This is a genomic window from Camelimonas lactis, assembly GCF_004342915.1.
GTDB lineage: Bacteria > Pseudomonadota > Alphaproteobacteria > Rhizobiales > Beijerinckiaceae > Camelimonas > Camelimonas lactis.
In genome coordinates this window covers 57,324-114,994 of sequence record NZ_SLWL01000005.1, presented here as the reverse complement: position 1 = coordinate 114,994, position 57,671 = coordinate 57,324, and the positions used below count along the sequence as shown (strand labels likewise).

The following is a 57,671-nucleotide window of genomic DNA, read 5'->3' as shown; positions in this document are numbered from 1 at the left end:
GCCATCTCTGTTATGAATGGCCCCCCAGTATTGTATTTAATAATTATCCAATTCCGGATGTTTATTTTATCTTTCCGGTATTGGCAAGAGCGTCCGATGATTTCCAGGTGAAATCCGCCGCGCCGCTGGCGCCGTCCGTGAGATGAGGCGGCGGCGTGCGGCGTCATCGCCTGTCCCGGCCATCAGGAGAGACTGGACACCGCGTCTGGCTGGGCTCATATTCCGCGCGTTTTCTGTCGCCGGGAGTTTCGCCTTGAAGAGATTGCTTCAGCTTGTTTTTACCTGGTGGAACGGCGCCACTGCGGGCACGTTGCTGACCACCTCGCGCTCGGGGCAATTCGTCGGCGAGGATGAGTTCGGCAACCGTTACTACCGGAAACCGGGCAAGGACCCCACCATTGGCGTGGAGCGCCGCTGGGTGATCTACAAGGGGGAAGCGGATGGCTCCGCCGTGCCGGCTGGCTGGAAGGGCTGGCTGAACCAAACCGTCCATGTCGCCCCTTCCGAGGAGACGTACCAGCCGCGTGAGTGGCAAAAGCGCCACCTGCCGAATCCGACCGGCACGCCCGGGGCGTACCGGCCACAGGGTTCAATCCTGCGCGCAGGCGAGCGACCCGCCGCGACCGGCGACTACCAGGCATGGACCCCCTGAGGATTGCGACGGTTTACGAAGCGGCGACTGCGCGGTTGCGCCCACAAACCCTCCCGTCTTCAATCGAACCTGTGACAGCCGCCGATCTTCTGATCGGCGGCTTTTCTTCTGGGGCGCGCCCTGGATACGTCAGTTCCGATCGTGGATGCAGGCGAGCGGGTTGCCGATGAACGTCGGCTCATGCATCAGCAGGCCCGGCCGGTGAGGCCCGGACCTGCTGGCGAAAACGCCGGGCATCCGCGCCCTGCGCGCGGGCGGCATCCGGGCGACGCGCAACGCCGCCTGTCCCGTTCGCGCACCGGTATTAAAGCACCATCTGCGTTTGCGTGACGACGGCGACCAGCTTGCCTGCACCGTTGGTAATCCGCGTCTGCCAGACCTGCGTGCGCCGGCCACGGTGGATCGGCGTGGTTTCGCCCCGGACCGTGTCGCCGGCGGGGGCGGGGGAAACAAAATTGGTTTTGCTTTCCAGGGTTGTGGTGCCTTGCCCCTCCCGGAGGTTGACGATGGTGGCGACCGCGCCCAGCGTGTCGGCGAACGCCATGACCGCGCCGCCGTGAATGGTCGGCGGCGTCGTGCAGTACTCCGGCTTCACCTCCATTTCCGCGACCACGCGCTCCGGCGTCGCCGACAGCACCCGGACGCCAAGATGTTTGCTGAATGGCGGCAGCCGTTCGTTGATCATGGCGGAAACATCGTTCGGTTCAGCGGTCATAAGCGCCTCCCTGTCGCGCTGGGTTGTTGTTCCCGGGGGCTTTGGCCAGACGATGCGCCTGATCCCGATTGCCCGGGCATCAACAATGACGCTGCGCACGGTCTGGCGCCATGACCCGGGAGGTAATAATTTCTCAAACAGAGAGATTGTGGTGGCGGCGGGCTGCGACGAAGGCGACGTTCGCCGGCGGGCGGGTCAACGCAGGTTTGCGCGCCAAAATCGTTCAGGACATTGTGCCCGCCGTTTCGCGATGGCCCAATGCATGATAACCCCCAGATGGGGCGCGACAGGATTGCGCCGCAGGTCAGATGAAAGAGACATGCCGCAACAGCTGATCCGCCGCCCATTCAAACCAGGGTCGCGCGCCCCGGTCCGGACGATGTCCGCCCGGCTGGCCGCTCTTGTCCTGTTTGGCGCATCCGCCTTCGGGACCGGGGCGCAGGCTGAACCGATTCACAATCCACTGGCGGTGTTTTCGGGCCTCGACAAGATCACCGGGCGAATCATCTCGTTCGAGGTGGCGATCAACGAAACCGTACAGTTTGGCGCATTGCAGCTGACGCCGCGCGTTTGCAATACGCGCCCGGCGACGGAAGCGCCAAACACGACGGCATTCGTCGAAGTTTATGAGATCAACTTCCAGGGCGAACGCAAGCGTCTGTTCGAAGGCTGGATGTTCGCCGCCAGTCCGGGGCTCCATGGCGTGGAGCACCCCGTCTATGACGTGTGGCTGACGAACTGCAAGGGCGGCGCCGAACCGCGCCCGCCCGTCAATATCGGTGAGCAGCCCCCCCAAAAGCCACCGCCGCGCCGCAACGCCCGTTAATAAGGGCCCGGCTGCGTCAAAGTCGGCGCGTGCAGCGCCGCAATGGTATTTGCCAGGCCGCGCACAGAAGCCGCGACATCTGGGGGAAGCTGACCCTGCGCTTCGGACCGACGATGCGGCATGGGAGCGGCAGGGCTTCGCCGTAGTCTGGTCTGACTGAAAGTCCCTATGCGGGCCCGAGTTGCTTGGCGTCGCGCCAATACCCTTCCATCTCGTCAAGGGACGCTTCGTTCAGGTTCTTGCCTGATTTATGAACAGATGCCTCGACGTGACTGAATCTGCGGTAAAATTTCTGGTTTGTTCCCGCGAGCGCCTGCTCAGGATCAATATCCATGTGACGGGCCAGGTTCACAAGGGCGAACAGGGCGTCGCCGATCTCGGACGCCAGGTCCGCGCTCCCCTGTCGCGTCAGTCCCGGTTGCTCGCCATCTGAAGATATTTTGGCAAGCTCCTGTTTTATTTCGGTGATCTCCTCATCCACCTTGTCGATCACCTGTCGCGCGTCAGGCCAGTCGAAGCCGACGGTCGCGGCGCGCTGCTGAAGCTTGAGGGCGCGGCTGAGAGGCGACGCGCCGGCAGGGATATCGGACAGGAGGCCAGTTTCAGAGGGTAGCCCGGCAGCCGCGCGCCGGGCGCGGCGCGCGGCTTTTTCCTCGGCCTTGATCCGGCGCCAGGCCTCGCCAATGGCTTCCGGCGAGCGGTCGGGCGAATCGCCAAACACGTGCGGATGCCGGCGGACCATTTTTGTTGTGATGGCCTCCACCACGTCGGCAAAAGCAAAGGCGCCAGCTTCCTCGGCCATGCGGGCATGAAAAACCACCTGCAACAGAAGGTCGCCCAACTCGTCGCACAGATCATCAAGGTCGCCGCGCTGGATGGCGTCCGCCACCTCATAGGCCTCCTCGATTGTGTAGGGGGCAATCGTCGCGAAGGTCTGGGCCACATCCCACGCGCAACCGGTCTGCGGATCGCGCAGCCGCGCCATGATCGCCAGCAGATCGGCGATGTCGCGCCCGGTTGTGGCGCAATTCCCGGCCGGGTGACCGGAACTGTCGTCAGAATTCACAGATCGTCTCCGTTTCCCGGATCGCAGGCCGCGACCCGGCTTCGGGCGTGGCGCGGGGACATATGCACGCCGGGCAGGCGCCAGCCAATCCGGCCTCCGGTTCCGCTGGCGCTATAAGTCCTGTCGCCAGGCGTCACCCGGCGGCCTTCCTGGCCTGGCGACGAATGGGACGGCGGGCCAGCACCTCCGCAAGAAAACGGCCCGTGTGGCTCACGGGACTGGCGGCGATATCCTCCGGCGTGCCTTCGGCGACAATCTGCCCGCCGCCGTCGCCGCCTTCCGGCCCAAGATCCAGCACCCAGTCCGCCGTCTTGATGACCTCAAGATTATGCTCGATGACAATCACCGTGTTGCCCTGTTCGACGAGCTCATGCAGCACGTCAAGCAGCTTGGCCACGTCGTGGAAGTGCAGGCCGGTGGTTGGTTCGTCCAGAATATACAGGGTGCGGCCGGTCGCCCGGCGCGACAGCTCCTTCGACAGCTTGACACGTTGCGCCTCGCCGCCCGACAGGGTGGTGGCCTGCTGGCCAACCTTCACATAGCCGAGGCCAACCCGTGACAGGGTCTCCATGCGATCACGGATCGTCGGCACGGCCTGGAACAGCTCGGCCGCTTCGTCGACGGTCATGTCGAGCACGTCGGCGATGGATTTCTCCCGGTAGCGCACCTCCAGCGTCTCGCGGTCGTAGCGCTTGCCCTTGCAGACGTCGCAGGTGACGTAAACGTCTGGCAGGAAGTGCATCTCGATCTTGATGACGCCGTCGCCCTGGCAGGCCTCGCAGCGGCCGCCCTTGACGTTGAAGGAGAAGCGCCCCGGCTGGTAGCCGCGCGCCTTCGCCTCCGGCAGGCCGGCGAACCAGTCGCGAATCGGGGTAAAGGCCCCGGTATAGGTGGCGGGGTTGGAGCGGGGCGTGCGGCCGATCGGCGACTGGTCAATGTCGATGACCTTGTCGAGATGCTCCAGCCCTTCGATTTTTTCGAAAGGCGCTGGATGTTCCAGCGCGCCGTTCAGCCGTCGCGCCACGGCCCGGTAAAGGGTGTCGATGATCAGGGTGGATTTGCCGCCGCCGGAGACGCCGGTGATGGCGGTGAATGTGCCCAACGGAATGTCGGCGGTGACATGCTTCAGATTGTTGCCGCTGGCGCCTGTTAGCCGCAAATGCCGGCCCTTGCTGGCCTTGCGGCGTTTCGCTGGCGTCGCCACCGACAGCTTGCCGGAGAGATACTGACCGGTGAGCGAATTGGGGTCTTGCAGGATATGCTCCGGCGAGCCGTGGGAAACGATCTCTCCGCCATGCACGCCGGCGCCCGGGCCGACGTCGACGACATAGTCGGCCTGGAGGATGGCGTCCTCGTCGTGCTCGACGACGATCACCGAATTGCCGAGGTCGCGCAGCCGCTTCAGGGTTTGCAGCAGGCGCTCGTTGTCACGCTGGTGCAGCCCGATCGACGGCTCGTCCAGCACATACAACACGCCGGTCAACCCGGAGCCGATCTGCGAGGCAAGGCGGATGCGCTGGCTTTCGCCGCCCGAGAGGGTGCCGGAGGCGCGCGCCAGGGTCAGATAGTCCAGTCCCACGTCGAGCAGGAAGGTCAGGCGGTCGACGATTTCCTTGAGGACGCGCCGGGCGATCTCATTTTGCTTGTCGTTCAGCGCCGCCGGCAGCGCCTCGAACCAGCTCCGGGCCGCGCCGACGGACAGGGCGGTGACCTCGCCGATATGCCGGCCGTCAATCCTGACCGCGAGCGCTTCCGGTTTGAGACGGAAGCCCTGGCAGGCCGGGCAGGGCGTTTCGGCCATGAAACGCGAAATTTCCTCCCGCACCCAGTCGCTGTCGGTTTCGCGGAAGCGCCGCTCCAGATTGGTGATGACGCCTTCAAATGGCTTCTGCACCTCATAAGCGCGCACGCCGTCCTTGTAGGCGATCCGCACTTTCGTGGAGCCGGTTCCGAACAGGACGACCGCCTGGATATGGGCGGGCAGTTTCTCCCACGGCGTCTTCAGATCGAAGCCGAAATGGGCGGCGAGCGCTTCGAGGGTCTGGCCGTAATAGGGCGAGGTGGATTTCGCCCAGGGCGCGATGGCCCCGCGCGCCAGCGTCAGGCTGGCGTCGGGGACGACAAGATCGGCGGAAACCTGCTTCTGCGATCCCAACCCGTCGCAGGTCGGGCAAGCGCCGTATGGGTTGTTGAAGGAGAACAGGCGGGGCTCAATTTCCGGAATCGTGAAGCCGGACACCGGGCAGGCGAACTTTTGCGAGAAAACGATGCGGCGCGGGCCGTCCTTGCTGTCCCCGTCCGTATCGGCGAACTCGATCACCGCAATGCCGTCGGTCAGTTCAAGCGCCGTTTCGAAACTGTCCGCCAGGCGGGCGGCCATGTCGGGGCGCACGACGATGCGGTCAATCACCACGTCGATATCGTGCTTCAGTTTCTTGTCGAGGGCGGGCGCGTCGTCAATTTCGTAGTAAGCGCCATCGATCTTCACCCGCTGGAAACCGCGACGCTGGAAATCGGCCAGCTCCTTGCGATACTCGCCCTTGCGGCCCCGCACCACGGGGGCGAGCAGGAAGAGCCGGCTGCGCTCCGGCAGGGCAAGAACCCGGTCGACCATCTGGCTGACCGTCTGGCTCTCAATCGGCAGGCCGGTCGCCGGCGAATAGGGCACGCCCACCCGCGCCCACAGCAGGCGCATATAATCATAAATTTCCGTGACCGTGCCGACCGTCGAGCGCGGGTTTTTCGAGGTGGTCTTCTGCTCGATGGAAATCGCCGGCGACAGACCCTCAATCTGGTCCACGTCCGGCTTTTGCATCATCTCCAGGAACTGCCGGGCGTAGGCGGACAGCGATTCGACATACCGACGCTGGCCCTCGGCGTAAATCGTATCGAAGGCGAGCGAGGATTTGCCCGAGCCCGAGAGTCCCGTGAACACCACCAGCTCATCGCGGGGAATGACCAGGTCGACGTTCTTGAGGTTATGCTCGCGGGCGCCGCGAATGGAAATCACGCGCTTGCCCGGAAAGCCCGTCGCCGCTGCGGGCGCGCCCCGCTCCGGCGAATCCTCTCCCTGGCCGCGCGCGGCGTCTCCGTTCCCGTCGCCGTTCTTGCCGCCGCCACTCCTGCGCCCGCGGTTCTTCCTGGCCCTGTCTCCGGCGCCGTCGAAAAGTTCATCAAGAGAAGCCATGATCGCTCGCAGTTAGCATCGGGCCCGTGAAGAGTCCGTAGAACGTCGTCGTTATCATTCGGGGCAAACGGCAGACGCGGCGCGCGCCGGTACATCCCACGCTATATGTGGCGCTCCGACAGGTCCGGAAAGGGCCGGAACTGGCGCAGGCCTCCAGTTCGCCCGGCGCCGCCAGCCGGGAGCATGACCTTTCCTCACGGGCGCTGGCCGGGAGGTCAGGAGGCTTGACTTGCCTGAAGCTTGGAACAAAAATAGAACAACCTGATGGCGGCGGCAAGCGGTCAGTCCGGCGAACCGGCAAAGTTTATCAGCGCATGGTTCGCGGGAATATGGCGGTGGGAGCCAGGCTGCGCCGGCGGTCCATCTGCTGCCTGGTTGGGGCCGGACGCGCGCGTTTCCAGACACATGGGGTCGCAGGCGCGGATTTTCCTGGTGAGGGCCGTCGCGGCTGGGCCACGTGGGGTTGCGACCCGTCGTGGCAGGAGCCACTGGTGGGCGACCCCGGCGGCAGGTGCGTTTTCCTTGCGGAGCGTCGCTCTTTTCGCGGGAAGATGCTTTAAGGAATTTCGGACGGCGGTCGCTGGCCATGGCGGAGCGACCGCGCCATCAATTGAGGAGGGCCGCATGGCCGGTAGCGTCAACAAGGTGATACTCGTCGGCAATCTCGGCCGTGATCCGGAGACGCGGCGGATGCCTTCTGGCGAGCCCGTCGTGAACCTGCGGGTGGCGACGTCGGAAACATGGCGCGACAAGAACAGCGGTGAGCGGCGGGAACGCACCGAGTGGCACGCCGTGGTGATCTTTAACGAGAACCTCGCCAAGGTCGCTGAACAGTACCTGCGCAAGGGTTCGAAGGTTTACCTGGAAGGTCAGCTGCAGACCCGTAAATGGACAGACCAGAATGGCCAGGAGCGTTACACCACTGAGGTTGTGCTGCAACGCTTCCGCGGGGAGCTGACCATTCTCGACAGCCGCGGCGCTGGCGGCGGCGAATATGGGGACGAGGGCGGCGGCCGCAGCGTTGGCGGCGGCGGTGGCCGTGGCGGCGATTTCGGGCGGTCATCTCCGATGGAGCGCCAGACGGAGCGTTCGGGCGGCGGTTTCGGCGGCGGTTCTGGCCTCGACGACGACATTCCGTTCTGATCCGGTCCGGCGTGCGCCGCTGGCGCACGCCGTTCCACCGTCATGACGTCATGTCTTCTGGTTTTACGACTCTGCTGGTTTTACGACCTCGCGCGCTGGCGGCGTCGGGATGCGCTGGAACAGGGCGTATTGCAGGCTTCGGGCGATCAATTCCGCCTTGTCGACAAACAGCTGGGCGTCTTCCGGCGCGAACATTTCCCGCGCCGTCTGGCGCCACAGGGCAAGCCAGCGCAGGAACAGTTCAGGCGTGATCCGTTCGCGATGCCGGAAATGCGCCGGAACAGGCCGGCCCTGATAGCGCCGCGCGCCCAGCATCACCGAGCTCCAGAAATCGGTCAGGGTTTGCAGGTGCTCTGGCCAGTCGTGCACCGCATCGTTGAAGACGGGCCCGAGATCGGGATCCAGCCGCACCCGGGCATAGAAAGCTTCGACCAGCTGGCCGATGCTCACGTCATTGACAGTAGTGGCGGGCGACCAGCCCTGGGTGACGTTGTCCATGATGCAATCCGTTCTCGCCAGGGCCGCGCGTTCCTGACAGGGCGCGCCCTGTCCCCGCCTGGCCGCTCCGCCCCACGGGCGCGTGGCCTTTCGCCACTACGCAGCAGCTTTGTTCCCATGCGCCGGACCCGGTCACAGCGCCTGCCTGCATACCTTCCGGCAATAGATATGGACAGGGTCGCCTTAAGAACAGGGCTGGCCATGCGGCTGTGACGGCATGTCCCTGGCGCCGGCCGCTGTCCGGCGAGGCGCAAGGCGTCGCTTCCGGGCAGGAAGCGCCACCGGTTCATGGGGCGAAACGACGCCAGGTTCACGCTGGGTCGCGCCGTCATGTGGCGCCGCAGCAGTTCGCTGAATGAGGAAGGGCGGGGAACGAACGCATCCGCAATCGCCGCCGGAATGCAGTCGCACAGGCGTGCGCGGACATGCAGCATGCGTCGCCGCGCCGGTGCGACAGGGGGCGTCAGCTTGCGCTGTGACGCAACGGAAGGCGTTCGCAGGCGCGGCCGGCATTTGGCCGCTCCTGGCGCGGCGGCGTCACATGAATGATTTTTAAGGTGTTTTCTGCTTTTTCCCAACATGCTTCAGGGTTGGCTATTGCGCCCTGAATCGGTTAAAGCGAAGGCTTGTGGATCAGGATCGGCAGGATCGGAAAGTACCTTGGCGGAAGACGACCAGCAGGGGCCCGGCGCTCCCGACGAGCTCCCCGGAAGTGACATCAAGGCGGTTTCGCTGACCGACGAGATGCGCCGCTCATATCTCGACTACGCCATGAGCGTGATCGTGAGTCGCGCGCTTCCCGACGTTCGCGACGGCCTCAAGCCTGTGCACCGGCGCATCCTGTTCTCGATGCACGAGAGCAATTACACGCCGGATCGGCCGTACAACAAGTCGGCCCGCGTCACCGGCGACACCATGGGCAAGTACCACCCGCACAGCGGCCCGGCGATTTATGACGCCCTCGTGCGGCTGGCCCAGGATTTTTCGCTGCGCCTGCCGCTGGTCGACGGCCAGGGCAATTTCGGCTCCATCGACGGTGATCCGGCGGCGGCCGAGCGTTACACCGAGGTGCGTCTGGCGCGCCCGGCGGTGCTGCTGCTCGACGATCTCGACAAGAACACCATCGACTTCCAGCCGAACTACGACGGGCGCGAGAAGGAGCCGGTGGTTCTGCCGGCCAAGTTCCCGAACCTGCTGGTCAACGGAGCCGGCGGCATCGCCGTGGGCATGGCCACCAATATCCCGCCGCACAATCTGGGCGAGGTGATCGACGGCTGTCTGGCCTATATCAACGACCCGGCGATCAGCATCGATGACCTGATCGAGATCATCCCGGGGCCGGATTTCCCCACCGGCGCGGCCATTCTTGGCCGGGCGGGCATTCGCGCCGCCTATCACACCGGGCGTGGCTCCATCGTCATGCGCGGCGTCTGCACGGTCGAGGAAATCCGCAAGGACCGTGAAGCAATCATCTTCACGGAGATTCCCTACCAGCTCAACAAGGCGACTCTTATCGAGAAGATCGCCGAACTGGTGCGCGACAAGAAGATCGAGGGCATCTCCGACCTGCGCGACGAGTCCGATCGCGACGGCATGCGCATTGTCATCGAGCTGAAGCGCGACGCCGTGGCGGACGTGGTGAAGAACCAGCTGTTCCGGTTCACGCCGCTGCAGTCCACCTTCGGCGCCAATATGGTGGCGCTGAACGGCGGGCGACCGGAAACCATGAACCTCAAGGACATGATCGGCGCCTTCGTCGATTTCCGTGAGGATGTGGTGTCGCGGCGCACCAAGTTCCTGCTGAACAAGGCGCGTGACCGGGCGCATGTGCTGGTCGGTCTTGGCATCGCCGTCGCCAATATCGATGAGGTGATCAACCTCATCCGCACGGCGCCGGATCCGAACGCCGCCCGCGAAGCGCTGATGACCCGCCGCTGGCCGGCCATGGACATGGCGCCGCTGATCGCGCTGATCGACGATCCGCGTCATCGCCTGGAGGACGACAACACCTACCGGCTGTCGGAAGCGCAGGCCCGCGCCATTCTGGAGCTACGCCTGCAGCGCCTCACGGCGCTTGGCCGTGACGAAATCGGCGACGAGCTGAAGACGATATCGACGGAAATCGCCGAATACCTCGCCATCCTGTCGTCGCGCGAGCGTATCATGGGCATCGTCGCCAATGAGCTGATCGAGGCAAGGGCGTCCTTCGCCACGCCGCGCCGCACGCGCATCGACGACTGGGCCTCCGACGTGGACGACGAGGACCTGATCCAGCGCGAGGACATGGTGGTGACCGTGTCGCACGCCGGCTACATCAAGCGCGTGCCGCTCTCGACCTACCGGGCGCAGCGCCGTGGCGGCAAGGGCCGCTCCGGCATGAACACACGGGATGAGGATTTCGTCACGCGGCTGTTCGTCGCCTCCACCCACACGCCGATCCTGTTCTTCTCCTCGCGCGGCCAGGTCTACCGGGAGAAGGTGTGGCGGCTGCCGCTGGCGCCGCCACAGGGACGGGGCAAGGCGCTCATCAACATGTTGCCGCTCCAGGAGGGCGAGCGCATCACCACCATCATGCCGCTGCCCGAGGACGAAGCCAGCTGGGCCAACCTCGACGTGATGTTCGGCACGGTGAGCGGCGGCGTGCGCCGCAACAAGCTGTCCGATTTCACCAACGTCAATCGCGCCGGCAAGATCGCCATGAAGCTCGACGAAGGCGACGCCATTGTCGGGGTGCAGACCTGCACCGAGCATGACGACGTGCTGCTGACCACGGCGGAAGGGCAGTGCATCCGCTTCCCAGTGACTGACGTGCGCGTGTTCAAGGGACGTGATTCCACTGGCGTGCGCGGCGTCAGTCTGGCCGATGGCGATCGCGTCATCTCGATGGCGGTGCTGCGCCATGTGGAGGCCTCAGCCGAGGAGCGCAGCCTGTACCTCAAGCAGGCCGCCGCCGCGCGCCGCGCCGCCATGGGCGAGCACGACGATGTGGCGGAGGTGGAGCTGGAGGAGGGCGTCAGCGGCGACGCCGGGCTGGATCCGGAGCGCTATGCGGAGCTTGGCGCCAGGGAGCAGTTCTTGCTGACGCTGTCGGAAAACGGCTACGGCAAGCGCTCGTCCGCCTACGAGTACCGGGTCACCGGACGCGGCGGCAAGGGCATCGCCGCCATGGCGGTCAACGGGCGCAATGGCCCTCTGGTGGATTCGTTCCCGGTGGATGAAACCGACCAGATCATGCTGGTCACCGACGGCGGCCAGCTGATCCGCGTGCCGGTCGACGGCATCCGCATCATTGGCCGCAGCAGCCAGGGCGTGATTGTGTTCAATACGGCGGACGGCGAACGCGTTGTCTCCGTGGAACGGATCACCGATGACGGCGAGGAGGCCGAAGTCGTCGCGGGGGGCCGTGAAAACGGCCAGGGCGACGATGGCGACGAAGCTGGAGACGCCGGGGAAGCATAACGCGTGTCGGGCGGAGCGGCTGGCGCCTCTCCGTTCCGTTGCATCACGCCGGACATGGCGCTTGCGGCCGTTTGATTGGCCGGCGCGCCTTTGTTGGCGCGAGTGGCCCGTGAAAACGCGGGCGCCCGCCCGCCGGCAGGCGGCGCGCGCGTTGCCTTCCGGGTTTGCATCGCTATATACCGCCAGACAGAAGATCGGAGACGGTGGGGAAATCGACTGGCGCCGCGCCTTGCGGTCAGGCATTTCGCCCCCTCAATTTGGAGCGCCACTTACGTGATTACGCCCGCATTCGCCCAGTCCGGCGCCGCCGCCTCCGGCGGCAGCGACATGTTGCTGCAATTCCTGCCGTTTATCCTGATCTTCGTGATCATGTACTTCCTGATCCTGCGGCCACAGCAGCGCCGGGCCAAGGCCCATCAGGAGCTGGTGAAGAACCTGCGGCGCGGCGATACGGTCATCACCTCCGGCGGCCTGATCGGCCGGGTCACCAAGGTGGTCGACGATTCGCCGGAAGTAGAGGTCGAGATCGCCGACAACGTGCGCGTGCGCATCGTGCGCAGCATGGTGACCGAGGTGCGCAGCAAGGCCGAGCCGGTCAAGGCCTGACCTGGTCTGCTGAAAAGAACCTTCCGGCGCCCGCCGGAGGGTTTGTTTTGCGGAAGGCGCCCGGGCGCCGCCGTCCAGGCCCGCGGCCTGATCGCATGTGCTCCAACGCGGGCGCTTTCTCCCATGGGCCAGCTCCCCTGGGGCTTCCCGCCCAGACCCTGGAAAGCTTCTGATCGATGCTTCGCTACTCGACCGGCAAGATCGTCTCCATCCTCCTGCTGACCGTGCTCGGCTTCCTGTACGCCGCGCCGAACCTGATGACGCCGGAGACCCGCAAGGCGATCGAGGCGAGCGCGCCGTCATGGTTCCCGGGCTGGCTGTTTCCGCACAAGGCCATTGTGCTTGGCCTTGATCTTCAGGGCGGCTCGCATGTGCTGCTCGAAGTCGATTCCAACGATCTGGTGCGGACACAGGTCGCGACCCTGCGCGACGACGTGCGCCGGGTGCTGCGCGAGAGCAGGGTGACGCCGCAGGGCGGCATCACCGTGTTGCCGCGCGGCGTTCAGATCCGCTTCGCTGACGCCGCCGACAGGGACAAGGTGCTGCCGCGCCTGCGCGAGCTGTCCCAGCCCATCGGCAATGCCCTGCTGGGAACTGGCGGCGCGCACACTTTGGACATCGTGACGACGCCCGAAGGCGCGGTGCAGATGACGCTTTCCGAGGCGGGCGTGCGTGATCGCATTGGCCGCGCCATCAATCAGGCCATCGAGGTGCTGCGCCGGCGCGTCGACGCGCTGGGCACCACCGAGCCGAATATCCAGCGCCAGGGCGCCGACCGCATCCTGGTTCAGGTGCCGGGTTTGCAGGACCCGCAGCGCCTGAAGGATCTGCTCGGCAAGACCGCCAAACTGCAGTTCCGCTTCGTGGCGGAAGGCGGGGGCAATCGCGGCGAGGTCGACATGCTGCCGTCGAAGGACGCCGGCGGCGCCCTGACGCCTGTTGAGAAGCGGGTCATCGTCGAGGGCGAGGACCTGGTTGACGCCCAGCCGTCGTTCGACCAGCGCACCTCGGAGCCGATCGTCAATTTCCGTTTCAACATGAAGGGCGCCCAGCGCTTCGGCCAGGCGACGACGGAGAACGTCGGCCGGCCGCTCGCCATCGTGCTCGACAACGAAATCGTCTCGGCCCCGCGCATCATCAATCCGATCACTGGCGGCTCCGGCCAGATTTCCGGCCGCTTCACCGTGCAGCAGGCGAACGACCTGGCGCTGCTGCTGCGCGCCGGCGCGCTGCCCGCCAAGCTCACCGTGGTGGAAGAGCGCACGGTGGGTCCGGGCCTCGGCAAGGATTCGATCAACGCCGGCCTCAAGGCCACCTATGTGGCGGCGATCTTTGTCGTGCTGTTCATGTTCGTGACCTACGGCCTGTTCGGCCTGTTCGCCAATATCGCCCTCATCGTCCACGTGGTGTTCATTCTGGCGCTGATGTCGCTGCTCGGCGCCACCATGACCTTGCCTGGCATCGCCGGCATCGTGCTGACCATCGGCACTGCCGTCGACTCCAACGTGCTGATCTATGAACGCATACGGGAGGAGGCGAAGGCGGGGAGATCGATCATATCGGCGATTGACGCCGGCTTTACCCGGGCGTTCGCGACAATCTTTGACTCGAACAGCACCATGGCCATCGCCGCCGTCATCCTGTTCCTGCTTGGCACCGGTCCGGTGCGCGGCTTCGCCGTGGTGTTCATTCTCGGCATCCTGACCACGGTGATCACCGCCGTCACCATGACGCGGATGATGATCGCGCTGTGGTACCGGATCGCCCGGCCCAAGGCGTTGCCGTTCTGAGACTTGCAGGGGCTTCGCGCCCCGGGCCGTGCGCGGGTGAGCTTTCAGGGCCAGCCGCGCAAGGTCATAAAATTCATGATGTTGCAGCGGATTTCTGCCCTCATGGGTGAAATCCGGTATGTTCCCCGGGCCGCAGCCAGCTCCGCCGGAACGCCGTGAAAGGGTTACCGATCGTGCGTTTGCTCCGTATCGTTCCTGACAACACCCGGATCAAGTTCGTCCGGCGTCGTGTGTTCAGCTTCCCGTTCTCGGCGCTGGTTTCGGTGGCGACGGCCGTGTTGCTGCTGGTGTGGGGCCTGCACTTCGGCATCGACTTCACGGGCGGCACGCTGATCGAAATGCAGGCCCGCAACGGCCAGGCCAATGTGTCGGTGGTGCGCCAGGCCGCCAACGCCATCAGCGTCGGCGAGGTTGAGGTGCAGGAGTTTGGCGCCGGCGGCGTGTCGATCCGCGTGCCGGTGCAGCCTGGCGGCGAGAGCGCCCAGGGCGAAGTGGTGACAAAGGCGCGCGCCGCTTTCGAGAAGGACTACGAGTTCCGCCGCGTCGAGACGGTGGGGCCGCGCGTTTCGGGCGAGCTGGTGCAGTCCGGCACGCTGGGCGTGGTCCTGGCGATCCTGGCGGTGATGGTTTACCTGTGGTTCCGCTTCGAGTTGCAATTCGCCATCGGCGCCATCATCGGCACCATGCATGACATCGTGCTGACGGTCGGTTTCTTCGTCATCACCCAGATCGAGTTCAACATGACCTCGATCGCCGCCATTTTGACCATCGTGGGCTATTCGCTCAACGAAACCGTGGTGGTGTTCGACCGCACCCGCGAACTGATGCGCCGCTACAAGACAATGCCGCTGGACGAGTTGCTGGATCTCTCCGTCAACACCACCCTGTCGCGCACGGCGATGACGGCGACCACCACGGCGCTGTCGCTGCTGGCGCTGGTGCTGTTTGGCGGCGAGGCCATTCGCGGCTTCGCCGTGGTGATGCTGTTTGGCGTGGTGATCTGCACCTATTCGGCCATGTTCGTCTCGACGCCGGCGCTGCTCTATCTGGGCGTGCGCAGCGGTCGGATGGCCGATGAGCCGGCCGACACGTCTGTTCCCGTGTCGGTTCAGGGAACGGGCAAGGCGTGAACCAGGGCGACGTGACCGCGGCCATGGGACAATGACCATGAACGGCGAAGACAGGTTTTTGCCGGGGCATCATGAGCTGGACGCCTACGGCAACCATGGGTTCCGTTTCGGCGGCATGTCGCACCGGGGCTCAATCCTGACGACGCCTTCGGGCGTCCGCGCCTGGCCGGTTGAGGCGACGGCCGGGATCAGCGTGGCGTCTCTCGCGCCAGCCATCGCCGAAGCGGCCAGCATCGACCTGCTGCTGATTGGCACGGGCGAGACGCTGACGCCCTTGGCGCCGGAACTGTTGGCGACGTTGCGGGAAGCGGGGCTGCGCGTCGACGTGATGAGCACGGCGACAGCGGCGCGCACCTATAATTTTCTGGTTTCCGAAGGTCGCCAGGCGGCCGCGGCCCTGATCGCGGTGCCCTAACCGGCAGCCGGAGGCGGCATGGACGATCTGGTCCGTTGGAGCCGTCTGGACGCAGGACAATGACAGCGATGGCTGACGACAGCCCCGACATGCGTCTTGCCGACGCCTACCAGCATTGCCAGCAAGTGACCCGGTCTGGTGAAAGTGACCGCTATCTGGCGACGCTGCTGGCGCCGCCGGCGGCGCAGCCGGCGTTGTTCGCGCTTTACGCCTTCGCCCATGAGGTTGGCCGGATTCGCGACGTGGTGAAGCAGCCGCTCGCCGGCGAAATCCGGCTGCAATGGTGGCGCGACGTGGTGATGGGCGAGGGGCGCGGCGACGTGTCGGGCAATCCGGTGGCGGCGGCGCTGCTCGACGTGATCGCCCGTTACCGCCTGCCGCAGAAGGTGTTCCTCGATCTGCTCGACGCCCGCACCTTCGATCTCTACGACGATCCCATGCCGTCCGTCGCCAGCCTCGAAGGCTATTGCGGTGAGACGTCGTCGGTCCTGCTGCGGCTCGCCAGCCTGATCATCGCCGATGGTGGCGACAGCGGTGGCGGCGATGCGCCGGGTCACGGCGGCGTCGCCTTTGGCGTCGCGGGCCTGCTGCGGTCGCTGCCGTGGAGCGCCCGGCTTGGCCAGGTTTTCGTCCCCGCCGACCTGCTGGCGCGGCATGGCGCCGGGCGTGAGGATATTGTCCAGGGGCGTGACACGCCGGCGGTGCGCGCCGCGCTGGCCGACATGCGGGCGCTGGCGCAGAGTCACTATGGCGCCTTCCGCAAGACCCTTGCCGCCAGCCCCAGGGCGGTGCGCGCGGCGTTTCTGCCGGTGGCGGTGACGCCGCTGTATCTGCATCGCATGGACCGGCCTGACTGGCGCCCGTTCACCGAGGTGGTGGAGCCGCCGCAGTGGCGGCGGCAATGGCGCATCTGGCGCGCGTCGCGCGGCGCCTGGGGGCGGTAGCCCCGGCGCCGTCGTCGCCGGCGACAACGGCGTTGTCCGTCAGGCGAACCCGCGTTCCATCCAGGCGGCGAGATCGGCTCTGGCCCGATCGGTTAGCGCCTGCTTTTTGGCGACCGCCTTCTCCTTGCCGCGCATGCGCTTGCCGGTTGTATTGCGCAGCGGTTCGGTCAGGGGCGGGAACAGTCCGAAATTGACGTTCATCGGCTGGAAGGAGCGCGGGGCGCCTTCCTCATCGGCGGCGATGTGCCCGCCGGTAATGTGGCCAACCAGCGCCCCCAGGGCCGTGGTTGGCGGCGGCGGCGCGAAATCCTTGCCGAGCCGTGCGGCGGCGGCGGCCATGCCGGTGAAAATGCCGATGGCGGCGCTCTCCACATAGCCCTCGCAGCCGGTGATCTGCCCGGCGAAGCGCAGGCGTGGCTGGGCTTTGAGGCGCAACTGGCCGTCGAGCAGGCGCGGTGAATTGAGATAGGTATTGCGGTGCAGGCCACCGAGACGGGCGAATTCCGCGTTCTCCAGTCCCGGAATGGTGCGGAACAGCGCTGTCTGGGCGCCATGCTTCAGCTTGGTCTGGAAGCCGACGAGATTGTATAGCGTGCCGAGGGCGTTGTCCTGGCGGAGCTGGACAATGGCGTAGGGCTTGACTGTGGGATTGTGGGCGTTGGTCAGGCCAACCGGCTTCATCGGTCCGTGACGCAGGGTTTCGCGGCCGCGCTCGGCCATGACCTCGATCGGCAGGCAGCCGTCGAAATAGGGCGTATTGGCTTCCCATTCCTTGAACGAGGTTTTCTCACCGTCGATCAGTCCGTCGATGAAGGCGTTGTACTGGTCCTGATCCATCGGGCAGTTGATGTAATCGGCGCCGCTGCCGCCAGGGCCGGCCTTGTCATAGCGCGACTGGAACCAGGCCTTGCTCATGTCGATGCTGTCGCGGTGGACGATGGGGGCGATGGCGTCGAAGAAGGCGAGGGATTCGGCGCCGGACAGTTCACGAATAGCGTCGGCCAGCGCGGGGGAGGTCAGCGGTCCCGTGGCGACAATCACCTCGTCCCACGCCGCCGGCGGCAGTCCGGCGATCTCGCCGCGCTCCACGGTGATCAGCGGATGGGCCGTGATCCGCGCGGTGACCTCGGCGGCGAAGCCGTCGCGGTCCACCGCCAGCGCGCCGCCAGCCGGCACCATGTGAGCGTCGGCGGCTGCCATCACCAGCGAGCCGAGGGCGCGCATTTCCTGGTGCAGCAGGCCGACAGCGTTGGCGTTGGCGTCGTCGGAGCGGAACGAATTCGAGCACACCAGTTCGGCGAGCTGGTCGGTGTGATGGGCGTCGGTGCCGCGTTCCGGGCGCATTTCGTGCAGCACCACCGGCACGCCGGCGTTGGCCAGCCGCCAGGCGGCTTCGCTGCCGGCAAGGCCGCCGCCAATAACATGAACGGGACGGAGCGCCGTTGGCGCGGGCGAAACGGAAACGGTCATTCGGTTGGTGCGCCTGATCTGGGAAACTCTGAAACGGTGAGGGCGGAACGGCTCGCGGTTCCCCGCCCATCGGGACGCCATAGCACATCTGGCGGCTTTCGCCGCCTCCGGCGTGGCTGGCCCTTCATCTTCCATGCCCCCCTGGACGAACCGCGCCGGGTTTCCTATCTTGGGAGGGTGCGCTGGCGTTCGCGCTTCCTGCCGGAAGCGCCCCCCGGCGCAAGCAAAGGTTCAGGAAATATGGCCAGTTCAGCTTCGCCCATGCAGATCATGAAGATTTCCGACGCCGCCGCGGCGCGCGTGCGCGAGATCATGGCCAACTCGTCCGATCCCATCGCCGGGGTGCGCGTCGGCGTGCGCAAGGGCGGCTGCGCCGGCATGGAATACACCATGGATTACGCCCGCGACATCAACCCGAAAGACGAAGTGGTGGAGGACAAGGGCGTCCGCATCTTTGTGGATCCGGGCGCGGTGATGTTCCTGCTCGGCACGGAGATGGATTTTAAAACCGACCGGTTGTCGTCGCAGTTCGTTTTTAACAATCCGAACCAGATTTCCGCCTGCGGTTGCGGCGAGTCGGTTTCCATCGTTCCGGCGGGCGCGACGGCCCAGGCGGCCGCCTCCCGTTAGGGGCGGGCCAGCGGCGTGCTCCAGCCATGCGGGGAAAGCGCGGGCTGACCGACTTTCATGCCGGCCGTACCGTTGCGTACTGGCGCAAAACCGGCAATCCTCGCGCCATGACGACATCAACCTCACCCAACACATCTCATGACGCGGCGCTGCTGAAGACGCTGGAAGGCGGCGGTCCCTCGCGGTTTCGCAAGGCCGCGACCGTGGTGCTGCTGCGCGATCGAACCGATGGCGTTGAAGCCTTCATGGTCGTGCGCCATCACCAGATCGATTTTGCCTCTGGCGCCCTGGTTTTCCCGGGCGGCAGTCTGGACAAGGCCGACGAGGCTATCGCCGCCAACGCGGATTTGTGCGCGCCCTGCGGCGTCAGCGACGTGGAGCTGCTGGCCTTCCGCATCGCCGCGATCCGCGAGGCGTTTGAGGAGTGCGGCGTGCTGCTGGCGCGCCGCCCTGGCGCGGCCAACCTGCTGCCGGCGGCTGAACTGGCGCCGATCGAGCAAAAATGGCGCGCCGGCCTCAACGACGGCTCGCTCTCCTTCCTCGACCTGCTGACGCAGGAAGGGCTGGTGTTGGCCACCGACGCCATGATCCCCTATGCGCACTGGATCACGCCGGAAGGCATGCCCAAGCGTTTTGACACCTGGTTCTTCCTGGCCGTGGCGCCCGATGACCAGCTTGCCCTGCACGATGGGCACGAGGCCGTGGACTCGGTGTGGCTCACCGCCCAGGAGGCGCTGGATGGCGCGGCCTCGGGCAAGTACACGGTGATCTTCCCGACCGAGCGCAACCTGTTCAAGATGGCGCAGTTCCGCAGCGCTGACGAGGCCTTCGCCGCAACCCGCGCCGACAATATCGTGACAGTGCTGCCGGTGCTGAAGAAATCCGACGAAGGCGTGCACCTGCACATACCGGAAGAGGCCGGATATGGCGGCTCCCGGTTCAAGGTGAAGGCCTGAGCGGGCTATATGTAAACTGACGCCTGAGTGTGGCGCCCGCAGATACTGCGGGCGTTGCCATTTGGACGGGGCGTGGACGTCAGGACGTCACGGACTTTGTCCATCAGCAACCCGGATCTGGCCGCCGTGGCCCTGATCCGGGATGGCCCCGCCAGCGCGCCGACAGGGCCGGGGCGTTTTCGGCGAGAACCACTTCCCGAAAAATGCGCCCTCACTTCAATCCAGCTGATTGTCTTCCCGAAACGCGGGCCGCTTTTCCCGACGACGCCCAGGGCCTCCGCGGCGTGTTCTTTTGAGCCAGCCCATCTCGCCACAAAAAAACCGCCCGGCGGCGTCGCGGGCGGTTTTCTTTTTTTCTGAGGCGATCTGGCCGGCCGACGCCTGTCAGACATCGGCCTCCTCGCCCGCCGGATTCTCGGCGCTGCGCGTGGACCGGGCGCTGCGCCGGGTGCGGGTGCGGGCGGGGCGGGTTGCCCTGGCGGGCTCCGCATCGGCCGGAGGCTCTGGCGCAGCGGCGACAGGCGTCTCAACCGGAGTGGCTTCGCCGGTCGCCTTCTTGCGCGTACCTGCCTTCTTCGGGGCCGTGGGCTTTGCCACGGCGGCTTTGGCTGCCGGCGATTTGCCGGCGGCGTCCTTGTCAGTCGCAGGCTTTTCAGCAGCAGCCTTCCGGGGCGCACGCTTCCTTGCCGCTGGCTTGCTCTCTTCCGCAGCCGGCGCAGGCTCATCTGCTGCGACGATGGCCGGCGTGGCCTCAGAGCTGACAGCGGCATCCGGCGCCACGGCAGCGGCCGCCTTCCGGCTGCGCGAACGCGCGGGTTTGGCGGGAGCAGCTCTGGTTTCCGCCGCCGTAGCCGGAGGCTCATCAGCGGTTTTGCGCGCCGCGCGCTTGCGTTTGGGCTTTTCAGCGGCGGCTTCAGTTGCCCCGGCATTGTCCGGCGCCGCCCCTGTCACGGCTGCAGCGTCAGCAGCGACTTCAGAAGTCGGGGTGTCCACAGGCGCGGCAATGACCTCCGGCGCCGCCGGCGTCTCCGCTGCCGCGGTGATCGCGGTGGCCTGGTCCGTACCAGCCGCGGTCCCGGTGACGGCCTCCGGCGCCGCATTCTCGCGGCGTCCACGACGCCGGCGATCACGTTTTCGGCGCTCGCCGCGTTCGGGGTTGGTCTCCGGGCCGCCGTCCTGAACGCGCGCGTCCTCACGCGCGGCGGCCGTCACGACTGGCGCTTCATTGACAGGCGTAATGGCGACGGGGGTCACAGGACCGGCGTCACGCCGTGCTTCAGCAGCCTGGGTTTCGGGCTGCTTGCCGGCGCGGCGTTTTGGCGTGGCCTTCACCAGCATGAAAGCGGGCGTGTGCTCGCCGAAGCCGGGCGGCGATGGCTCGTCGCGCTCCTGACGGCCGCGTCCACGCCGGTCGTCCCGCTGGCCGTTGCGCCCGCCGTTACGCGCATCATGACGTGGCTCGCCGCGCTGATCACGCCGGCTATCCTGACGCGGCTCGTGAGGCCGGGCTTCCTGCCGGCGCGGTTCGGCCTGACGTGTCTCTGCCGGACGCGCGGCCTGAGCCTCTTCGGCCTCACCACTCTCCTGACGACGGCCGTCCCGGCCAGGCCGGCCATCCTTGCTGTCCTTGCCCCGGCGGCGATCATGACGGCGATCGCGTGAAGCGCCGTCGTCCTCACTGGCAATGCCTGATTCCTCAAGCGAGGGGCCGAGCCATTCGAAGTCCTTGCCGGTCATGGCGACAATGGCGGCGGCGCTTTTCGAATCGTCGGGCGTGATGATCGTGTAGGCCGTTCCCTTGCGGCCGGCGCGGCCGGTGCGGCCAATGCGGTGGACGTAGTCCTCGGCGTGATGCGGCGTATCGTAGTTGAACACGTGGCTCACATCGGGAATGTCGAGGCCGCGGGCGGCGACGTCGCTGGCCACCAGCAATTGCACGTCGTTGTTGCGGAACCGGTCCAGCGCCTGCATGCGCGAACGCTGGTCCATGTCGCCGTGCAGGGCGACGACGGAAAAGCCGTGTTTCTCCAGTGAGCGCTGCACCACGGCGACGTCACGCTTGCGATTGCAGAAGATGATGCCGTTCTTCAGCTCGTCAGCGTCGCGAATCAGCCGCCGCAGGGTTTTGCGCTTCTGCGACGCCTCGGAGCCGGACGCCACGGCCAGCTGGGTGATCGTGCTGGCGGTGGAGGAGGCGCGGGCCACCTCGACGCGCGCAGGGTTGCTGAGGAAGTTGTCGACGAGGTTCTGGATTTCCGGCGGCATGGTGGCCGAGAAAAACAGGGTCTGACGGGTGAACGGCACCATTTTGCAGATGCGCTCGATATCAGGAATGAACCCCATGTCGAGCATGCGGTCCGCTTCGTCGATGACCAGCACCTCGATGCCGCTGAGCAGCAGCTTGCCGCGTTCGAAGTGGTCGAGCAGACGGCCAGGCGTGGCGATCAGGACGTCAACGCCCCGGGTGATCTTGGCGTCCTGATCGGCAAACGACACGCCGCCGATGAGCAGCGCCACGTTCAGCTTGTGGTGAACGCCATATTTGATGAAGCTTTCCTCGACCTGCGCCGCAAGCTCGCGCGTCGGCTCCAGGATGAGGGTGCGCGGCATGCGCGCGCGGGCCCGGCCGGTTTCCAGCAGGGTGAGCATGGGCAGCGTGAAGGCCGCGGTTTTGCCCGTGCCGGTCTGGGCGATGCCGAGCACGTCGCGGCGCGCCAGTACATGCGGGATAGCCTCAGCCTGAATGGGCGTCGGCTGCGTGTAGCCGGAGCTTTCAACTGCTTGGAGGACTTTGCCGCTGAGGCCGAGGTCAGAAAATGCCATGGGTCCGTTGAGAACGTCTGCGGGCCGTCAAAATGACAGGCGCGAAAAGGAGATCGCTGGCCGGATGCCAGCAACCCAGGGGGCGCAGCGTCTTGCGGACTATGGTATGAACGCATGTCTTGTCAACGGATATCGCAAAACCGTGGTCCAGATTGGCAATATTCGCGGCGCGCTGGTCACATGAGGCGAACTGCGCGCAACAGTCCGGCGGCGGCCTGGGCCGCCAGCCTGCGAGGCGCGCGCATGTCCGGCGCCGCGCTCACGCCGTCGTCCGGTTTTCTGGTGGCCGGATGCGTCCGCCGCCATGCGGTGAACCCCGGCCGGGCAGGGCGTGGCGCGCCCCAGGCGCCCAGCCGTCAGATGTCGAGCCCCGCCTCATCGGCGAAGGCGGCGCGCTCCTGAATAAAGGCAAAGCGCGCTTCCGGTTTGTTACCCATCAGCCGGTCGATGGCGTCGGACGTCTGGGGACGGCCTTCATCCTCCACCTGCACGCGCAGCAGCGTGCGCCGGGCGGGGTCCATGGTGGTCTCCTTCAGCTGGGCCGCCATCATCTCGCCCAGGCCCTTGAAGCGGCCAACATCCACCTTCTTGCCCTTGAAATCGCGGGTGATGATTTTATCACGCTCTGCTTCATCCCGGGCGTAAAGCGTCTTGTTGCCCGAGGTGATGCGGTAGAGAGGCGGCACGGCCAGATAAAGATGACCGTTGTCGATCAGTTTCGGCATCTGCCGGTAGAAGAACGTGATCAGCAATGACGCGATGTGGGCGCCGTCGACGTCCGCGTCCGTCATGATGATGACCTTGTCGTAACGCAGCTCGCTGTCGCGATATTGCGCGCCGGCGGAGCAGCCCAGCGCCTGCGACAGGTCGGAAAGCTGCTGGTTTGACGCCAGCTTGTCGCGTCCGGCGGAGGCCACGTTGAGGATCTTGCCGCGCAGGGGCAGCACCGCCTGGGTGCGCCGGTCGCGCGCCTGCTTGGCGCTGCCGCCCGCCGAATCGCCCTCGACGATGAACAGTTCGGAGCCAGCCGCCCCGGCCAGGGTGCAGTCCGCGAGCTTTCCTGGCAGGCGCAGGCGCCGGGTGGCGCTCTTGCGGGCAACCTCCTTTTCCTGCCGGCGCCGCATGCGCTCTTCGGAGCGTTCGATGGTCCATTCCAGCAGGCGCAACGCCTGCTGCGGCGCCGCCGCCAGCCAGTGATCGAAGGCGTCGCGCACGGCGCTCTCGACGATGCGCACCGCCTCGCTGGTCGCGAGCTTGTCCTTGGTCTGGCCCTGAAATTCGGGCTCGCGCACGAATACCGAGAGCAGGGCGGCGCAGGTGGCCATGATGTCGTCGGCGGTGAGGTGGGCGGCGCGCTTCTGCTGGCCAATGCGCTCGGCGTGCTCGCGCAGGCCGCGCAACAGCGCCATGCGCAGGCCCTGTTCGTGCGTGCCGCCCTCGGGGGTCGGGATGGTGTTGCAGTAGGAGTGGATGAAGCCGTCCTGGTCGGCCAGCCAGGACACGGCCCACTCGACGGAGCCGTGGCCGCCGTCCTTCTCGATCTTGCCGGAGAAGATCTGGTCCGCCACCTGGGACGCGCCGTCGATTTCCCGCGCCAGATAATCCTTCAGACCGCCGGGAAAGCGGAAAATCGCTTCGGAAGGCACATGCTCCACGCCTTCCAGCAGCGCCGGCGCGCATTTCCAGCGCACCTCGACGCCGCCGAACAGATAGGCCTTGGAGCGCGCCATCTTGAACAGCCGGCGCGGGCTGAACTGGACGTCGGGGCCGAAAATCTCCGGATCCGGATGGAAACGGACGGTCGTGCCGCGCCGGTTCTGGACTCGGCCCACGGTGACCAGCTCCGTCTGGGGCAGGCCGCGGCTGTAGGTCTGGCGATAGAGCGTCTGCCCGCGCGCCACCTCGATCTCCAGCACGTCCGACAGGGCGTTCACCACCGAAACACCGACGCCGTGCAGGCCGCCGGAGGTTTCGTAAACCTTGGAATCGAATTTGCCGCCGGCGTGCAGGGTGGTGAGAATCACCTCCAGCGCCGATTTGCCGGGGAACTTGGGGTGCGGATCAACCGGAATGCCGCGGCCGTTGTCGATGACCCTGATGAAGCCGCCTGCCTCCAGCTCCACCTCGATGAACGATGCGTGGCCGGCGACGGCTTCGTCCATGGCGTTGTCGATCACCTCGGCGAACAGGTGGTGCAGCGCCTTTTCGTCCGTGCCGCCAATGTACATGCCGGGGCGGCGGCGAACGGGCTCCAGCCCTTCGAGAACTTCAATGGCCGCAGCGGTGTAACCGGCTTCGTCCGGGGTTCCCGTTTTGATCGATTGCGCCAGCTTCGCCGCCTGGGCTTCCAGCCGCGCGCTCCTGCCCGCGCCTTTGCCGCCAGCCGGTTTGCGGGCCAGCGCGCCGCCGCCGAAAAGATCATCCCTGTCCGACATATATCTGATCTGATCCCGATTCGTTCTCACATGAATATGCCAGCTTTTCGCCAGATGACGAAAGCAGCGATGACCGGCTTCCGCCGGAACTCACCAGGACCCTGACCGGTCCAGCGCAATAACATGGTGGAAAGCGTGCTCCGGCGGGAGCGCCGGAGATCGGGGAAACATAGCACGCCTGCGGGGCGGGGCCAAAACGCCAGATGATGCGCCAGAAGACGTGATTGGCCGGCGCCCGCCGGGCCGGACCCGTCGTGCGCCTCCACAGCGGCTGGAACTGGGCTTCTGGCGCTCCGGAAATGCGGAAAGGCCGGGACGGGCCCGGCCTTTCCGTTCGCGACGCCCTGGGGTCACCCCTGGGGATCAGCAGGAATAGTACATCTCGAATTCGACCGGATGCGGGGTCATTTCGAAGCGCATCACCTCGGCCATCTTCAGCTCGATGAAGCTGTCGATGAAGTCCTGGGTGAAGACGTCGCCGGCCTTGAGGAAGGCGTTGTCCTTGCGCAGGGAGTCGAGGGCCTCGCGCAGCGAACCGCAGACGGTCGGGATCTTCTTCAGCTCGCGCGGGGGCAGGTCGTAGAGGTCCTTGTCCATCGCCGGGCCGGGGTCGATCTTGTTGATGATGCCGTCCAGACCAGCCATCAGCAGGGCCGAGAACGCCAGATAGGGATTGGCGGTCGGGTCGGGGAAGCGGACCTCGACGCGCTTGGCCTTCGGGTTGTTGGTCCACGGAATACGGCAGGAGGCCGAGCGGTTGCGGGCGGAGTAGGCCAGCAGCACGGGCGCCTCATAGCCGGGGACCAGACGCTTGTAGGAGTTGGTCGACGGGTTGGTGAAGGCGTTCAGGGCCTTGGCGTGCTTGATGACGCCGCCAATGAACCACAGGCATTCCTGGCTGAGATCGGCGTATTTGTTGCCGGAGAACACCGGCTTGCCGTCCTTCCAGATCGACAGGTGAACGTGCATGCCCGAGCCATTGTCGCCAAACACCGGCTTCGGCATGAAGGTCGCGGTCTTGCCGTAGCTGTTGGCGACGTTGTGGATGCAGTACTTGTAGATCTGCATCTCGTCGCCGGTCAGCGTCAGCGTGTTGAACTTGGTGCCAAGTTCGTGCTGGGCCGAGGCGACCTCATGGTGGTGCTTCTCGACAGTCACGCCCATCGACTGCATGGCGGCGAGCATCTCGCCGCGCATGTCCTGGCAGCTGTCCAGCGGCGGCACGGGGAAGTAGCCGCCCTTGGTGGGGATGCGGTGACCCATGTTGCCGCCTTCATACTCCCGGTCGCCGTTGGTCGGCAGTTCCGAGGAGTCGAGCTTGAAGCCGGTGTTGTACGGGTCAGCCTTGAAGCGGACGTCGTCGAAGACGAAGAACTCGGCTTCCGGGCCGATGAACACGGTGTCGCCAATGCCCGTGGAGGCGAGGAACGCCTCGGCCTTGCGGGCGATGCCGCGCGGATCGCGGCTGTAGGATTCGCCGGTGCCAGGCTCAAGCACGTCACAGACGATCGACAGGGTCGGAGCGGCGAAGAAGGGATCAAGCTGGGCCGTGGAGGGGTCGGGCATCAGCACCATGTCCGACTCATTGATCGCCTTCCAGCCGGCGATCGAGGAGCCGTCGAACATGGTGCCGTCGGCGAACATGTCCTCATCGACCATCGACACGTCGAAGGTCACGTGCTGCCACTTGCCGCGCGGATCCGTAAAGCGGAAGTCGACATACTTGATGTCCTCTTCCTTGATGGTCTTGAGCACATCCTGAGCGCTCTTCGTCATCATGAGTCCCCTATCCTGCAACTGGAGCGACAGACCCGTTCGGGGTCCGCGCGGTAAAATGCAAAACCCGTCGCCACTGCCGGCGTCAGGCGAATTCTGGCGTCAGACGGCGTCCGCCCCGGTTTCGCCGGTGCGGATGCGAATGGCTTCCTCGATGGTCGAAACGAAAATCTTGCCGTCGCCGATGCGACCAGTCTGGGCGGCGTTGCGGATCGCTTCCACGGCGCGCTCGACCTGGTCGTCGTTCAGCACGATCTCAATCTTCACCTTGGGAAGAAAATCGACCACGTATTCGGCGCCGCGATAGAGTTCCGTGTGACCCTTCTGCCGGCCGAACCCCTTGGCTTCGATAACGGTGATGCCCTGCAGGCCAATGTCCTGCAGCGCTTCCTTCACCTCGTCGAGCTTGAAGGGCTTGATGATCGCTTCGATCTTCTTCATGAGGCTCGCTCCTTGGCGCCGGGTCCGGGCTGCAAAACTGGCCGTGTCTGACTTCCCGGGCTTTATGCCTTGGCCGGCGTCCGATTGAAACGGACATGTTGCCCTGCTTCAGTCCCGGGCGCCGCTTTCGTGAGCGTTTTGCGCCTAAAAAATAGTCAATACGGCAAGGGCGGCGGCCTCGGGCAGCCTGATGACGCCGATAGCGTCGCTGAAACGCCATTTTGACGCATCTGGCCCCTTTTTGGGCGGTTTTTTCCGCCGTCGCTGCCCCCTGCCGGTGCTTTTCTGGCGAAACACTGCGCGGAGGCGCGCGTTTGCGCAAGGCATGGAGCGTATGATGCGGGCAGATTCGCACCGGGAGAGGTCAATGGCCAGCCAGTCGGGAGAGCATCTGCTGCGGGCGGCGCAGATGGCGGAGGCGGACAGGATCACCATCGCCAGCGGGGTTCCCGGCCACGAGCTGATGGCGCGGGCCGGAAGCGGCGTGGCGGCGGCGGCGCGGCGCATGGCGGCGCCCGGGGCGCGGATTCTCGTGATCTGTGGAACAGGCAACAATGGCGGCGACGGCTATGTGGCGGCGCGGCTGTTGCAGGCGGAAGGGCGCGACGTCGCCGTGATGGCGCCGCTGGGGCCAGCGACAACCGCCGACGCTGGCCGGGCGGCCGCCGACTGGGCGCATGGGCGTGGGGCGGCCGTGGCCATCGACGCCGATGTCGCCGGTTATGACCTGGTGATCGACGCATTGTTCGGCGCCGGCCTCAACCGGCCGCTGGACGGCGCGGCGCTGGACCTGGCGCGGCGTCTCAACGCCAGCGGGCGTCCGGTGCTGGCGGTGGACGTTCCGAGCGGGCTGAACGCCGACAGCGGCCAGGCGATGGCGGCCAGCGTGCGCGCCGCCGCCACGGTGACCTTCGCCGCCCGCAAGCCGGGGCAGCTGTTGCTGCCCGGCCGGCTGCTGTGCGGCGACGTGACCTGCGTCGATATTGGCATTGCGCCGGAGACCATTGCCCGCGTGGCAGGGGGAATTTTCCGTAATTCGCCGGATCTCTGGCAGGCCAGCTTCCCGGCGCCGTCGCTGGAGGCGCACAAATACCGGCGCGGCCACGTGCTGTGTGGTTCCGGCGGCCCGCTGTCGACGGGCGCCATCCGGCTCGCCGCCCGCAGCGCCCTGCGCGTCGGCGCCGGCCTGGCGACGGTCGCGGCGGGGCTCGACGCATGCCGGGCGCATGCGGCGCATCTTACGGCGATCATGATCCGCGAGGCGGAAGGCGCTGGCGATTTTGCCCGGTTGCTGGACGACGCCCGTTTCAACGCAGTGATCCTCGGCCCGGCCGGCGGCGTGGGGCCGGAACTGGCGGCGCGGGTGGAGGCGGCGGCGCGGCGGGGGCGGGCGCTGGTCATGGACGCTGACGCCATCAGCAGTTTCGCTGGCGCGCCGGAGCGTCTGGCGGCGGTCATCGCGGCGGGAGAGGGCGCGCCGGTGGTCATGACGCCGCATGATGGCGAGTTCGCCCGGTTGTTTGGCGACGTGGCCGGGGTAATGGACGTTGGCGCGAAATATGAGCGGGCCGTGGCCGCGGCGCGCATGACCGGCGCCATTGTCGTGCTCAAGGGCGCCGATACGGTCATCGCCGCGCCGGACGGGCGGGCGGCCATCAATGACAATGCGCCGCCGTGGCTGGGCACCGCCGGCTCCGGCGATGTGCTCTCCGGGCTGGTTGGCGGTTTGCTGGCCCAGGGCATGCCAGGCTTCGAGGCGGCGGCGGCGGCGGTGTGGATTCATGGCGCGGCGGCGCAGGCGTTCGGGCCAGGGCTGATTTCCGAGGATTTGCCAGAGCAGGTTCCCGCCGTGCTGCGGCGGCTGCTGCGACAGGGGGCCCAGGCCGGCGCGGCGCGCTGACGCGCGCCCTGATGTGTGCTCGCGCACATCAGGGACAGCGCCTTCGCGCCAGCGATGGCTTCGCCGGAAATGGGCGCCTGCCTTCGATTTTGCCGGCTGGCGGCGCTGGCGGTCGGCGACGCGACAGCGTGACGGGTTTATAGGGGCAGAGCACAGGAGCGTGGCCTGGGCTGGCCGTCAGCCCGGTTTTGGCGTTATTCTGTCGCCACATTGATTGAGTTGAACACGGCGGTTGGGTTCCGCCGGCCGTGCTGGCGCGCCGGGATGATCCGGTGATTGCCTGTCCGCAGGCCTTGCAAAATGGCGCGTGGCGGGCGGTGCGGCGTTCAGGAGCTGGGTATGTCCATGTCCATATATATTCGCAGGCTGTCCGCGGCCGCGGCGGCGGTTGGCGCTCTGGCGCTGGCTCCGGCGGCGTTCGCGCAGCAGCTTCCGGCCACCCCCGACTGGGAGGCGCCGGCTGACGTCAAGCCGCCGGCAAAGACCAGGGGCGGAGCCAAAGCCGCCAGCCGGCCAGCCGGCGGCCTCAATGCGCCCATGCGCAAGATCGAGCGCGACGACATCGACATGACCGGCGTCGGGCGGGAAGTGCGCAACTTCGGCTCCGGCGTGCGGCCAATGATGAACAGCACCGGCGGCATGGGGGTCGGCGGCGGCTTTTGAGGCGCTTTCCAGGCGCGGCGCAGGCGAAGCGCGCCGGCCAGCCCGGAGGCGGGGAAACGATGTTCCGCGAAAGGCCGGCCGCGCGCCGGCCTTTTGTTTTGTTGGGGGAGCGGGGCGGGGCGGTCAGGTCAGGTGACCTCAAACCAGGCCGCCATGCCGCCGTCGAGCCGCTCGGCGATGGACGCGCCAATGAGCCATTTGCCCCGCTCACCGGCGACGAACGCCACCCGTGACGTCTGGTTGGCGGGTATGGCGATGACGTCGAGCCAGTATGGCTCCCAACCGTCATCCAGATTGTGCAGGCGCCGCACGTGATGGCCGTGGATGTGCAGCACCTGCATCCAGGGCGTGGCGTTCTTCAGCTCCAGCGTCACCGGACGCCCCGAACGGACGCTGAACGCCGGCTTTTTCGCGGCGTCGGGCCAGGAGAGGCCGTTGACGGTCCAGATGCGCGCCGGATCCGTGAAGCGCGCGGCGGTTTCGGGGGCGCCGGGCGTGGCGCCGCCGGCGATAACCAGGGCGGCGCGAACCGAATCCTGCAGCCGGATCGCGGCCGGCAGATCGCTGGCGGGCAGGGCGGTGATGGGGGGCGCGGCGTTTGCGGGCGGCGCATCCGTCGCCGCCACCACCAGCAGGGGGGCGCCCACATCGCCAAGCCGCGCCTGCAACGCGCCCCCGGCGCCTGGCTGCGCCGGAGCCTCGACAATCAGGTCGTAGCGCCCGCCCGGCAGCAGGGTCAGGCTGTCGCGGGCTGGCGTGAACACGGCCGAGGGCCGGCCGTCGACGCCGATGACATGCGCGGCAAGTCCGCTGAACTCCAGGGCGAAGGTGCGCGCGTTGGCCGCGTTCAGCAGGCGCAGGCGCAGGCGGGAGCCAGGCGCGACGTTTACCCGCTGCGGCGGGGCGGCGCCATTCAGTGTCAGCCAGTTGCCGAGGCGGCCGGCGCCGGCGCGGGCGGCGATCGTGCCGAAATCCGGCCGGAGTTGCGCGTCTTCGGTCAACGCCCAGTCATCCAGCGTCAGCAGAATGTCTTTCGCCACCGCCGGGGGTTCGGGTTCATCGACGATCAGGGCGCCGTGGAGGCCGCTTCCGGTCTGTCGGCCAACGGCGCCGATGCGCATCGGCCGGTACCAGAACAGGCCGGCGTGGCGGGCCGTGAAGCCGGACGCGCGCGTTTCCCCGGGCGCGATGGCGGGGCCAGTGAGGCCGTCGACGCCATCCAGGGCGTTGGGCGCGCCCGCGCCATGCCAGTGCAACGACAGCGGCTCATCGAGGCCGTTTGTAAGCTCGAGGGAAAGCGACTCGCCCTGACGCGCCCTGAGCAGCGGGCCGGGGATGCGGTCATTAAAGGCGAGGGTCGCTGTTTCAGCCGCCGGTTCGGGCTTCAGCCGCAGTTTGCCCGGCGCGGCGCGCAGGCGGACCGCCGCCCTTGCCTTGGGCTGTCCTTCCCGATCGGCCTTTTTCTCCCGCTCTTCTTTCTCCTGCTCTTCCCTGGCGCCTGCTGGCGCGGGGAGCATCAGGACGGTCGCGGCGAAACCCATGAAAAACAGTCGGCGACCGGGATTCGGCGGGCGTGGTTCGAAAGGGTGGGACATCCTGCGGCCTGCCTGTGCTGGTTCAGAATTTGAAACAAACGCATAATCTCAAAAAAGGCCGCCTTGCAGAACCTGAAGTGGTTCACAGGGCGCTTTATGTGGATTAGAGATCGGGCATCCGGCGTCAGGCTGTCTGTAGCCCGGCGGCAGGGTATTTTTTTGGTGCGTTATCCGCAACGCGTGATATAGAGCCGCGACCTCGGCCTTAGAGGGCGGCCTTTCAGGCGTGTCGCGGGCGGGCGTGGCGGAACTGGTAGACGCGCTGGATTTAGGTTCCAGTGAGTAACCTCGTGGGGGTTCGAGTCCCTCCGCCCGCACCATGTGCTTTCAACCCAGCAGGCCGGAATCCGATTCACGGGCGACAGGACAGCAGAGTTTCAATATGCAGGCGACCCAAACCAACTCCGAAGGACTGAAGCGCGAATTCAAGGTGGTCGTGCCCGCTTCCGAGCTCGAAACCCGGCTTGTCAACGAGCTGAACGCGCTGAAGGACAAGGTCCGCATCAACGGCTTTCGTCCGGGCAAGGTGCCGATGACGCACATGCGTCGCACCTACGGTCGCCAGGTCATGGTTGACATCGTGCAGAACGCCGTCAACGAGGCCAACCAGCAGATCGTTTCCGAGAACAACCTGCGCCTCGCCATGGAGCCGAAGGTCAATCTGCCGGAAGCGCGCGAGGATGTGGACGCGGTCATCGACGCGAAGGCCGACCTGTCCTACACCGTGGCGCTCGAAATCCTGCCGACCTTTGAAATCGCCGACGTTTCCGGCGTCGAGCTGGAGCGTGAGGTCGCCGAGGTGACCGACGCCGAGCTGGACGACGCGCTGACCCGCATGGCGAAGCAGAACCGCACCTTCACCGCCCGCGCCGAAGGCGAGGCGGCCGGGGACGGCGACCGCGTCACCATCAATTTCGTCGGCAAGATCGACGGCGAGGCTTTCCCCGGCGGTTCGGGCGACGACGTGCCGGTGGAGATCGGCTCGGGCTCGTTCATTCCGGGCTTTGAAGAGCAGCTGGTTGGCGTCAAGGCCGGCGACGAGAAGGTCGTCACCGCGACGTTCCCCGAGGACTACCAGGCGGCGCATCTGGCCGGCAAGACGGCTGAATTCGACGTCAAGGTCATCTCGGTCGAGGCTGGCGGCGAGGCCCTGGTCAATGACGAACTGGGCAAGTCGTTCGGCATGGACGATCTGGAGGCCCTGCGCAACGCCCTGCGCGAGCGCATTGGCGTTGACTTCCAGGCCCAGTCGCGCCGCAAGGTGAAGCGCAAGCTGCTCGACGCGCTCGACAAGCTGTACAGCTTCGAACTGCCGCCGACCCTGGTTCAGCAGGAGTTCGACGGCGTGTGGCAGGGCGTGACCGCCGAGATGGCGCAGGCCAACCGCAGCTTCGAGGATGAGGGCACCACCGAAGACGCCGCCCGTGAGGAATACCGGGGCATCGCCGAGCGTCGCGTGCGCCTCGGTCTGGTGCTGGCGGAAATCGGCGACAAGGCCGAGATCAAGATCACCGAGGACGAACTGACCCGCGCGCTCATCGACCGCGCCCGCCAGTTCCCTGGCCAGGAAAAGATGGTGTGGGACTTCTACCAGAAGAACCCGCAGGCGCTGGCTGAGCTGCGCGCGCCGATCTTCGAGGAGAAGGTCGTTGATCACCTGTTGGGTCAGGCCAAGGTTGTGGACAAGACCGTCAGCAAGGAAGAGCTGTTCAAGGAAGACGAAGAAGACGCCGACAAGGCCTGATTCCCTGTCGCGCGGCCGGCCGGTCGCGCCAGACGATCCGGCGGCCAGGGGCTTTCCCTGGCCGTTTTTCGTTGGAATACAGCATGCTGGCGGCATTGGCGTCGCCAGCTGACTGGACGTGGCCGGGCCCGTCTCTTGCGGTGACGGCGGCCAGCGCATAACTGCGGAAGACGCCGCCCGCAGCCGGACGGCTGACCGTTTGAAAAGGCCGGCAGGGCTTGCCTCCGCCACAATGGCGGGGAAAAGTCATCATCCAGATTCTGGCGTTGGCTCGGGGTGATTCCCGGGCCCGCGTATTCCCCAGGCCGGGGCCGTCCCCCCAGGGCCTGGTCGCCCCCAAAGCCAGGGTTTTCTGGCGCCGTTCCGTCGGCGCCAGCGGCGACGGAGCCGCCCCCGGGGCAAAATCCGGTCCGATCAGGCCGGAATTTTGCCTCATGGTTTTGTTTTGTCGCATTTTCTTCACGCGCGGCGTTCCGCTTCGCCTGAAAATGCTCCCGAAAATGACCGCCCCGCGCGGCCGCCTGGAGTGTGAGACATGAGAGATCCGTTGGACGTTTACGCCAACACGCTGGTGCCGATGGTTATCGAGACGTCCAACCGGGGAGAGCGGGCGTTTGACATCTATTCGCGCCTGCTGCGCGAGAGGATTATTTTCCTCACCGGCCCGGTGGAGGACCATTCGGCCTCGCTGATCGTGGCGCAGCTGCTGTTCCTGGAGGCCGAAAACCCGAAGAAGGAAATTTCCTTCTACATCAATTCGCCTGGCGGCGTGGTGACTTCGGGTCTGTCGATCTACGACACCATGCAGTTCATCCGCTGTCCGGTGTCGACCCTCGTGGTCGGCCAGGCCGCCTCCATGGGCTCGCTGCTCATGACGGCCGGTGAGAAGGGGCAGCGCTTCGCGTTGCCGAACGCCCGCATCATGGTGCACCAGCCTTCCGGCGGTTATCAGGGGCAGGCGACGGATATCCTGATCCACGCCCGTGAGATCGAGGCGCTGAAGCGCCGGCTCAACGAGATCTACGTCACGCACACCGGCCAGTCGCTGCAGGCGATCGAGGACGCGCTTGAGCGTGACAATTTCATGACCGCCGACAAGGCGAAGGAATTCGGGTTGATCGACCAGGTTCTGGAGAAGCGCCCGGACCTGCCGGCCTGATCGGGCTGACGAAAACCGGCGGGCGGGCGTCCGCGACAAACGGCCCCGCTCGCATTGACGGACAGCGTTCCCCATGTTTGGGTGACGTTTTATGTCCGCGTCGCGCGTCGGTGGCGGGCGACGTTAACCTGTTGTTACGGGTCAGGTTCGATCCTGATGCGCATGCAGCGGATCAGGATGCGGGAGGGGGGCAAGGATCACACGATCCGGAAATTCTCCCGAGGGACCAGCCATTCGCGCTCCGGCCGCCCTCGCGGCTGCGGCAGGGGCGCGCCGGCGACTGATCCGGCAAGGATTTGACATGACCGCCGGCTTCATTCCGGCCGGTCGCAGTGGAGACGGACCATGAGCAAGGCCACAGGCAGCGAAAGCAAGAGCACGCTTTACTGCTCTTTCTGCGGCAAAAGCCAGCATGAGGTCCGCAAGCTGATCGCCGGACCGACGGTGTTCATCTGCGATGAATGCGTCGAGCTGTGCATGGACATCATCCGCGAGGAGTCGAAGTCGTCGCTGGTGAAGTCGCGCGACGGCGTGCCGACGCCGCGTGAGATCAGCAAGGTGCTGGAAGATTACGTGATCGGCCAGGAGCACGCCAAGAAGGTGCTCTCCGTCGCCGTGCACAATCATTACAAGCGGCTCAGCCACGCGCTGAAGAACAACGACGTTGAGCTGGCCAAGTCCAATATCCTGCTCGTGGGGCCCACCGGCTCGGGCAAGACGCTGCTTGCCCAGACGCTGGCGCGCATTCTCGACGTGCCGTTCACCATGGCCGACGCGACGACGCTGACCGAAGCCGGCTACGTGGGTGAGGACGTCGAAAACATCATCCTGAAGCTGCTGCAGGCCGCCGACTACAATGTGGAGCGGGCCCAGCGCGGCATCGTCTACATTGACGAGATCGACAAGATTTCCCGCAAGTCGGACAATCCGTCGATCACCCGCGACGTGTCGGGGGAGGGCGTGCAGCAGGCGCTGCTGAAGATCATGGAGGGCACGGTCGCCAGCGTGCCGCCGCAGGGCGGTCGCAAGCATCCCCAGCAGGAATTCCTGCAGGTGGACACGACCAACATCCTGTTTATCTGCGGCGGCGCCTTCGCGGGGCTTGAGCGGATCATCACGGCGCGCGGCAAGGGCACGTCGATTGGCTTCGGAGCCACCGTGCACGCGCCCGAAGATCGCCGCACCGGCGAGATATTCCGCGAGGTCGAGCCCGAGGATCTGCTGAAGTTCGGCCTGATCCCCGAGTTCATCGGCCGGTTGCCGGTAATCGCCACCCTCGAGGACCTTGATGAGGTGGCGCTCAAGAAGATCCTGCAGGAGCCGAAGAACGCCCTGGTGCGCCAGTACCAGCGCCTGTTCGAGATGGAGAACGTGGAGCTGACGTTCCACGAGGACGCGCTGACGCTGATCGCCCGCAAGGCCATCGAGCGCAAGACCGGCGCGCGCGGCCTCCGCTCCATCCTTGAGGGCATCCTGCTTGAAACCATGTACGAACTGCCGGGGCTCGAGGGCGTCGAGCAGGTCGTCATCGGACCGGAGGTGGTGGAGGGCAAGGCGCGGCCGCTGTTCATCTACGCCGACCGGGCGGAGAGTAACGCGACGGCCTCGGCCTGACGCCCGACAGTCTAATCGGCATGGCAGGCGCCCCGTTGGGCGCCTGTTCTGCGTCAGGCGGCGGACCCGCAGGGGGCAGCGCGACAACCATGCGCGCCGTGCAGGTCTGACGTCCAAATCATCTGTGCGCCGGGGCCGTCACTGACTTGAAACAAAAGGCGCCCGGAACCACTTTCTGTTCATCGTCACCGTCGCGCGCTCAACAGGAGGCGCGGCGAACGTCGCCTGCGGTGTATGCTCCCATGGAGTTGAGCGCCGGGGGCAATCCGTCCGCCCGGCCTGCCGCTCCAAGGGGGAGGGCGGACGATAGTGAAAGGACAAGGGCCACATGACTACCATGAAGCCTCGCCAGCCCGCGGCGCCGGGAACCGTTTCGGACTATCCCGTTTTGCCCCTGCGCGACATTGTCGTGTTCCCGCACATGATCGTCCCGCTTTTCGTCGGGCGTGAGAAGTCAATCCGCGCTCTGGAGGAGGTGGTCAAGACGGACCGGCACATCCTGCTGGCCACGCAGATGAACGCCGCCGACGATGATCCGGAAACATCGGCCATCCATGAGATTGGCGCGATCGCCAGCGTTCTGCAGCTGCTCAAGCTGCCCGACGGCACCGTGAAGGTGCTGGTGGAAGGCGCGGGCCGCGCGCGCGTGCGTTCCTATCTGCGCACGGACGAATTCTATGAAGCCACCGCCGAGGTGCTCGGCGACGAGGCTGGCGACAAGGTCGAGGCCGAGGCCCTGGCCCGCTCGGTCGTGAACGAATTCGAGAGCTATGTGAAGCTCAACAAGAAGGTTTCGCCGGAGGTCGTCGCCGCGGTGACGCAGATCGAGGATCCCTCGCGTCTGGCCGACACCGTCGCCTCGCACCTCGCCGTGAAGATCGCTGACAAGCAGGCGCTGCTCGAAACCGTGTCGATCCCGGCGCGGCTCGAGAAGATTCTCGGCATGATGGAGAGCGAGATTTCGGTTCTCCAGGTCGAGAAGCGCATCCGCACGCGCGTCAAGCGGCAGATGGAGAAGACCCAGCGCGAGTACTATCTGAATGAGCAGATGAAGGCCATTCAGAAGGAGCTGGGCGACGAGGACGGCCGCGACGAACTGGCGGAGCTGGAAGAGAAGATCAACCAGACCAAGCTGTCACGGGAGGCCCGCGACAAGGCGATGGCCGAGCTGAAGAAGCTGCGGCAGATGTCGCCGATGTCGGCCGAAGCCACCGTGGTGCGCAACTATCTCGACTGGATGCTCGGCATTCCGTGGAACAAGCGTTCGCGGGTGAAGAAGGATCTGGCCGAGGCGCAGCGGGTGCTCGACGCGGATCACTTCGGCCTGGACAAGGTCAAGGACCGCATCGTCGAATACCTGGCGGTGCAGCAGCGCGCCAACAAGTTGTCGGGACCGATCCTGTGCCTGGTTGGCCCTCCCGGCGTCGGCAAGACCTCGCTCGGCAAGTCCATCGCCAGGGCGACGGGTCGCGAGTTCGTGCGCGTGTCGCTCGGCGGTGTGCGTGACGAGGCCGAGATCCGCGGTCACCGGCGGACCTATATCGGCTCCATGCCTGGCAAGATCATCCAGGCGATGCGGAAGGCGAAGACCTCCAATCCGCTCATCCTGCTCGATGAGATCGACAAGATGGGTCAGGATTACCGGGGCGACCCGTCCGCGGCGCTGCTCGAGGTGCTGGACCCTGAACAGAACAAGGCGTTCAACGACCACTACCTGGAAGTCGACTACGACCTCTCCAGCGTGATGTTCGTGACCACCGCCAATACGCTGAACATTCCGGGTCCGCTGCTCGACCGTATGGAGACCATCCGGCTCGCCGGCTATACGGAAGAGGAAAAGACGGAGATCGCCCGTCGCCACCTGATCCCCGAGGCCCTGGTCAAGCATGGCCTGTCGGAGAAGGAGTGGACGATCACCGACGACGCCCTGCTGCTGCTGGTGCGGCGCTACACCCGGGAATCGGGCGTGCGTAACCTGGAGCGCGAGATCTCGAACCTGATCCGCAAGGCCGTGAAGGACATCGTCCTCGGCAAGTCGGAGGCGGTCGATGTGACGACGACCAGCCTGGAGCAGTATCTCGGCGCGCCGAAGTATCGCTATGGCGAGATCGAGGCGGAAGACCAGGTTGGCGTGGTGACGGGCCTGGCCTGGACCGAGGTGGGCGGCGAGTTGCTGACCATCGAGGGCGTCATGATGCCTGGCAAGGGCAAGATGACGGTGACGGGCAACCTGCGCGACGTCATGAAGGAGTCGATCTCGGCCGCCGCTTCCTATGTGCGGGCCCGGTCGGTGTCGATGGGCATCAAGCCGCCGCTGTTCGATGCGCGTGACATCCACGTGCACGTTCCGGAAGGCGCGACGCCCAAGGACGGTCCGTCCGCTGGCATCGCCATGGCGACCGCCATTGTTTCGGTGATGACCGGCGTGCCGGTTCGCCGGGACGTGGCCATGACTGGCGAGGTGACGTTGCGTGGTCGGGTTCTGCCGATCGGCGGTCTGAAGGAGAAGCTGCTGGCCGCGCTGCGCGGCGGCATCCGCACGGTCCTTATTCCGGAGGACAACGCCAAGGATCTGGCGGAGATCCCGGATAGCGTGAAGAACGGGCTGGAGATCATCCCGGTGGCGCGCATGGACCAGGTGCTCGCCAATGCGCTGGTTCGCAAGCTCGAGCCCATCGAGTGGACCGCCCCCGGGGACGAAGCGGTGGCTCCCCCCCGGGTCGAAGGCGAGGCGGGCGGCGTGATCGCCCACTGAGCTGTAATCAGCACGTGAGGCCCCGGCGCTATGCCGGGGCTTTTTTTCTTCACGAAACGGAAAAATTTGTTTTATTGCCGTCATTTCTCCCCGCCAGGGCCTTGCGCTCCGGGGCTTATCAGGCAAAACCAAAAGATGGGACGGTGAGGCCCGTGGAATTCACCGTAACATGAGCCGGGCCGTGGGCCAGGTTTCTTGTAACCGGCATGGCAGGCTGGAGTATTGAACCCGACGAATGTGCGCGAGGCGCGCCATTCGCATCTGGAGGACGATTGATGAACAAAGGCGATCTTGTTGCTGCCGTCGCTGATCAGGCCGACCTGAGCCGCGCCCAGGCTGGCGAGGCCGTTGAGGCTGTTTTCGTCGCCATCACGGACGCCCTCAAGAAGGGTGATGAGGTCAAGCTTGTTGGCTTCGGCACTTTCTCGGTGGCTGACCGCGCGGCCGGCACGGCGCGGAACCCGCGCACTGGCGAGACCATCAATGTTCCCGCTTCCAAGGCTCCGAAGTTCAAGGCCGGCCAGGGCCTGAAGGATTCTGTCAACGGCAAGTGACGTGGGTGACATCGTCACCAGACCTGGCGCCTCCGTCCCGGCCCGGACGGCTGGCGCGGCGCCGGGGGCGACAGCGTTTCGTTCGTTCGGGAGCCCGGATCGCTAGATCCGGGCTCTTTTCGTGGAGGTCACGCCTGGCGGACACGAGGCGGCCAGGGAGTGAAGCTCGCCCTGTCGCCCAGGTAGCGGGCAGGGATCGTGGACCGATGCGCGCGCCGTCCGCTCCGGCGAATCGCGCGCCGCAACGGCCGTGCGCGGCCGGGCAATTTCGGGCGCGCGTTTGTGGATGCCTGGCGGGCGGCGGGGCCACCGGAGGCGGCAAGCAGCGGGCTGGAGGGGATTGTCAACAGGCGGCCCGCGCGCTGCGGCATGCGGGGCCTTCCGGTTCGCGGTTGGGCTGGCGTTTGGCGTCGCCATGCTGTAGAGCAGGCCCAGTTGCTTCTGCGGCGTTTCGCAGGGTGCAGGCGCCCATGTCGCAGTCGCTGGACTGGCCATGACAGGGCTGACGCTGGTTCGTTCTGGCCATGCCGGATGCAACAGTGTTGGGGCGGTTAGCTCAGTTGGTAGAGCATCTCGTTTACACCGAGAGGGTCGGCGGTTCGAGCCCGTCACCGCCCACCAGTCGCTCACGCGACCACGCCGCCAGATCTGGCGCATGACCCTTACACAAATCAACAAGATGCAGGCGCGACCCACGCAGTTCGCCGATGGACCGGCTGCGCCGTGTTGCGCGGGGCGGCGGGCATGTGTCCCGTGGACCAGATGTGAATAACAAAAAAGCGCGGCAAAGCCGCGCTTGATCACAACCCATATCCGGGTGGCGAGAGTGACGGGACTCGAACCCGCGACCTCCGGCGTGACAGGCCGGCGCTCTAACCAACTGAGCTACACCCCCAAAACCGGGATACTGAAATCAGGGATTAACCCAGCTCCAGCAACTGGCGCCAAACACTTTCCAACTTTCCGGAGAAGAAAAGTGGCGAGAGTGACGGGACTCGAACCCGCGACCTCCGGCGTGACAGGCCGGCGCTCTAACCAACTGAGCTACACCCCCGAACTGGCGTCTTGGCCGCCGGTGATGGGGGGTTTAAGGTTCGCCTCTTGCGGTGTCAAGCGAGCATCCATGGCAAACTGCGCCCGCCGCTGTGGATAGTAGGGTGAATATGGGCGCGCTCATATATTTGACGCCGGGATAGCTGTTTTTTCCGGCCCCGAATTGCGATCGCCTGTGAACGACTCTGCCTGGGCGGCGTTGGTTAGTGGGACGTCGCGGCAAGCCTGTGCGCCATTCCTCCCGCCGGTTTCTCCCTCCTGGACACGCAAACCCGGCGCCGGCGGCGTTAAACACCGGCGAGAAAGGGGCGAAGAGCTGGCAGCAAGCCTGCTTCTGCTGGATCGCGTCCGCCAGTCCGTGCGACTCAAATGCGGCGTCATGCAATGATCCGGGTGAGGGCCGCGTGACGTGGGCAAGGCCATGCATGAGGCAGGGGGCAGCGGTGCGTCGAAAGGCTTGGGGCGGCGTCTTGCGCTGGCATGGGCCATGCGGCGACGGCCCGACGGCGGCGCTGGCATTGGCGCGGCGCGTCAGCAATGTCCTGACTCGCATTGGGTTTGCGGGTGGCGGGCGTGATTCCGGCGGACTGTTCCGTCAGGCGTGCTCAGGCGGGGCGGGCGCGCCTGCATAAAGGGCGTGTTTATGTTGCATTTGCAACAATACGAACTTTGCGAGGCGAGGCTTGCACGGTTCAGGCCCCTGCGTTAAGCCTGCCCTCGCAGCTACGAACTGTTCCAAGGTGCGGGCCGGGGATGGCCCTGTTTTCCGGAGCGGGACGCAGCGGAATCTGCCGGGTGAAAGCGACGCGCGAGCGCCGCAGGCGGCCGCGAAGGATTGGGTGCAGAATGCACAGCTTGCTGAACGACTATCTTCCCCTTGTGGTGTTCATAGGCGTCTCACTGGTCATCGGACTTGCGCTTCTGGTTGCGCCGTTCCTGGTGGCGTTCCAGAACCCCGACCCGGAAAAGCTGTCGGCGTATGAGTGTGGCTTCAACGCGTTTGACGACGCCCGCATGAAGTTCGACATCCGCTTCTATCTCGTCGCCATTCTCTTCATCATCTTTGACCTTGAGGTCGCCTACCTGTTCCCCTGGGCCATTGGCTTCAGGGAAGTGGGTACGTTTGGCTTCTGGTCGATGATGACGTTCCTCGGGGTGTTGACGGTCGGTTTCGCCTATGAATGGCGCAAGGGAGCCCTCGAATGGGATTGATTGGCGACTCCACCCCGGCGATCGCGCCGGCTCCGCGTGGAATCATTGATCCGGCGACCGGAAAACCTGTCGGCTCCAATGATCCATTTTTTAGCGGTCTCAACGATGAGCTGGCCGACAAGGGCTTCCTCGTCACCTCGACCGACGAGCTGATCCAGTGGGCCCGCACCGGCTCGCTGATGTGGATGACTTTCGGTCTGGCCTGTTGCGCCGTGGAGATGATGCAGGCGTCGATGCCGCGTTATGACGTGGAGCGCTTCGGCTTCGCGCCCCGCGCCAGCCCACGCCAGTCGGACGTGATGATCGTGGCCGGCACCCTGTGCAACAAGATGGCCCCGGCGCTGCGCAAGGTCTACGACCAGATGCCGGAGCCGCGTTACGTCATTTCCATGGGGTCGTGCGCCAACGGCGGCGGCTACTACCATTATTCCTATTCCGTGGTGCGTGGTTGCGACCGGGTGGTGCCGGTTGACATCTATGTGCCGGGCTGCCCGCCAACGGCCGAGGCGCTTCTGTACGGCATTCTGCTGTTGCAGAAGAAGATTCGCCGCACGGGCACGATCGAGCGCTGAATTACGATCCTGGCCGGCGGCCATGTCCCCGGTCTGGCAACGCAGCCGGAAGCGGCTCCAGCTTTCAGCTGTAACCGGTTGCAGGTGTGATTGGACGGATGATGTCAGAGGCAAGCCTCAATCAGACAGTCGAGGGCCAGGCGGGCGCTGATCCCGACGCCCTTGGCGCGCGGGTACTTCAGGCTGTGGGCGCTGACGGCGTGTCGGCCCGAACCGCGTTCGGCGAGCTGACGCTTGATGTGGACGCCGGGCGTATCGCCGACGTGGCGCTGAAGTTGCGCGATACGGCTGATCTGCGCTTCGTTTGCCTGATTGACATATGTGGCGCCGACTATCCGGAGCGTGAGAAGCGCTTTGACGTGGTCTATCACCTGCTGTCGCCAACCCTGAACGCCCGCATTCGCCTGAAAGTGCAGACCGACGGACAGACGCCGGTGCCGTCACTGGTCGAGGTATTTCCCGCCGCCAACTGGTATGAGCGGGAGACGTGGGACATGTATGGCGTGATCTTCTCCGGCCACCCTGATCTGCGGCGCCTGCTGACAGATTATGGCTTCGAGGGGCATCCGCTGCGCAAGGATTTTCCGCTCACCGGCTTTGTCGAGGTGCGTTATGACGACGCGCAGAAGCGCGTTGTCTACGAGCCGGTGGCCCTGCGTCAGGAATTTCGCCGCTTCGACTTCCTGTCGCCGTGGGAAGGCGTGGACTACGTGCTGCCGGGTGACGAGAAGGCTTCGGAGCAGAAGGGTTCGGGGAAAGCGCCATGAGCGAACACCAGCTCCGCAATTTTTCGATCAACTTTGGTCCCCAGCATCCGGCCGCCCACGGCGTGCTGCGTATGGTGCTGGAGCTTGACGGCGAGGTGGTCGAGCGCGTTGATCCGCATATCGGCCTGCTGCACCGCGGCACCGAAAAGCTGATTGAATACAAGACCTACGCTCAGGCCACGCCCTATTTCGACCGCCTCGACTACGTGGCGCCGATGAACCAGGAGCATGCCTTCGCCCTCGCGGTGGAAAAGCTGCTGGGCATCGAGGTTCCGCGGCGCGGTCAGCTGATCCGGGTGCTCTATTCGGAAATCGGCCGCATCCTGTCGCATCTGCTCAACGTCACCACGTTCGCCATGGACGTTGGCGCGCTCACCCCGCCGCTGTGGGGCTTTGAAGAGCGCGAGAAGCTGATGATCTTCTATGAGCGGGCCTGCGGCGCGCGCATGCACGCTAACTACTTCCGCGTGGGCGGCGTGCACCAGGATCTGCCGCCGGATCTGATCGACGATATCGAGGCGTTCTGCGATCCGTTCCTGAAGACCATTGACGATCTCAACCGTCTGGTCACCGGCAACCGTATTTTCAAGCAGCGCACCGTCGACATTTCGCCGACCACACTGGATGAGTGCTGGGCGCACGGCTTCTCCGGCGTGCTGGTGCGCGCCGCCGGCGCCGCGTGGGATCTGCGCAAGGCGCAGCCCTATGAGTGCTACGAGGAAATGGATTTCGACATTCCCGTCGGCAAGCACGGCGACTGCTTCGACCGCTACTGTGTGCGCATGGAGGAGATGGTTCAGTCCGTCCGCATCATGCGCCAGTGCGTCGACAAGCTGCGCGCGCCAGACGGGCAGGGGCCGGTGCTGACCCAGGACCACAAGGTGACGCCGCCGAAGCGCGGCGACATGAAGCGGTCGATGGAAGCGCTGATCCACCATTTCAAGCTGTACACCGAGGGCTATCACGTCCCGGCGGGCGAGGTGTACGCGGCGGTCGAGGCTCCGAAGGGTGAGTTCGGCGTCTATCTGGTGGCGGACGGCGGCAACATGCCCTACCGCTGCAAGATCAGGGCCCCGGGCTTCGCCCATCTGGCGGCCATGGATCACCTGTCGCGCGGCTATATGCTGGCGGACGTCTCGGCGATCCTCGGTTCGATCGACATCGTGTTTGGCGAGGTGGACCGGTGACCGGCCCGCGTCCTGAAAGCCAGGTTGCTGGCGTCAGCAAGGGATTTGCGTAAGTCATGAGCGTACGTCGTCTGGCCCCGCCCGAAGTACAGCCGGCAGAATTCGTCTTCACGCCGGAAAACGCCGCGTGGGCGAGCCAACAGATCGCCAAGTACCCTGAGGGTCGTCAGGCCTCCGCCGTGATCCCGCTGTTGTGGCGGGCGCAGGCGCAGGCCGGCGGCTGGTTGCCGCAGCGGGCCATCGAGCACGTCGCCGGCATTCTCGGCATGAACTATATTCGCGTGTTGGAGATCGCCACCTTCTACACCATGTTCGCGCTGGAGCCGGTTGGTCGCTTTTTCGTCCAGCTTTGCGGCACGACGCACTGCATGGTGTGCGGGGCCCACGACCTGCGCGAGGCCCTGCGCGGATTTGTCGGGCCGGAGCGCACGGTTTCCGCCGACGGCAATTTTTCCTGGCTTGAGGTCGAGTGCCTCGGCGCCTGCTGCAATGCGCCGATGGTGCAGATCAACGACGATTATTATGAGGATCTGACGCCCGAGATCCTCATCAATCTGCTGAAGGATCTGGCGGCGGGGCGCCCGGTGAAGCCGGGCCCGCAGCAGGGCCGCCATGCGGCGGAGCCGGCCGGGGGCAAGCTGACCTCCCTGACCGACCCGTCGCTGTACGACGGCTCGGTTGTCGGCGCCTGGCGCGCCAGGTTCGCGCAGAAGGACTGAGGCCATGCTGTCGGACAAGGATCGGATCTTCACCAACGTCTACGGCCTGCAGCCGGCGAGCCTTCAGGCCGCCCAGCGTCGCGGCGCGTGGGACGGCACCAAGTTCCTGCTGGAAATGGGGCGCGACTGGATCATCGACGAGATGAAAAAGTCCAACCTGCGCGGTCGCGGCGGCGCGGGCTTTCCCACCGGTCTGAAATGGTCGTTCATGCCGAAGCAGACGGGCGACCGTCCGCATTATCTGGTGATCAACGGCGACGAGTCCGAGCCTGGCACCTGCAAGGACCGCGAGATACTGCGGCACGATCCGCATCTGCTGATCGAAGGCGCGATGATCGCGTCCTTCGCCATGGGGGCGCACGCGGCCTACATCTACATTCGCGGCGAGTTCATCGCCGAGCGTGAGGCGCTGCAACGCGCCGTTGACGAGGCTTACGCGGCGCGGCTCATCGGCCAGGATAACATTCACGGCTATCCGTTTGATTTGTATGTGCATCACGGGGCAGGCGCTTACATCTGCGGCGAGGAAACCGCGCTGCTGGAGAGCCTTGAAGGCAAGAAGGGCATGCCGCGGCTGAAGCCGCCATTCCCGGCCAACATGGGGCTTTATGGCTGCCCGACCACGGTGAACAACGTGGAGTCGATCGCGGTGGCCGGCACGATCCTGCGTCGCGGCGCGGACTGGTTCAACGGCATTGGCCGCCCCAACAATGTCGGCACCAAACTGTTCGGCATCTCTGGCCACGTCGGCACGCCCTGCGTGGTGGAAGAGTCGATGGGCATTCCGTTCCGTGAGCTGATCGAGCGCCACGGCGGCGGCGTGCGTGGCGGCTGGGACAACCTGCTGGGCATTATTCCCGGCGGCGCCTCGTGCCCGATCATTCCGGCGCATCTGTGCGACGACCTGATCATGGACTTTGACGGCTGCCGCGCCGCCACCTCCAGCTTCGGCACCGCCGGCGTGCTGGTGATGGACAAGTCCACCGATGTGATCCGCGCCATTGCCCGCCTGTCGTACTTCTTCAAGCACGAGAGTTGCGGCCAGTGCACGCCGTGCCGTGAAGGCACCGGCTGGATGTGGCGCGTCATCAGCCGCATGGCCGAAGGCCGCGCCCAGAAGCGCGAGATCGACATGCTGCTGGACGTGACCAAGCAGATTGAAGGCCACACCATCTGCGCGCTTGGCGACGCGGCGGCCTGGCCGATCCAGGGGCTCATCCGCCATTTCCGTCCGGAAATTGAGAAGCGCATCGACCAGTATGCGGCGAACCCGCATATCGATCCGGTTCCGGTGGCGGCCGAGTGAGCGGCTGAACATTTTCGCGCTGGCCGCTGGCTGGCGCAATCATCCAGGCGTTTTCCCGCGGCGGGTTCTGCTGCGGGAAAACGCGGAAACAAAAAGACAGGGCGCATTCCGGCGAGCCGGGGCGCTCCCACGGCCCAACGTCGCCTGAGACGGAAGGAAGCCATGCCGAAGCTGATTGTCGACGGAAAAGAGATCGAGGTCCCGCCGGAGTACACCATACTCCAGGCCTGTGAGGCCGCTGGCGCCGAGATTCCGCGCTTCTGCTATCACGAGCGGCTGTCCATCGCCGGCAACTGCCGCATGTGCCTCGTTGAGGTGCAGGGCGGTCCGCCAAAGCCGGTGGCCTCCTGCGCCATGGGCGTGCGCGATCTGCGCCCGGGACCGAATGGCGAGCCGCCGGTGGTTTTCACCAAATCGCCGATGGTCAAGAAGGCCCGCGAGGGCGTGATGGAATTCCTGCTGGTCAACCATCCGCTGGACTGCCCGATCTGCGACCAGGGCGGCGAGTGCGACCTGCAGGACCAGGCCATGGCTTATGGCGTGGATTCCAGCCGTTTCCACGAGAACAAGCGGGCGGTCGAAGACAAGTACATCGGCCCGCTGGTTCGCACCTCCATGAACCGCTGCATCCATTGCACCCGCTGCGTGCGCTTTACCAATGAGGTGGCGGGCGTCGGCGATCTGGGCGCGATTGGTCGCGGCGAGGACATGGAGATCACCACCTACCTCGAACACGCCATGGGTTCGGAGCTTCAGGGCAATGTCATCGACCTGTGCCCGGTCGGCGCCCTGACGTCGAAGCCCTACGCCTTCAAGGCCAGGCCGTGGGAGTTGATCAAGACCGAGTCCGTCGACGTGATGGACGCGGTCGGCTCGGCCATTCGCATTGATACGCGCGGTCGTGAGGTCATGCGCATCCTGCCGGTCGTCAATGAGGACGTGAACGAGGAGTGGATTTCCGACAAGACCCGCTTCATCTGGGACGGCCTGAAGACCCAGCGCCTTGACCGGCCTTACATCCGCGAGAACGGGCGCCTGCGTGCGGCTTCGTGGAGCGAGGCGTTCGCGTTGATCGCGGCGAAGGTGAAGGCGACGGAACCGTCGCGCATCGGCGCCATCGCCGGCGACCTGAACGCGGTCGAAGAGATCTTCGCCCTGCGGCAGCTGATGCAGGCGCTGGGCTCGCCAAACCTTGACTGCCGTCAGGACGGGGCGCAGCTCAATCCGGCTTTCGGTCGCGGCAGCTATCTGTTCAACGCCACGATCGCCGGCATCGAGGACGCGGACGCCGTCCTGCTGATCGGCTCCAACCCGCGCCGCGAAGCGCCGGTGCTCAACGCCCGTATCCGCAAGCGCTGGCTGGCGGGCAATCTGCCGGTCGCCTATGTGGGCGAGGCGATGGACCTGACCTACCGCGCCGAACAACTCGGCGCCGGCGCCCAGACGCTGGTCGATCTGGCCAATGGCGCGCACGGCTTCGTCGAGGTGCTTCGTCAGGCGCAGCGGCCGCTCATCATCATCGGTCAGGGGGCCCTGGCGCGCGCTGATGGCGCGGCCGTGCTGGCCGCCGCCACGCGGCTGGCTGTGGACGTTGGCGCGGTGGGCGATGACTGGAACGGGCTCAGCGTCCTGCACACGGCGGCGGCGCGCGTTGGCGCGCTCGACGTGGGCTTCGTCCCGGGCGAGGGTGGGCTGTCTGCGCAGCAGATGGCGGCGGCCGGCGCGCTCGATGTGGTTTATCTGCTCGGCGCCGACGAGATCAGCATCGCCCCTGGCGCCTTTGTCATCTACCAGGGCAGCCATGGCGACAATGGCGCGCACCGCGCCGACGTCATTCTGCCGGGCGCGGCCTATCCGGAGAAGTCAGGCATCTACCTCAACACCGAGGGCAGGGTGCAGGTGGCGGACCGCGCCTCGTTCCCGCCGGGCGACGCCCGCGAGGACTGGGCGATCATCCGCGCCTTGTCGGACGTTCTGGGTCACCGCCTTGGCTATGACAATCTTGGCGCGCTGCGCGAGGCGCTTGTTGCTGAGGTTCCGCATATGGCGGATCGCAACCAGATCGCCGCTGGCGCGCTGGAGCTGCCGGCCATCGCCGCGGCCATCGCCCAGATGGAGCCGGCGCCGTTCGCCAGCCCCGTCGTTGATTTCTATCTGACCAATCCGATCGCCCGCGCTTCGGCCGTCATGGCTGAATGTTCAGCGCTGGCGCGCGGCGCCGTCGCCCAGGCTGCTGAGTAAGGGGAGCCGTGATGTCTTTCTGGGATGGTCTCCTGCACGTCCTGCTCATCGCCTTGCAGAGCGTTGTGCTGCTGGTGGCGCTGCTGCTGTTCACGGCCTATTACCTGCTCGCTGACCGCAAGATCTGGGCTGCGGTGCAGCTGCGGCGCGGCCCCAACGTGGTGGGCGCCTTCGGTCTGCTGCAGTCATTCGCCGACCTGTTGAAGTTCGTGCTGAAGGAGCCGGTGATTCCGGCGGGCTCGAACAAGGGCCTGTTCCTGCTGGCGCCGCTGATCACCGGCGTGCTGGCGCTTTCCGCCTGGGCCGTGGTGCCGGTCAACGCCGGCTGGGTGGTGGCGGACATCAACGTCGGCGTCCTGTTCATCCTGGCGATCTCGTCGCTGATGGTCTACGGCACCATCATGGCTGGCTGGGCCTCCAATTCGAAATATCCGTTCCTGTCGGCGCTGCGCGCCACGGCGCAGATGGTCAGCTACGAAGTTTCCATCGGCTTCGTCATCGTCACGGTGCTGCTGTGCGCCGGCACGCTGAACCTGTCGGGGATTGTCGAGGCGCAGCAGGCGCGCGGTCTGGCTTCGCTGCTGGGCGTACCGCAGCTCACCTTCCTGAACTGGTACATCATTCCGCTGTTCCCGATGTTCGTGGTCTTCCTGATCTCGACGCTTGCGGAAACCAACCGCCCGCCCTTTGACCTGGCCGAGGCCGAGTCGGAGCTGGTCGCCGGCTTCATGGTGGAATATTCGTCCACGCCGTACCTGCTGTTCATGCTGGGCGAGTACATCGCCATCCTGACCATGTGCGCCATGGGCGCCATCCTGTTCATGGGCGGCTGGTCCGCGCCGGTTGACCTGCCGCCGTTCACGTGGGTTCCGGGCGTCGTCTGGTTCATCCTCAAGCTGTCGTTCTTCTTCTTCCTGATCGCGATGGCGAAGGCGATGGTTCCGCGTTACCGCTATGACCAGCTGATGCGTCTGGGCTGGAAGGTGTTCCTGCCCATCTCGCTGGCCATGGTGGTGCTGGTCGCGTTCTTCCTGCACTTCACCGGGTTTGCCCCGGGCGCATGATGCAGCTGCTGACGCCGGCGGCCATCGCCGGCGCCGCCATCGGCCTGATGATGGCGGTCGTGCAAATTCTGGTCGCCCAGGCGCTGATCCGCCGGGCGATTGACCAGGAGACGGAGGCGGAAGGTCCGTCTCCCGATGAACTGGAGTTCCAGAAGCGCCTGGCGACGATCCGCCGGCTGGTCTGGTCCTCCCTGGCGGTCCTGCCGCTCGCCGGCTTCGCGCTTGGCGTGGCTGTCAGCAGGGCGTTCGAATGAGTGCGTTTTCCTGACGGGGCTTCGCCCTGTCCTGTCGGAGAGCGCTCCAGGCGGTTCCCCGGAAGCACGGGGCGCCGCTGGCGTGGCTGGGCGCCGGGCTGGCGGACAGCAGGCGCGCAGCGTTGACGGAGTTAAGATCATGGCGATCGGCCAGGCGGTGTCGTCGTTGTTTCTGAAGGAGTTCGTATCGGCGTTCGCGCTGTCGATGCGCTATTTCTTCAGGCCCAAGGCGACCCTCAACTATCCCTTCGAGAAGGGCCAGTTGTCACCGCGCTTTCGCGGCGAACACGCGCTGCGCCGTTATCCGAACGGTGAGGAGCGGTGCATCGCCTGCAAGCTGTGCGAAGCCATCTGCCCGGCCCAGGCCATCACCATCGAGGCCGGGCCGCGTCGCAACGACGGCACGCGCCGCACCACCCGTTACGACATCGACATGGTGAAGTGCATCTATTGCGGCATGTGCCAGGAGGCCTGCCCGGTCGACGCCATTGTCGAGGGCCCGAACTATGAGTTCGCGGTCGAGACGCGCGAGGAGCTGTTCTACGACAAGCAGAAGCTCCTCGATAACGGCGACCGGTGGGAGCGGGAGATCGCGCGCAACATCGCGATGGACGCGCCATACCGTTAAGCCGGACCGTTTCCGCGCCCGGCCCGACGCCAGCGCGCGGGGCGGGGCGCATGGAGCAGGGTCCTGTTCGTGCTGAACGGGAATTCTGGCTCACGCATTGGATTTAACGTGTTTTCCTGGCAGGGCGCGGGCCGCCTGGCGTCAGGAAGACGCTCCAGGACGGGTTGGGGGTTCTTCCGGGACCCTGAACCGCAACCGACCGCCGGGCAGGCTGTCAAGGACGCAGACGGATGATCGCCGCAGCAGTCTTCTTCTATCTCTTTTCGGCCGTCGCCGTCGCTTCGGCGTTCATGGTGATCGCCTCGCGCAATCCCGTGCATTCGGTGCTGTTTCTGATCCTGACGTTCGCCAACGTCACGGGATTGTTCATCCTGCTTGGCGCCGAGTTCCTGGGGCTGCTGCTCATCATCGTCTATGTGGGCGCCGTGGCGGTGCTGTTCCTGTTCGTCGTCATGATGCTGGACGTGGACTTCGCCGAGCTGAAGAAGGGCGCGTTGCAGTACATGCCGGTGGGCGCGCTTGTCGGCCTGGTGCTGCTGGCCGAGCTGGTGATGATCATCGGCGCCTGGCTGGCCCCCGCGGGCGTTCCGCGCACCGTCGCGGCGCCGATCCCGCCGGCCGCCCAGATCACCAACACCGAAGCGCTGGCCCGGGTGCTGTATACGGACTTCGTCTTCTACTTCCAGGCAGCCGGCCTGGTGCTGCTGGTGGCCATGATCGGCGCCATCGTGCTCACCCTGCGCCACAAGCCGAATGTGCGCCGCCAGGACATCAGCCGCCAGGTCGCCCGCAACAAGGAAGACGTCATCGAACTGCGGAAGGTCCCCTTCCGTCGCGGCCTCTGAGGGAGATCAGCCAGATGATTATCGGACTTGGCCATTACCTCACCGTCGCCGCCATCCTGTTCACCCTCGGCGTCTTCGGCATCTTTCTTAACCGCAAGAACGTCATCGTCATCCTGATGTCGATCGAGCTGATCCTGCTCTCGGTGAACCTGAATTTCGTGGCCTTCTCCAGCTTCCTCGGCGACATGATGGGCCAGGTGTTCGCCCTGATGGTGCTCACCGTCGCCGCCGCCGAGACCGCCATTGGCCTCGCCATCCTGGTGGTGTTCTTCCGTAACCGCGGCTCCATCGCGGTGGAGGACGTCAACACGCTGAAGGGCTGACGCCCCGCCGCCGGCCCTGGCCGGCGGAACCATGGATTGGCCGCGCCGCGCTTTGGTGCGACGCGGCTCAAGAGCCGGAGCCGCGAGCGCCTGACATCCGTCGGGCAGGGGGTTTCCCCGCGAGCGGCGCCGAAACAAGCCACAGGACGGCGGTGCGCAAGCTGCGGCCGTCCACATGCACGAACGGCCGTCATGTATCACGCGATCGTCTTTCTTCCGCTTGCCGGATTTCTGATTGCAGGCCTCTTTGGCCGCATCATGGGGGCGCGCGCCAGCGAAATCGTCACCACGTCGCTGCTGTTCGTTTCAGCGGCGCTGTCGTGGGTGGTGTTTTGGCAGGTGGCGTACCAGTCCGGCCCTGTCCACGTGACGATCGTCAACTGGATGACCTCCGGCGGGCTGGCGGCCGACTGGGCGCTGAAGATCGACACCCTGACCGCCGTCATGCTGGTGGTGGTCAACACCGTGTCGGCGCTCGTGCATCTCTATTCAATTGGCTACATGCACGAAGACCCGTCCCGGCCACGGTTCTTCGCCTATCTGTCGCTGTTCACCTTCGCCATGCTGATGCTGGTGACGGCTGACAATCTGGTGCAGATGTTCTTCGGCTGGGAAGGCGTCGGCCTGGCCTCCTACCTGCTGATCGGCTTCTGGTACGAGAAGCCCTCGGCCAACGCCGCCGCCATGAAGGCGTTCGTTGTCAACCGGGTCGGCGACTTCGGCTTCCTGCTCGGCATATTCATTGTCTTCGTGATGACGGGTTCGGTCGCCTTCGACCAGATCTTCCCGAAGGCCGCCGAGATGGCCGGCAAGACGTTCCACTTCCTGGGTTATGACTGGAACGCCATGACCATCGCCTGCCTGATGCTGTTCATGGGCGCGATGGGCAAATCGGCCCAGTTCCTGCTGCACACCTGGCTGCCGGACGCGATGGAAGGCCCGACCCCGGTTTCGGCGCTCATTCACGCCGCCACCATGGTGACCGCGGGCGTGTTCATGGTCGCCCGGCTGACGCCGCTGTTCGAGCTGGCTCCCACCGCGCTCGTGGTGATGACGGTGGTTGGCGCGACGACGGCCTTTTTCGCCGCCACCGTCGGCCTGGTGCAGAACGACATCAAGCGCGTCATCGCCTATTCGACCTGCTCGCAGCTTGGCTACATGTTCGTGGCGCTGGGCGTCGGCGCCTTTGGCGCGGGCGTGTTCCACCTGTTCACGCACGCCTTCTTCAAGGCCCTGCTGTTCCTTGGCGCCGGCTCGGTGATCCACGCCTGCCACCATGAGCAGGACATGCGGAACATGGGCGGGCTGCGGAAGTACATTCCGTACACCATGATCGCCATGCTGATCGGCAATCTGGCGCTGACCGGCTTCCCGTATACCGCCGGCTACTTCTCGAAGGACGCGATCATCGAATCCGCCTTCGCCTCGCACTCGCCGGCGGCTACCTACGCCTTCCTGTGCGTGGTCATCGCCGCGCTGTTCACCTCGTTCTACTCCTGGCGCCTGTTCTTCATGACCTTCTTCGGCGAGCCGCGCTGGAAGCACCATGACGCGCACGGCCATGAGGATCATGCCTCCGCCGCGCATGGGCGCGATGATCATGCTCACGCCGGTCACGGCCACGGCGATCACACGCCGCACGAGAGCCCGATGGTGATGATGATCCCGCTGGCCGTGCTGTCGGTCGGCGCGCTGGTCGCGGGCGCGGTGTTCGCCGGGTCGTTCATCGGCGACAATTACGAGCAGTTCTGGAAGGGCGCGCTGTTCACGGCGAAGGACAACCACATCCTGCACGACATCCATCATGTGCCGCTGTGGGTGAAGCTGTCGCCGATGATCATGATGATCCTGGGCTTCGTCATCGCCTGGTGGTTCTACGTCAAGAACCCGGCCCTGCCGAAGCAGCTCGCGGCCGACCAGCCGATCCTGTACCGCTTCCTGCTCAACAAGTGGTACTTCGACGAGATTTACGACTTCCTGTTCGTGCGCCCGGCGAAGTGGATTGGCAGCTTCCTCTGGAAGAAGGGCGACGGCTGGCTGATTGACGGCTTCGGGCCCGACGGCGTGTCCGCCCGTGTGGTCGATGTCGCCCGCGGCGCGGTGCGGCTGCAGTCCGGCTACCTCTATCACTATGCGTTCGCCATGCTGATTGGCGTTGCAATCCTCGTTACCTGGTACCTCGTTGGAGGGGCCCACTGATGTTCGGCTTTGGCATCCTCTCTGGCCTGGTCGCCATTCCGGTTGTTGGCGCGCTGCTGATCCTGGTTCTGCGCGGCGCGAAGGAATCCGTCGCCGCCAATGCGCGCTGGATCGCGCTGGCGACCACCATCGCGACGTTCATCCTGTCGCTGGTCGCCTGGCATCGTTTTGACACCGCCAGCGCCACGTTCCAGCTGGTCGAAAGCCACGCCTGGATCGCCGAGACGATCCGCTTCAAGCTGGGCGTCGACGGGTTCTCGCTGCCGTTCATCGTGCTGACGGCGTTCCTGATGCCGTTCTGCGTGCTGGCGTCGTGGAATTCGATCGGGCACCGGGTGCGCGAATACTTCATCGCTTTCCTGATCCTGGAAGCGACGATGATCGGCGTGTTCGCCGCGCTCGACCTGGTGCTGTTCTACCTGTTCTTTGAGGCGGGCCTGATCCCGATGTTCCTGATCATCGGCATCTGGGGTCATGACCGGCGCATCTACGCCAGCTTCAAGTTCTTCCTCTACACGCTGCTCGGCTCGGTGCTGATGCTGCTGGCGATCATGGCCATGTACTGGCAGGCCGGCACCACCGACATTCCGACCCTGCTGCAGCACAAGTTTGGCGCGCAGTTGCAGATCTGGCTGTGGCTGGCCTTCTTCGCCTCCTTCGCGGTGAAAATGCCGATGTGGCCGGTGCACACCTGGCTGCCCGACGCCCACGTGGAGGCGCCGACCGCCGGTTCGGTGATCCTTGCCGGCATCCTGCTGAAGATGGGCGGTTACGGCTTCATCCGCTTCTCGCTGCCCATGTTCCCCGATGCGTCGGCGTATTTCGCGCCGCTGGTTTACGCCATGTCGGTGATCGCGATCATCTACACCTCGCTGGTCGCGCTGATGCAGGAGAACATCAAGAAGCTCATTGCCTATTCGTCGGTCGCTCACATGGGCTTCGTGACCATGGGCATTTTCTCGATGACCGAGCAGGGCGTCCAGGGCGCGATGTTCCAGATGGTGTCGCACGGCCTCGTCTCGGGCGCGCTGTTCCTTGGCGTCGGCGTCATTTACGATCGCCTGCACACCCTGCGCATCGACGCCTACGGCGGCCTTGTCTCGCGCATGCCGAAATACGCCGTCGTCATGCTGATCCTGACCATGGCCAATGTCGGCCTGCCGGGCACGTCGGGCTTCGTCGGCGAGTTTCTGACGCTGCTGGGCGCCTTCCGCGCCAATCCGTGGGTTGCGTTCTTCGCCTGCACCGGCGTCATCCTGTCGGCGGCCTACGCCCTGTGGCTGTTCCGCCGCGTGGTGTTCGGCCCGATGGAGAAGGACTCCCTGCGCAAGATGACCGATCTCGACGTGCGCGAGGTGGTGATCTTCGTCCCGCTGATCCTGCTGATCATCTGGTATGGCGTGCAGCCGGGCCAGATCCTCGACGTGTTCGCCGCGCCGACAGCCGAACTTCTCAAGCACACCCAGGCAGCGCTCTCCGCCGTGAAAACGGCCGCGCTCGCGATCCATTGAGGCAAGCATGACCGCCGCAGCGATTTTTCCAGCGCTTCCGTTGTTCCTGCCCGAGCTGCTGCTCGCGGGGGGCGCGCTTGCGCTGCTGCTCATTGGGGCCTTCGCGGGCCCCCGGTCGACGGCTTTTGTCAATGGCATGACGCTGCTGTTGCTGATCGTCGCGGGAGCCCTGGTTGCAATGCAGCCGGAGGGGCGGACCATCGCATTCAACGGCGCCTTCGTCGTTGACGGCTTCGGTCGCTTCATGAAGGTGCTGGCGCTGATTGGCGCCGCCGGCGCGCTGATGCTGTCGTTTGACGACTTCCGCCAGCGTCGCCTGAGCGCCTTCGAGTATCCGGTGCTGGTGCTGCTCTCCGTCACCGGCATGATGGTGATGATCTCGGCCGGCGACCTGATCGCGCTGTATATTGGCCTGGAGCTGCAGTCGCTGGCGATCTACGTCATTTGCGCCTTCGACCGCGACAGCACCCGCTCGACGGAAGCTGGCCTGAAGTACTTCGTGCTCGGCGCCCTGTCCTCGGGCATGCTGCTGTACGGCGCCTCGCTGATCTATGGGTTCACCGGCACGGTGTCGTTCGCCGGCATTGCCGCCGCCGTCACGGGCGCGCCCCATAGCGGCGTGATTTTCGGCCTGGCTTTCCTTGCCGCCGGCCTTGCGTTCAAGATGAGCGCCGTGCCGTTCCACATGTGGACGCCGGACGTTTACGAAGGCGCGCCGACCCCGGTCACCGCGTTTCTCGCCAGCGCCCCCAAGGTCGCCGCCGTGGCCATCACCGTGCGCGTGCTGGTCGGCGCCTTCCCGGGCATTACGGGCCAGTGGCAGCAGATCATCGTGTTCGTGTCGTTCGCCTCGATGGCGCTTGGCGCGTTCGCGGCCATTGGTCAGCACAACATCAAGCGCCTGATGGCCTATTCGTCGATCGGCCACATGGGGTTCGCCCTGGTGGGGCTTGCCGCTGGCACGGAGCAGGGCGTCTATGGCGTGCTGCTGTATATGGCGATCTATGTGGCGATGACCCTGGGCGTGTTCGCCTGCATCGTCTCCATGCGCCGCAATGGTCAGCCGGTGGAGGCGATCAGCGATCTGGCCGGGCTGTCGAAGCAGCACCCGGCGATGGCCTATCTGTTCGCCCTGCTGATGTTTTCGCTGGCCGGCATTCCGCCGCTGGCGGGCTTTTTCGCCAAGTTCTACGTGTTCGCGGCCGCCATCCAGGCCAAGCTGACGCTGCTGGCGGTGTTCGGCATCCTGACCAGCGTGGTCGGCGCCTTTTACTACCTGCGCATCGTCAAGGTGATGTTCTTCGACGAGCCGAAGGAGGCGCTGGACCCGATGCCGGGCGCGGCGAAGCTGGTGCTTGCCCTGTCGAGCATCGTCACCGTTGGCTATTTCGTGGCCCCGGCGCTGCTGAACGTGGTGGCGGTCGCCGCGGCGAAAACCCTGTTCTGAGACGGCGCTGGCCGGACAGGAAGCCTGATATTCCCGGCATGAGAAAGCGCGGCGTCATGGACGCCGCGTTTTTTTGTCGGTGGCCCGGCCCGCTCCCGCTACGGGCCGGGCTGAGCCTGTCAGGAGATGGAATACAGATGTAGCGTTGACGGGATGGCTCTGGCATACACAACAGGCTATTTGGGATTATTCGGGGTCATGGTCGCTGTAAGCTCCGCCTTGCGGGCGAGGGGTGGCGGCCCATGGCGCGAGGGCCAGGGACGCGCCAGTCGCCATGACCCGTTGAAACGCGGGGCATGAAACGCCGCGCAAGCCGGAAGGGGCGTCAATATACATGCGGTTTTCACTCGCGCCCCAGGCCGAAGCGGCCGGCTACAGGCTTCTGGCCTTCGACGTCGTGGAGGGCTCGACGAATACGGACGCCATGGAGCGGGGGCGCGCGGGAGCTGACGCCAATCTGTGGGTGGTGACGGCGCACCAGCGCGGCGGTCGCGGCCGGCGCGGCCGCAGCTGGGAAGGCCCACGCGGCAATCTTGCGGCGTCGCTGCTGGTTGAGCCCCAGTGTGAGCCCGGCATGACCGCGACCATTGGCTTCGTTGCAGGCGTTGCGCTGCATGAAGCGGTGCGGATCTGCGCGCCGCACCTCGTCGATGGCCTCAGGGTCAAATGGCCCAATGATTTGCTGATCAATGGCGGCAAGGCGTCCGGCATGTTGCTGGAGAGCGAGGTGCTTCCGCGCGGACGGCGGGTGGTGGTGATTGGCATTGGCGTCAATGTGACGGCGGCGCCGGAAGGCGCGCCTTACGCCGTGGCGTCGTTGCAACAGGCGGGCGCGCACGTGAATGCAGCTTCGCTTTTTGAAGCATTGTCAGCTACATGGCTGGAATATTTCGCGTTATGGGATAACGCGCGCGGCATGGCGCGCATTCGGGATGCGTGGCTGGCCAGGGCGCATGGCGTTGGCGGCCCGGTCGCCATCCAGTTTGGCGATGAAGTCATTCGCGGCGTGTTCGAGACCATCGACGCGGCCGGGCAACTGGTCGTCCGCCTGCCGACGGGCGAGGCGCGGACCATTACCGCCGGCGACGTCCATTTTGGCGACGTAGGTTCATTCAGGGGGGAAGCTGCGGCTGCGCGCCCGCAAGTCGGGGCGTCGCGGAACGCTGCAAGGATTTGATGCACATGACACAGCCGGTTGAGGAACTCGTTTTTGCGCCGCTTGGCGGGCTTGGCGAGATTGGCATGAACGCGGCCCTGTACGGTTTTGGGCCGCGCAAGAACCGGCAGTGGATTCTGGTGGACCTGGGGGTAAGCTTTGCCCAGGCCGACGCAACCCCCGGGATCGATCTGGTGTATCCGGATCTGCAGTTCATCCAGTCAATCCGCAAGAATCTGCT

42 protein-coding genes, 4 tRNA genes and 3 pseudogenes (1 of these 49 only partly in view) are annotated in these 57,671 nt (G+C 65.5%); 37 read left to right on the top strand and 12 right to left on the bottom strand.

The features are described 5' to 3' along the window. Positions 1-253 precede the first annotated feature (253 nt). On the top strand, positions 254-652 hold the full coding sequence (locus EV666_RS07850) for an NADH:ubiquinone oxidoreductase subunit NDUFA12 (protein WP_245514287.1): 399 nt from the start codon (positions 254-256) through the stop codon (positions 650-652). 304 nt (positions 653-956) lie between these two features. Here EV666_RS07850 and EV666_RS07845 read toward each other — a convergent pair whose 3' ends face one another. Next, positions 957-1,337: a PaaI family thioesterase gene (locus EV666_RS07845; protein WP_132005986.1), complete on the bottom strand. Its 381-nt coding sequence runs from the start codon at positions 1,335-1,337 to the stop codon at positions 957-959. Between the two features lie 409 nt (positions 1,338-1,746). Between EV666_RS07845 and EV666_RS07840 the strand changes: the two are divergent. After that, positions 1,747-2,124, top strand: a pseudogene (locus tag EV666_RS07840) (DUF2155 domain-containing protein); the annotation flags it as partial. 235 nt (positions 2,125-2,359) lie between these two features. Here EV666_RS07840 and mazG read toward each other — a convergent pair. Both mazG and uvrA read right to left on the bottom strand, forming a co-directional pair. Next, positions 2,360-3,259: a nucleoside triphosphate pyrophosphohydrolase gene (mazG, locus tag EV666_RS07835; protein ID WP_280990828.1), complete on the bottom strand. Its 900-nt coding sequence runs from the start codon at positions 3,257-3,259 to the stop codon at positions 2,360-2,362. 133 nt (positions 3,260-3,392) lie between these two features. Continuing rightward, positions 3,393-6,446, bottom strand: a complete 3,054-nt coding sequence (gene uvrA / locus EV666_RS07830; RefSeq protein ID WP_132005680.1) for an excinuclease ABC subunit UvrA — start codon at positions 6,444-6,446, stop codon at positions 3,393-3,395. 624 nt (positions 6,447-7,070) lie between these two features. Here uvrA and ssb point away from each other — a divergent pair. Further along, the gene (gene ssb, locus EV666_RS07825; protein ID WP_132005677.1) at positions 7,071-7,589 is read left to right on the top strand and encodes a single-stranded DNA-binding protein; all 519 of its coding nucleotides are present in this window, start codon (positions 7,071-7,073) and stop codon (positions 7,587-7,589) included. Between the two features lie 63 nt (positions 7,590-7,652). On the opposite strand, the gene EV666_RS07820 is transcribed toward ssb, so the two are convergent. After that, positions 7,653-8,087 (bottom strand): group III truncated hemoglobin, encoded by a 435-nt coding sequence (locus EV666_RS07820; RefSeq protein ID WP_132005674.1) that lies wholly within the window; start codon positions 8,085-8,087, stop codon positions 7,653-7,655. A gap of 744 nt (positions 8,088-8,831) precedes the next feature. Here EV666_RS07820 and gyrA point away from each other — a divergent pair. From gyrA to EV666_RS07790, 6 genes are all read left to right on the top strand, one after another. Further along, positions 8,832-11,546, top strand: coding sequence for a DNA gyrase subunit A (gene gyrA / locus EV666_RS07815; RefSeq protein ID WP_376886312.1), 2,715 nt, complete (start codon positions 8,832-8,834; stop codon positions 11,544-11,546). A 273-nt stretch (positions 11,547-11,819) separates the two neighbouring features. Beyond that, the gene (gene yajC / locus EV666_RS07810; protein WP_132005668.1) at positions 11,820-12,152 is read left to right on the top strand and encodes a preprotein translocase subunit YajC; all 333 of its coding nucleotides are present in this window, start codon (positions 11,820-11,822) and stop codon (positions 12,150-12,152) included. Between the two features lie 176 nt (positions 12,153-12,328). Continuing rightward, complete coding sequence (gene secD, locus EV666_RS07805) at positions 12,329-13,942, top strand: protein translocase subunit SecD (RefSeq protein WP_132005665.1); 1,614 nt, start codon at positions 12,329-12,331, stop codon at positions 13,940-13,942. Positions 13,943-14,115: 173 nt separating this feature from the next. Then, entirely contained in the window at positions 14,116-15,072 is a 957-nt protein-coding gene (gene secF, locus EV666_RS07800; protein ID WP_132005662.1) for a protein translocase subunit SecF, read from the top strand. A 37-nt stretch (positions 15,073-15,109) separates the two neighbouring features. Next, complete coding sequence (locus tag EV666_RS07795) at positions 15,110-15,487, top strand: Mth938-like domain-containing protein (protein WP_132005659.1); 378 nt, start codon at positions 15,110-15,112, stop codon at positions 15,485-15,487. A gap of 59 nt (positions 15,488-15,546) precedes the next feature. Next, positions 15,547-16,431, top strand: coding sequence for a phytoene/squalene synthase family protein (locus EV666_RS07790; RefSeq protein WP_245514285.1), 885 nt, complete (start codon positions 15,547-15,549; stop codon positions 16,429-16,431). 39 nt (positions 16,432-16,470) lie between these two features. Here the strand turns inward: EV666_RS07790 and trmFO are convergent, their stop codons facing one another. Next, positions 16,471-17,901 carry a methylenetetrahydrofolate--tRNA-(uracil(54)-C(5))-methyltransferase (FADH(2)-oxidizing) TrmFO gene (trmFO, locus tag EV666_RS07785; RefSeq protein ID WP_132005656.1) on the bottom strand — a complete coding sequence of 477 codons (1,431 nt, stop codon included), beginning with the start codon at positions 17,899-17,901 and terminating at the stop codon, positions 16,471-16,473. 240 nt (positions 17,902-18,141) lie between these two features. Between trmFO and EV666_RS07780 the strand changes: the two genes are divergently transcribed. After that, positions 18,142-18,531: a HesB/IscA family protein gene (locus EV666_RS07780; RefSeq protein WP_132005653.1), complete on the top strand. Its 390-nt coding sequence runs from the start codon at positions 18,142-18,144 to the stop codon at positions 18,529-18,531. Positions 18,532-18,638: 107 nt separating this feature from the next. Continuing rightward, on the top strand, positions 18,639-19,487 hold the full coding sequence (locus EV666_RS07775) for an NUDIX hydrolase (protein ID WP_165909930.1): 849 nt from the start codon (positions 18,639-18,641) through the stop codon (positions 19,485-19,487). A 1,781-nt stretch (positions 19,488-21,268) separates the two neighbouring features. Here EV666_RS07775 and EV666_RS18870 read toward each other — a convergent pair. From EV666_RS18870 to EV666_RS07755, 4 genes and pseudogenes are all read right to left on the bottom strand, one after another. Then, positions 21,269-22,310: pseudogene (locus tag EV666_RS18870) on the bottom strand (DEAD/DEAH box helicase); the annotation flags it as partial. A 356-nt stretch (positions 22,311-22,666) separates the two neighbouring features. After that, positions 22,667-24,745: a DNA topoisomerase IV subunit B gene (gene parE, locus EV666_RS07765; protein ID WP_132005648.1), complete on the bottom strand. Its 2,079-nt coding sequence runs from the start codon at positions 24,743-24,745 to the stop codon at positions 22,667-22,669. A 363-nt stretch (positions 24,746-25,108) separates the two neighbouring features. Then, positions 25,109-26,521: a type I glutamate--ammonia ligase gene (gene glnA / locus EV666_RS07760; RefSeq protein ID WP_132005974.1), complete on the bottom strand. Its 1,413-nt coding sequence runs from the start codon at positions 26,519-26,521 to the stop codon at positions 25,109-25,111. A 102-nt stretch (positions 26,522-26,623) separates the two neighbouring features. Further along, the gene (locus tag EV666_RS07755; RefSeq protein ID WP_132005645.1) at positions 26,624-26,962 is read right to left on the bottom strand and encodes a P-II family nitrogen regulator; all 339 of its coding nucleotides are present in this window, start codon (positions 26,960-26,962) and stop codon (positions 26,624-26,626) included. A 367-nt stretch (positions 26,963-27,329) separates the two neighbouring features. Here EV666_RS07755 and EV666_RS07750 point away from each other — a divergent pair, with 367 nt between their 5' ends. Continuing rightward, a complete protein-coding gene (locus EV666_RS07750) occupies positions 27,330-28,862 on the top strand; it encodes an NAD(P)H-hydrate dehydratase (RefSeq protein WP_132005643.1) in 1,533 nt (510 codons plus the stop codon). 339 nt (positions 28,863-29,201) lie between these two features. Further along, positions 29,202-29,525, top strand: coding sequence for a hypothetical protein (locus EV666_RS07745; RefSeq protein ID WP_132005640.1), 324 nt, complete (start codon positions 29,202-29,204; stop codon positions 29,523-29,525). A 128-nt stretch (positions 29,526-29,653) separates the two neighbouring features. Here the strand turns inward: EV666_RS07745 and EV666_RS07740 are convergent, their stop codons facing one another. Further along, on the bottom strand, positions 29,654-31,066 hold the full coding sequence (locus EV666_RS07740; protein WP_165909929.1) for a multicopper oxidase family protein: 1,413 nt from the start codon (positions 31,064-31,066) through the stop codon (positions 29,654-29,656). Between the two features lie 289 nt (positions 31,067-31,355). Between EV666_RS07740 and EV666_RS07735 the strand changes: the two genes are divergently transcribed. From EV666_RS07735 to EV666_RS07705, 7 genes are all read left to right on the top strand, one after another. After that, positions 31,356-31,440, top strand: a tRNA-Leu gene (locus tag EV666_RS07735). 62 nt (positions 31,441-31,502) lie between these two features. After that, complete coding sequence (tig, locus tag EV666_RS07730) at positions 31,503-32,864, top strand: trigger factor (RefSeq protein WP_132005634.1); 1,362 nt, start codon at positions 31,503-31,505, stop codon at positions 32,862-32,864. Between the two features lie 535 nt (positions 32,865-33,399). Beyond that, a complete protein-coding gene (locus tag EV666_RS07725; RefSeq protein ID WP_132005631.1) occupies positions 33,400-34,023 on the top strand; it encodes an ATP-dependent Clp protease proteolytic subunit in 624 nt (207 codons plus the stop codon). Positions 34,024-34,368: 345 nt separating this feature from the next. Continuing rightward, positions 34,369-35,637, top strand: a complete 1,269-nt coding sequence (clpX, locus tag EV666_RS07720) for an ATP-dependent Clp protease ATP-binding subunit ClpX (protein ID WP_132005628.1) — start codon at positions 34,369-34,371, stop codon at positions 35,635-35,637. 328 nt (positions 35,638-35,965) lie between these two features. Continuing rightward, the gene (lon, locus tag EV666_RS07715) at positions 35,966-38,392 is read left to right on the top strand and encodes an endopeptidase La (protein WP_132005625.1); all 2,427 of its coding nucleotides are present in this window, start codon (positions 35,966-35,968) and stop codon (positions 38,390-38,392) included. 275 nt (positions 38,393-38,667) lie between these two features. Then, positions 38,668-38,946, top strand: a complete 279-nt coding sequence (locus EV666_RS07710) for an HU family DNA-binding protein (RefSeq protein ID WP_132005622.1) — start codon at positions 38,668-38,670, stop codon at positions 38,944-38,946. Between the two features lie 545 nt (positions 38,947-39,491). Beyond that, positions 39,492-39,567 (top strand) — tRNA-Val (locus EV666_RS07705). Between the two features lie 197 nt (positions 39,568-39,764). Here the strand turns inward: EV666_RS07705 and EV666_RS07700 are convergent. Further along, a tRNA-Asp gene (locus EV666_RS07700) sits at positions 39,765-39,841 on the bottom strand. A gap of 82 nt (positions 39,842-39,923) precedes the next feature. Next, positions 39,924-40,000 (bottom strand) — tRNA-Asp (locus tag EV666_RS07695). Between the two features lie 845 nt (positions 40,001-40,845). On the opposite strand from EV666_RS07695, the gene EV666_RS07690 reads away from it, so the two are divergent. The 17 genes and pseudogenes from EV666_RS07690 to EV666_RS07610 all read left to right on the top strand — a co-directional run. Further along, positions 40,846-41,211 (top strand): NADH-quinone oxidoreductase subunit A, encoded by a 366-nt coding sequence (locus EV666_RS07690; RefSeq protein WP_132005619.1) that lies wholly within the window; start codon positions 40,846-40,848, stop codon positions 41,209-41,211. Further along, positions 41,202-41,783 carry a NuoB/complex I 20 kDa subunit family protein gene (locus EV666_RS07685; protein WP_132005616.1) on the top strand — a complete coding sequence of 194 codons (582 nt, stop codon included), beginning with the start codon at positions 41,202-41,204 and terminating at the stop codon, positions 41,781-41,783. Before EV666_RS07690 ends, EV666_RS07685 begins: the two co-directional genes overlap by 10 nt. A 101-nt stretch (positions 41,784-41,884) precedes the next feature. Continuing rightward, positions 41,885-42,550, top strand: coding sequence for an NADH-quinone oxidoreductase subunit C (locus tag EV666_RS07680; protein WP_132005971.1), 666 nt, complete (start codon positions 41,885-41,887; stop codon positions 42,548-42,550). Next, positions 42,547-43,737 carry an NADH-quinone oxidoreductase subunit D gene (locus tag EV666_RS07675; RefSeq protein ID WP_132005613.1) on the top strand — a complete coding sequence of 397 codons (1,191 nt, stop codon included), beginning with the start codon at positions 42,547-42,549 and terminating at the stop codon, positions 43,735-43,737. Before EV666_RS07680 ends, EV666_RS07675 begins: the two co-directional genes overlap by 4 nt. A gap of 56 nt (positions 43,738-43,793) precedes the next feature. Beyond that, positions 43,794-44,453, top strand: a pseudogene (gene nuoE, locus EV666_RS07670) (NADH-quinone oxidoreductase subunit NuoE); the annotation flags it as partial. Positions 44,454-44,460: 7 nt separating this feature from the next. Continuing rightward, positions 44,461-45,762, top strand: a complete 1,302-nt coding sequence (gene nuoF / locus EV666_RS07665; protein ID WP_132005607.1) for an NADH-quinone oxidoreductase subunit NuoF — start codon at positions 44,461-44,463, stop codon at positions 45,760-45,762. A 162-nt stretch (positions 45,763-45,924) separates the two neighbouring features. Next, entirely contained in the window at positions 45,925-48,003 is a 2,079-nt protein-coding gene (gene nuoG / locus EV666_RS07660) for an NADH-quinone oxidoreductase subunit NuoG (RefSeq protein WP_132005604.1), read from the top strand. A gap of 11 nt (positions 48,004-48,014) precedes the next feature. Continuing rightward, entirely contained in the window at positions 48,015-49,067 is a 1,053-nt protein-coding gene (gene nuoH / locus EV666_RS07655) for an NADH-quinone oxidoreductase subunit NuoH (RefSeq protein WP_132005601.1), read from the top strand. After that, positions 49,064-49,321 carry a hypothetical protein gene (locus tag EV666_RS07650; RefSeq protein WP_132005598.1) on the top strand — a complete coding sequence of 86 codons (258 nt, stop codon included), beginning with the start codon at positions 49,064-49,066 and terminating at the stop codon, positions 49,319-49,321. Before nuoH ends, EV666_RS07650 begins: the two co-directional genes overlap by 4 nt. A gap of 139 nt (positions 49,322-49,460) precedes the next feature. Then, on the top strand, positions 49,461-49,949 hold the full coding sequence (nuoI, locus tag EV666_RS07645) for an NADH-quinone oxidoreductase subunit NuoI (protein WP_132005595.1): 489 nt from the start codon (positions 49,461-49,463) through the stop codon (positions 49,947-49,949). 230 nt (positions 49,950-50,179) lie between these two features. Then, positions 50,180-50,794, top strand: coding sequence for an NADH-quinone oxidoreductase subunit J (locus EV666_RS07640; protein ID WP_132005592.1), 615 nt, complete (start codon positions 50,180-50,182; stop codon positions 50,792-50,794). A 14-nt stretch (positions 50,795-50,808) separates the two neighbouring features. Beyond that, positions 50,809-51,117, top strand: coding sequence for an NADH-quinone oxidoreductase subunit NuoK (gene nuoK, locus EV666_RS07635; RefSeq protein WP_132005589.1), 309 nt, complete (start codon positions 50,809-50,811; stop codon positions 51,115-51,117). Between the two features lie 192 nt (positions 51,118-51,309). Further along, positions 51,310-53,316: an NADH-quinone oxidoreductase subunit L gene (gene nuoL, locus EV666_RS07630; RefSeq protein WP_132005586.1), complete on the top strand. Its 2,007-nt coding sequence runs from the start codon at positions 51,310-51,312 to the stop codon at positions 53,314-53,316. Next, entirely contained in the window at positions 53,316-54,827 is a 1,512-nt protein-coding gene (locus tag EV666_RS07625; protein WP_132005583.1) for an NADH-quinone oxidoreductase subunit M, read from the top strand. The genes nuoL and EV666_RS07625 overlap by 1 nt, the downstream gene beginning before the upstream one ends. A 7-nt stretch (positions 54,828-54,834) precedes the next feature. Next, positions 54,835-56,274, top strand: a complete 1,440-nt coding sequence (nuoN, locus tag EV666_RS07620) for an NADH-quinone oxidoreductase subunit NuoN (protein ID WP_132005580.1) — start codon at positions 54,835-54,837, stop codon at positions 56,272-56,274. 334 nt (positions 56,275-56,608) lie between these two features. Next, entirely contained in the window at positions 56,609-57,451 is an 843-nt protein-coding gene (locus EV666_RS07615; protein WP_132005577.1) for a biotin--[acetyl-CoA-carboxylase] ligase, read from the top strand. 5 nt (positions 57,452-57,456) lie between these two features. Continuing rightward, positions 57,457-57,671 carry the 5' end (the start) of a ribonuclease J gene (locus tag EV666_RS07610; protein WP_132005574.1) on the top strand. The gene runs 1,459 nt beyond the window's last position, so 215 of the gene's 1,674 nt are visible here — the first part of the coding sequence; the start codon lies at positions 57,457-57,459; its stop codon lies off the right edge, out of view.

What these genes read in the sequence shown, in the direction of transcription:
- EV666_RS07845 (WP_132005986.1), bottom strand. Translation starts at nt 1,337, where the DNA reads ATGATCAACGAACGGCTGCCGCCATTCAGCAAACATCTTGGCGTCCGG.
- uvrA (WP_132005680.1), bottom strand. Translation starts at nt 6,446, where the DNA reads ATGGCTTCTCTTGATGAACTTTTCGACGGCGCCGGAGACAGGGCCAGG.
- ssb (WP_132005677.1), top strand. Translation starts at nt 7,071, where the DNA reads ATGGCCGGTAGCGTCAACAAGGTGATACTCGTCGGCAATCTCGGCCGT.
- EV666_RS07820 (WP_132005674.1), bottom strand. Translation starts at nt 8,087, where the DNA reads ATGGACAACGTCACCCAGGGCTGGTCGCCCGCCACTACTGTCAATGAC.
- gyrA (WP_376886312.1), top strand. Translation starts at nt 8,832, where the DNA reads ATGCGCCGCTCATATCTCGACTACGCCATGAGCGTGATCGTGAGTCGC.
- secD (WP_132005665.1), top strand. Translation starts at nt 12,329, where the DNA reads ATGCTTCGCTACTCGACCGGCAAGATCGTCTCCATCCTCCTGCTGACC.
- EV666_RS07795 (WP_132005659.1), top strand. Translation starts at nt 15,110, where the DNA reads ATGAACGGCGAAGACAGGTTTTTGCCGGGGCATCATGAGCTGGACGCC.
- EV666_RS07790 (WP_245514285.1), top strand. Translation starts at nt 15,547, where the DNA reads ATGACAGCGATGGCTGACGACAGCCCCGACATGCGTCTTGCCGACGCC.
- trmFO (WP_132005656.1), bottom strand. Translation starts at nt 17,901, where the DNA reads ATGACCGTTTCCGTTTCGCCCGCGCCAACGGCGCTCCGTCCCGTTCAT.
- EV666_RS07780 (WP_132005653.1), top strand. Translation starts at nt 18,142, where the DNA reads ATGGCCAGTTCAGCTTCGCCCATGCAGATCATGAAGATTTCCGACGCC.
- EV666_RS07775 (WP_165909930.1), top strand. Translation starts at nt 18,639, where the DNA reads ATGACGACATCAACCTCACCCAACACATCTCATGACGCGGCGCTGCTG.
- parE (WP_132005648.1), bottom strand. Translation starts at nt 24,745, where the DNA reads ATGTCGGACAGGGATGATCTTTTCGGCGGCGGCGCGCTGGCCCGCAAA.
- glnA (WP_132005974.1), bottom strand. Translation starts at nt 26,521, where the DNA reads ATGACGAAGAGCGCTCAGGATGTGCTCAAGACCATCAAGGAAGAGGAC.
- EV666_RS07755 (WP_132005645.1), bottom strand. Translation starts at nt 26,962, where the DNA reads ATGAAGAAGATCGAAGCGATCATCAAGCCCTTCAAGCTCGACGAGGTG.
- EV666_RS07750 (WP_132005643.1), top strand. Translation starts at nt 27,330, where the DNA reads ATGGCCAGCCAGTCGGGAGAGCATCTGCTGCGGGCGGCGCAGATGGCG.
- EV666_RS07745 (WP_132005640.1), top strand. Translation starts at nt 29,202, where the DNA reads ATGTCCATGTCCATATATATTCGCAGGCTGTCCGCGGCCGCGGCGGCG.
- EV666_RS07740 (WP_165909929.1), bottom strand. Translation starts at nt 31,066, where the DNA reads ATGGGTTTCGCCGCGACCGTCCTGATGCTCCCCGCGCCAGCAGGCGCC.
- tig (WP_132005634.1), top strand. Translation starts at nt 31,503, where the DNA reads ATGCAGGCGACCCAAACCAACTCCGAAGGACTGAAGCGCGAATTCAAG.
- EV666_RS07725 (WP_132005631.1), top strand. Translation starts at nt 33,400, where the DNA reads ATGAGAGATCCGTTGGACGTTTACGCCAACACGCTGGTGCCGATGGTT.
- clpX (WP_132005628.1), top strand. Translation starts at nt 34,369, where the DNA reads ATGAGCAAGGCCACAGGCAGCGAAAGCAAGAGCACGCTTTACTGCTCT.
- lon (WP_132005625.1), top strand. Translation starts at nt 35,966, where the DNA reads ATGACTACCATGAAGCCTCGCCAGCCCGCGGCGCCGGGAACCGTTTCG.
- EV666_RS07710 (WP_132005622.1), top strand. Translation starts at nt 38,668, where the DNA reads ATGAACAAAGGCGATCTTGTTGCTGCCGTCGCTGATCAGGCCGACCTG.
- EV666_RS07690 (WP_132005619.1), top strand. Translation starts at nt 40,846, where the DNA reads ATGCACAGCTTGCTGAACGACTATCTTCCCCTTGTGGTGTTCATAGGC.
- EV666_RS07685 (WP_132005616.1), top strand. Translation starts at nt 41,202, where the DNA reads ATGGGATTGATTGGCGACTCCACCCCGGCGATCGCGCCGGCTCCGCGT.
- EV666_RS07680 (WP_132005971.1), top strand. Translation starts at nt 41,885, where the DNA reads ATGTCAGAGGCAAGCCTCAATCAGACAGTCGAGGGCCAGGCGGGCGCT.
- EV666_RS07675 (WP_132005613.1), top strand. Translation starts at nt 42,547, where the DNA reads ATGAGCGAACACCAGCTCCGCAATTTTTCGATCAACTTTGGTCCCCAG.
- nuoF (WP_132005607.1), top strand. Translation starts at nt 44,461, where the DNA reads ATGCTGTCGGACAAGGATCGGATCTTCACCAACGTCTACGGCCTGCAG.
- nuoG (WP_132005604.1), top strand. Translation starts at nt 45,925, where the DNA reads ATGCCGAAGCTGATTGTCGACGGAAAAGAGATCGAGGTCCCGCCGGAG.
- nuoH (WP_132005601.1), top strand. Translation starts at nt 48,015, where the DNA reads ATGTCTTTCTGGGATGGTCTCCTGCACGTCCTGCTCATCGCCTTGCAG.
- EV666_RS07650 (WP_132005598.1), top strand. Translation starts at nt 49,064, where the DNA reads ATGATGCAGCTGCTGACGCCGGCGGCCATCGCCGGCGCCGCCATCGGC.
- nuoI (WP_132005595.1), top strand. Translation starts at nt 49,461, where the DNA reads ATGGCGATCGGCCAGGCGGTGTCGTCGTTGTTTCTGAAGGAGTTCGTA.
- EV666_RS07640 (WP_132005592.1), top strand. Translation starts at nt 50,180, where the DNA reads ATGATCGCCGCAGCAGTCTTCTTCTATCTCTTTTCGGCCGTCGCCGTC.
- nuoK (WP_132005589.1), top strand. Translation starts at nt 50,809, where the DNA reads ATGATTATCGGACTTGGCCATTACCTCACCGTCGCCGCCATCCTGTTC.
- nuoL (WP_132005586.1), top strand. Translation starts at nt 51,310, where the DNA reads ATGTATCACGCGATCGTCTTTCTTCCGCTTGCCGGATTTCTGATTGCA.
- EV666_RS07625 (WP_132005583.1), top strand. Translation starts at nt 53,316, where the DNA reads ATGTTCGGCTTTGGCATCCTCTCTGGCCTGGTCGCCATTCCGGTTGTT.
- nuoN (WP_132005580.1), top strand. Translation starts at nt 54,835, where the DNA reads ATGACCGCCGCAGCGATTTTTCCAGCGCTTCCGTTGTTCCTGCCCGAG.
- EV666_RS07615 (WP_132005577.1), top strand. Translation starts at nt 56,609, where the DNA reads ATGCGGTTTTCACTCGCGCCCCAGGCCGAAGCGGCCGGCTACAGGCTT.